54 protein-coding genes and 2 tRNA genes (1 of these 56 only partly in view) are annotated in these 56005 nt (G+C 62.3%); 20 read left to right on the forward strand and 36 right to left on the reverse strand.

Annotated elements, in window-relative coordinates:
- The first annotated feature begins 55 nt into the window (after window positions 1-55).
- Window positions 56-1267: a beta-ketoacyl-ACP synthase I gene (gene fabB, locus J2887_RS16470; protein ID WP_227172181.1), complete on the forward strand. Its 1212-nt coding sequence runs from the start codon at window positions 56-58 to the stop codon at window positions 1265-1267.
- A 214-nt stretch (window positions 1268-1481) separates the two neighbouring features.
- Window positions 1482-2234: a fumarate/nitrate reduction transcriptional regulator Fnr gene (gene fnr / locus J2887_RS16475; protein WP_227172182.1), complete on the forward strand. Its 753-nt coding sequence runs from the start codon at window positions 1482-1484 to the stop codon at window positions 2232-2234.
- 54 nt (window positions 2235-2288) lie between these two features.
- On the opposite strand, the gene J2887_RS16480 is transcribed toward fnr, so the two are convergent.
- Window positions 2289-3173, reverse strand: a complete 885-nt coding sequence (locus J2887_RS16480) for a sugar nucleotide-binding protein (protein ID WP_227172183.1) — start codon at window positions 3171-3173, stop codon at window positions 2289-2291.
- Between the two features lie 225 nt (window positions 3174-3398).
- On the opposite strand from J2887_RS16480, the gene J2887_RS16485 reads away from it, so the two are divergent.
- Entirely contained in the window at window positions 3399-3761 is a 363-nt protein-coding gene (locus tag J2887_RS16485) for a hypothetical protein (RefSeq protein ID WP_227172184.1), read from the forward strand.
- Here J2887_RS16485 and alr read toward each other — a convergent pair.
- From alr to rnr, 8 genes are all read right to left on the reverse strand, one after another.
- Window positions 3758-4864: an alanine racemase gene (alr, locus tag J2887_RS16490; protein ID WP_227172185.1), complete on the reverse strand. Its 1107-nt coding sequence runs from the start codon at window positions 4862-4864 to the stop codon at window positions 3758-3760. The genes J2887_RS16485 and alr overlap by 4 nt on opposite strands.
- 35 nt (window positions 4865-4899) lie before the next feature.
- Window positions 4900-6297 (reverse strand): replicative DNA helicase, encoded by a 1398-nt coding sequence (gene dnaB / locus J2887_RS16495; RefSeq protein WP_227172186.1) that lies wholly within the window; start codon window positions 6295-6297, stop codon window positions 4900-4902.
- A gap of 158 nt (window positions 6298-6455) precedes the next feature.
- Window positions 6456-6902, reverse strand: coding sequence for a 50S ribosomal protein L9 (gene rplI, locus J2887_RS16500; protein WP_227172187.1), 447 nt, complete (start codon window positions 6900-6902; stop codon window positions 6456-6458).
- 20 nt (window positions 6903-6922) lie between these two features.
- Window positions 6923-7786 carry a hypothetical protein gene (locus tag J2887_RS16505; RefSeq protein WP_227172188.1) on the reverse strand — a complete coding sequence of 288 codons (864 nt, stop codon included), beginning with the start codon at window positions 7784-7786 and terminating at the stop codon, window positions 6923-6925.
- 31 nt (window positions 7787-7817) lie between these two features.
- Entirely contained in the window at window positions 7818-8048 is a 231-nt protein-coding gene (gene rpsR, locus J2887_RS16510; protein ID WP_007154918.1) for a 30S ribosomal protein S18, read from the reverse strand.
- A 28-nt stretch (window positions 8049-8076) separates the two neighbouring features.
- Entirely contained in the window at window positions 8077-8490 is a 414-nt protein-coding gene (gene rpsF, locus J2887_RS16515; RefSeq protein WP_227172189.1) for a 30S ribosomal protein S6, read from the reverse strand.
- Between the two features lie 204 nt (window positions 8491-8694).
- Entirely contained in the window at window positions 8695-9432 is a 738-nt protein-coding gene (gene rlmB, locus J2887_RS16520) for a 23S rRNA (guanosine(2251)-2'-O)-methyltransferase RlmB (RefSeq protein ID WP_227172190.1), read from the reverse strand.
- A gap of 75 nt (window positions 9433-9507) precedes the next feature.
- Entirely contained in the window at window positions 9508-12003 is a 2496-nt protein-coding gene (rnr, locus tag J2887_RS16525) for a ribonuclease R (RefSeq protein ID WP_227172191.1), read from the reverse strand.
- Window positions 12004-12266: 263 nt separating this feature from the next.
- Between rnr and J2887_RS16530 the strand changes: the two genes are divergently transcribed.
- Window positions 12267-12353 (forward strand) — tRNA-Leu (locus tag J2887_RS16530).
- Between the two features lie 260 nt (window positions 12354-12613).
- A tRNA-Leu gene (locus tag J2887_RS16535) sits at window positions 12614-12700 on the forward strand.
- 135 nt (window positions 12701-12835) lie between these two features.
- Here the strand turns inward: J2887_RS16535 and J2887_RS16540 are convergent.
- From J2887_RS16540 to mpl, 4 genes are all read right to left on the reverse strand, one after another.
- Window positions 12836-14671, reverse strand: coding sequence for a hypothetical protein (locus tag J2887_RS16540; protein ID WP_227172192.1), 1836 nt, complete (start codon window positions 14669-14671; stop codon window positions 12836-12838).
- Between the two features lie 141 nt (window positions 14672-14812).
- Window positions 14813-15952 (reverse strand): acyl-CoA dehydrogenase family protein, encoded by a 1140-nt coding sequence (locus J2887_RS16545; RefSeq protein WP_227172193.1) that lies wholly within the window; start codon window positions 15950-15952, stop codon window positions 14813-14815.
- Window positions 15953-16069: 117 nt separating this feature from the next.
- Window positions 16070-16708, reverse strand: coding sequence for a flavin prenyltransferase UbiX (locus J2887_RS16550; protein WP_227172194.1), 639 nt, complete (start codon window positions 16706-16708; stop codon window positions 16070-16072).
- Window positions 16709-16744: 36 nt separating this feature from the next.
- Complete coding sequence (gene mpl, locus J2887_RS16555) at window positions 16745-18139, reverse strand: UDP-N-acetylmuramate:L-alanyl-gamma-D-glutamyl-meso-diaminopimelate ligase (RefSeq protein WP_227172195.1); 1395 nt, start codon at window positions 18137-18139, stop codon at window positions 16745-16747.
- A 209-nt stretch (window positions 18140-18348) separates the two neighbouring features.
- Between mpl and J2887_RS16560 the strand changes: the two genes are divergently transcribed.
- The gene (locus J2887_RS16560; protein ID WP_227172196.1) at window positions 18349-19611 is read left to right on the forward strand and encodes a 6-phosphofructokinase; all 1263 of its coding nucleotides are present in this window, start codon (window positions 18349-18351) and stop codon (window positions 19609-19611) included.
- Between the two features lie 156 nt (window positions 19612-19767).
- Here J2887_RS16560 and J2887_RS16565 read toward each other — a convergent pair whose 3' ends face one another.
- The 3 genes from J2887_RS16565 to J2887_RS16575 form a co-directional block, all read right to left on the reverse strand.
- The gene (locus J2887_RS16565; RefSeq protein WP_227172197.1) at window positions 19768-21180 is read right to left on the reverse strand and encodes an IS1182 family transposase; all 1413 of its coding nucleotides are present in this window, start codon (window positions 21178-21180) and stop codon (window positions 19768-19770) included.
- Window positions 21181-21312: 132 nt separating this feature from the next.
- Window positions 21313-21567, reverse strand: a complete 255-nt coding sequence (locus tag J2887_RS16570; protein WP_227172198.1) for a GrxA family glutaredoxin — start codon at window positions 21565-21567, stop codon at window positions 21313-21315.
- 158 nt (window positions 21568-21725) lie between these two features.
- The gene (locus tag J2887_RS16575) at window positions 21726-23852 is read right to left on the reverse strand and encodes a methyl-accepting chemotaxis protein (RefSeq protein WP_227172199.1); all 2127 of its coding nucleotides are present in this window, start codon (window positions 23850-23852) and stop codon (window positions 21726-21728) included.
- Window positions 23853-23946: 94 nt separating this feature from the next.
- Between J2887_RS16575 and J2887_RS16580 the strand changes: the two genes are divergently transcribed.
- Complete coding sequence (locus tag J2887_RS16580) at window positions 23947-24381, forward strand: YqaA family protein (RefSeq protein ID WP_227172200.1); 435 nt, start codon at window positions 23947-23949, stop codon at window positions 24379-24381.
- Between the two features lie 11 nt (window positions 24382-24392).
- Here the strand turns inward: J2887_RS16580 and J2887_RS16585 are convergent, their stop codons facing one another.
- Window positions 24393-25811, reverse strand: a complete 1419-nt coding sequence (locus J2887_RS16585) for an ABC1 kinase family protein (protein ID WP_227172201.1) — start codon at window positions 25809-25811, stop codon at window positions 24393-24395.
- A 294-nt stretch (window positions 25812-26105) separates the two neighbouring features.
- Between J2887_RS16585 and J2887_RS16590 the strand changes: the two genes are divergently transcribed.
- Window positions 26106-27200, forward strand: coding sequence for a GGDEF domain-containing protein (locus J2887_RS16590; protein ID WP_227172202.1), 1095 nt, complete (start codon window positions 26106-26108; stop codon window positions 27198-27200).
- A 9-nt stretch (window positions 27201-27209) separates the two neighbouring features.
- On the opposite strand, the gene lipB is transcribed toward J2887_RS16590, so the two are convergent.
- The 10 genes from lipB to J2887_RS16640 form a co-directional block, all read right to left on the reverse strand.
- On the reverse strand, window positions 27210-27854 hold the full coding sequence (gene lipB / locus J2887_RS16595) for a lipoyl(octanoyl) transferase LipB (RefSeq protein ID WP_227172203.1): 645 nt from the start codon (window positions 27852-27854) through the stop codon (window positions 27210-27212).
- A gap of 2 nt (window positions 27855-27856) precedes the next feature.
- Window positions 27857-28126: a YbeD family protein gene (locus J2887_RS16600; RefSeq protein WP_227172204.1), complete on the reverse strand. Its 270-nt coding sequence runs from the start codon at window positions 28124-28126 to the stop codon at window positions 27857-27859.
- 31 nt (window positions 28127-28157) lie between these two features.
- Window positions 28158-29324: a D-alanyl-D-alanine carboxypeptidase family protein gene (locus tag J2887_RS16605; protein WP_227172205.1), complete on the reverse strand. Its 1167-nt coding sequence runs from the start codon at window positions 29322-29324 to the stop codon at window positions 28158-28160.
- A gap of 84 nt (window positions 29325-29408) precedes the next feature.
- Window positions 29409-30266: a septal ring lytic transglycosylase RlpA family protein gene (locus tag J2887_RS16610; protein ID WP_227176157.1), complete on the reverse strand. Its 858-nt coding sequence runs from the start codon at window positions 30264-30266 to the stop codon at window positions 29409-29411.
- A gap of 230 nt (window positions 30267-30496) precedes the next feature.
- Entirely contained in the window at window positions 30497-31639 is a 1143-nt protein-coding gene (gene rodA, locus J2887_RS16615; protein ID WP_227172206.1) for a rod shape-determining protein RodA, read from the reverse strand.
- Window positions 31636-33531, reverse strand: a complete 1896-nt coding sequence (gene mrdA / locus J2887_RS16620; RefSeq protein ID WP_227172207.1) for a penicillin-binding protein 2 — start codon at window positions 33529-33531, stop codon at window positions 31636-31638. Before mrdA ends, rodA begins: the two co-directional genes overlap by 4 nt.
- A gap of 9 nt (window positions 33532-33540) precedes the next feature.
- Window positions 33541-34011 (reverse strand): 23S rRNA (pseudouridine(1915)-N(3))-methyltransferase RlmH, encoded by a 471-nt coding sequence (gene rlmH, locus J2887_RS16625; protein WP_227172208.1) that lies wholly within the window; start codon window positions 34009-34011, stop codon window positions 33541-33543.
- Complete coding sequence (rsfS, locus tag J2887_RS16630) at window positions 34011-34361, reverse strand: ribosome silencing factor (protein ID WP_227172209.1); 351 nt, start codon at window positions 34359-34361, stop codon at window positions 34011-34013. The genes rlmH and rsfS overlap by 1 nt, the downstream gene beginning before the upstream one ends.
- Before the next feature lie 70 nt (window positions 34362-34431).
- On the reverse strand, window positions 34432-35097 hold the full coding sequence (nadD, locus tag J2887_RS16635) for a nicotinate-nucleotide adenylyltransferase (RefSeq protein WP_227172210.1): 666 nt from the start codon (window positions 35095-35097) through the stop codon (window positions 34432-34434).
- A gap of 23 nt (window positions 35098-35120) precedes the next feature.
- Window positions 35121-36377, reverse strand: coding sequence for a glutamate-5-semialdehyde dehydrogenase (locus J2887_RS16640; RefSeq protein WP_227172211.1), 1257 nt, complete (start codon window positions 36375-36377; stop codon window positions 35121-35123).
- Window positions 36378-36567: 190 nt separating this feature from the next.
- On the opposite strand from J2887_RS16640, the gene J2887_RS16645 reads away from it, so the two are divergent.
- From J2887_RS16645 to J2887_RS16655, 3 genes are read left to right on the forward strand one after another with little or no spacing between them, the layout of a single operon-like run.
- Window positions 36568-37575, forward strand: a complete 1008-nt coding sequence (locus tag J2887_RS16645; RefSeq protein ID WP_227172212.1) for a GGDEF domain-containing protein — start codon at window positions 36568-36570, stop codon at window positions 37573-37575.
- Window positions 37572-38570, forward strand: coding sequence for a GGDEF domain-containing protein (locus J2887_RS16650; RefSeq protein ID WP_227172213.1), 999 nt, complete (start codon window positions 37572-37574; stop codon window positions 38568-38570). The genes J2887_RS16645 and J2887_RS16650 overlap by 4 nt, the downstream gene beginning before the upstream one ends.
- Window positions 38567-40015 (forward strand): bifunctional DedA family/phosphatase PAP2 family protein, encoded by a 1449-nt coding sequence (locus J2887_RS16655; RefSeq protein WP_227172214.1) that lies wholly within the window; start codon window positions 38567-38569, stop codon window positions 40013-40015. The genes J2887_RS16650 and J2887_RS16655 overlap by 4 nt, the downstream gene beginning before the upstream one ends.
- A gap of 34 nt (window positions 40016-40049) precedes the next feature.
- On the opposite strand, the gene J2887_RS16660 is transcribed toward J2887_RS16655, so the two are convergent.
- Both J2887_RS16660 and J2887_RS16665 read right to left on the reverse strand, forming a co-directional pair.
- Window positions 40050-40637: an LON peptidase substrate-binding domain-containing protein gene (locus tag J2887_RS16660; protein WP_227172215.1), complete on the reverse strand. Its 588-nt coding sequence runs from the start codon at window positions 40635-40637 to the stop codon at window positions 40050-40052.
- 18 nt (window positions 40638-40655) lie between these two features.
- Entirely contained in the window at window positions 40656-41912 is a 1257-nt protein-coding gene (locus J2887_RS16665) for an HDOD domain-containing protein (RefSeq protein WP_227172216.1), read from the reverse strand.
- A 374-nt stretch (window positions 41913-42286) separates the two neighbouring features.
- Between J2887_RS16665 and ilvD the strand changes: the two genes are divergently transcribed.
- Window positions 42287-44122 (forward strand): dihydroxy-acid dehydratase, encoded by a 1836-nt coding sequence (gene ilvD, locus J2887_RS16670; RefSeq protein WP_227172217.1) that lies wholly within the window; start codon window positions 42287-42289, stop codon window positions 44120-44122.
- A 94-nt stretch (window positions 44123-44216) separates the two neighbouring features.
- Here ilvD and J2887_RS16675 read toward each other — a convergent pair whose 3' ends face one another.
- Together J2887_RS16675 and J2887_RS16680 are read right to left on the reverse strand one after the other, a co-directional pair.
- Window positions 44217-44624, reverse strand: a complete 408-nt coding sequence (locus J2887_RS16675) for a peptidoglycan-binding domain-containing protein (protein WP_227172218.1) — start codon at window positions 44622-44624, stop codon at window positions 44217-44219.
- A gap of 121 nt (window positions 44625-44745) precedes the next feature.
- Complete coding sequence (locus J2887_RS16680) at window positions 44746-45846, reverse strand: AI-2E family transporter (RefSeq protein ID WP_227172219.1); 1101 nt, start codon at window positions 45844-45846, stop codon at window positions 44746-44748.
- A gap of 224 nt (window positions 45847-46070) precedes the next feature.
- Between J2887_RS16680 and J2887_RS16685 the strand changes: the two genes are divergently transcribed.
- The 3 genes from J2887_RS16685 to J2887_RS16695 all read left to right on the forward strand — a co-directional run bounded on the left by J2887_RS16685 (window position 46071) and on the right by J2887_RS16695 (window position 47805).
- Window positions 46071-46415 (forward strand): hypothetical protein, encoded by a 345-nt coding sequence (locus J2887_RS16685; RefSeq protein ID WP_227172220.1) that lies wholly within the window; start codon window positions 46071-46073, stop codon window positions 46413-46415.
- A gap of 120 nt (window positions 46416-46535) precedes the next feature.
- A complete protein-coding gene (locus tag J2887_RS16690; protein ID WP_227172221.1) occupies window positions 46536-46784 on the forward strand; it encodes a hypothetical protein in 249 nt (82 codons plus the stop codon).
- A gap of 121 nt (window positions 46785-46905) precedes the next feature.
- On the forward strand, window positions 46906-47805 hold the full coding sequence (locus tag J2887_RS16695) for a haloalkane dehalogenase (RefSeq protein ID WP_227172222.1): 900 nt from the start codon (window positions 46906-46908) through the stop codon (window positions 47803-47805).
- Window positions 47806-47838: 33 nt separating this feature from the next.
- On the opposite strand, the gene J2887_RS16700 is transcribed toward J2887_RS16695, so the two are convergent.
- Window positions 47839-48624, reverse strand: a complete 786-nt coding sequence (locus J2887_RS16700; protein ID WP_227172223.1) for an acyl-CoA thioesterase — start codon at window positions 48622-48624, stop codon at window positions 47839-47841.
- 327 nt (window positions 48625-48951) lie between these two features.
- Here J2887_RS16700 and J2887_RS16705 point away from each other — a divergent pair, with 327 nt between their 5' ends.
- Window positions 48952-50472, forward strand: a complete 1521-nt coding sequence (locus J2887_RS16705) for a DEAD/DEAH box helicase (protein WP_227172224.1) — start codon at window positions 48952-48954, stop codon at window positions 50470-50472.
- Here J2887_RS16705 and folA read toward each other — a convergent pair.
- The 4 genes from folA to J2887_RS16725 all read right to left on the reverse strand — a co-directional run bounded on the left by folA (window position 50451) and on the right by J2887_RS16725 (window position 53484).
- Window positions 50451-50966: a type 3 dihydrofolate reductase gene (folA, locus tag J2887_RS16710; protein ID WP_227172225.1), complete on the reverse strand. Its 516-nt coding sequence runs from the start codon at window positions 50964-50966 to the stop codon at window positions 50451-50453. The two genes, J2887_RS16705 and folA, sit on opposite strands and share 22 nt — an antisense overlap.
- Window positions 50967-50996: 30 nt before the next feature.
- Window positions 50997-51836 (reverse strand): thymidylate synthase, encoded by an 840-nt coding sequence (locus J2887_RS16715; protein ID WP_227172226.1) that lies wholly within the window; start codon window positions 51834-51836, stop codon window positions 50997-50999.
- Window positions 51836-52621: a prolipoprotein diacylglyceryl transferase gene (lgt, locus tag J2887_RS16720; RefSeq protein ID WP_227172227.1), complete on the reverse strand. Its 786-nt coding sequence runs from the start codon at window positions 52619-52621 to the stop codon at window positions 51836-51838. The genes J2887_RS16715 and lgt overlap by 1 nt, the downstream gene beginning before the upstream one ends.
- Before the next feature lie 65 nt (window positions 52622-52686).
- Window positions 52687-53484 carry a sulfite exporter TauE/SafE family protein gene (locus tag J2887_RS16725; RefSeq protein WP_227172228.1) on the reverse strand — a complete coding sequence of 266 codons (798 nt, stop codon included), beginning with the start codon at window positions 53482-53484 and terminating at the stop codon, window positions 52687-52689.
- 99 nt (window positions 53485-53583) lie between these two features.
- On the opposite strand from J2887_RS16725, the gene J2887_RS16730 reads away from it, so the two are divergent.
- The 4 genes from J2887_RS16730 to dxs form a co-directional block, all read left to right on the forward strand.
- Entirely contained in the window at window positions 53584-54372 is a 789-nt protein-coding gene (locus J2887_RS16730) for an NRDE family protein (protein ID WP_227172229.1), read from the forward strand.
- A 40-nt stretch (window positions 54373-54412) separates the two neighbouring features.
- Entirely contained in the window at window positions 54413-54667 is a 255-nt protein-coding gene (locus J2887_RS16735; RefSeq protein WP_227172230.1) for an exodeoxyribonuclease VII small subunit, read from the forward strand.
- Entirely contained in the window at window positions 54667-55566 is a 900-nt protein-coding gene (ispA, locus tag J2887_RS16740; protein ID WP_227172231.1) for a (2E,6E)-farnesyl diphosphate synthase, read from the forward strand. Before J2887_RS16735 ends, ispA begins: the two co-directional genes overlap by 1 nt.
- A gap of 109 nt (window positions 55567-55675) precedes the next feature.
- Window positions 55676-56005: the 5' end (the start) of a 1-deoxy-D-xylulose-5-phosphate synthase gene (gene dxs, locus J2887_RS16745; protein WP_227172232.1), read on the forward strand. It continues 1611 nt past the right edge of the window; 330 of the gene's 1941 nt are visible here — the first part of the coding sequence; its start codon is at window positions 55676-55678; its stop codon lies off the right edge, out of view.

Below are 56005 nucleotides of genomic sequence, written 5' to 3' on the forward strand. Positions count from 1 at the left end.
CGCAACGAATACAGCCCGGTGACCGGCAACCGCCGAACCGGACAGGAGGAAAGTTATGAGACGCGTTGTCGTCACCGGCATGGGCATCGTGTCCTGCCTGGGCAACTCGGTGGACGAAGTGGCTACCAGCCTGAAAACCGGCCGCTCCGGCATCCGCTTCAACGAGCGCTATCAGGAACTCGGCTTCCGCAGCCAGGTCTCCGGCTCGGTGGATGTGGACACCGGCACCATCGATCGCAAGATCCGCCGGTTCATGGGTCAGTCCGCCATGTACAGCTACCTGGCGATGGAACAGGCCATTGCCGCCGCCGGACTGACCGACGACCTGATCTCCAACGACCGCACCGGTCTGATTGCCGGCTCCGGCGGCGCCTCCTGCGCCAGCCAGGTGGAAGCTATCGACGCCATGCGGGAGAAAGGGGTCAAACGCATCGGGCCCTACATGGTGCCACGGATCATGACCAGCACCGTGTCTGCCTGCCTGGCCACCGCGTTCAAGATTCGTGGCGTCAACTATTCGATGTCGTCCGCCTGCGCCACCAGCGCCCATTGCATCGGCCACGCCATGGAGCAGATCCAGGCCGGCAAACAGGACATTGTCTTCGCCGGCGGCGGGGAAGAAGAGGACTGGAGCCTGACCATGCTGTTCGACGCCATGGGCGCGCTCTCCACCAAGTACAACGAAGCCCCGGCCACCGCATCCCGGCCCTTTGACAGCGGTCGTGACGGCTTCGTCATCGCCGGCGGTGGCGGCATGGTGGTGTTGGAAGAACTGGAACACGCCCGCGCCCGTGGCGCCCACATCATCGCCGAACTGACCGGCTATGGTGCCACCTCGGACGGTCACGACATGGTGGCCCCCTCCGGTGAAGGAGCGCAACGCTGCATGCGCCAGGCCATGGCCACCGTCGATGGCCCCATCGACTACATCAACGCCCATGGCACCAGCACTCCGGTTGGCGATGTGGCGGAAATGGGCGCGGTACAGGCCACCTTTACCGACCAGATCCCAGCCATCTCCTCAACCAAGTCGCTGTCCGGCCATTCCCTCGGCGCGGCGGGCGTGCACGAGGCGATCTATTCCCTGCTGATGCTGCAGCATGGCTTTATCGCCGGCACCGCCAACCTGGCAGACCCGGATGAGAAAATCCGTGACCTGCCCATTGTTGGCCCGCATTCCCGGGATGCCGACCTGCGTACGGTGATGTCCAACAGCTTCGGCTTTGGCGGCACCAACGCGTCCCTGATCTTCCAGCGCCTCGACTGAGGGGCGCTGGTAGTCGCCTGCCTGCCGAACGACAGGAAACCGGGAGCTTCTGCGCAAACTCGAATCGCTCCGGCGCAGTCCGGGGCGGGACGTGGTTCAGAAGCTGCCTAGGAAACTAACGAAACTGATCCCAGGTCAACGATAACCGTTGGAATCCCGGTCCTTTCGTATTAATGTACGCATTTGATATGCATCAAATTCGGCAGTAGACGCTATGGAACAGACCATCAAGATCGGCAAATCCCCGACACTGAAGGCATCGTGCCAACAGTGCAGCCTCAGCAACCTGTGTCTGCCGCTGGCCGTCAGCGATCAGGACCTGGCCAGGCTGGAGGATGTGGTTCAGCAGGGTCGCATCTATAACCGGGGGGATTATGTGTTCGAGCAGAATGCGCCCTTCCGCTCCTGTTTTGCGGTTCGCAGCGGTGCCATCAAGACGTCGATCGTGACCGAGAACGGTGATGAACAGGTCACCGGCTTTTTCCTGCCAGGCGAACTGGTTGGCCTCGACAGCATGAGTGGCACTCACTACGCCTGCTCCGCCAAGGCCCTGGAGCGCACCAGTGTGTGCGAACTGCCGATGGACCATATGGAAGAGCTGACCCACAAACTGCCGGGCCTACAGCATCACTTCTTCCAGTTGATGAGCCAGGAAATCCAGAGCAGCCACCAGTTGGCGATGATGCTGAGCAAGCGCACGGCGGAGGAACGTATTGCCAGTCTGCTGCTGTCACTGTCCAGCCGCTTCCAGCGTCGCAAACTGTCGGCCACCCACTTCAACCTGCCGATGGCCCGCAACGACATTGCCAACTTCCTGGGGCTTGCGGTCGAAACCGTCAGCCGGGTGTTCACCCGTTACCAGAACCAGGGCCTGCTCAAGGCCCGTGGCCGTGATGTTGAGCTACTGGACATGGATGCCCTGCACGCCATCGCCCAGGAGGCCTCAGACGCGCCACCGTGCCGCTGAGCATCACGGTCACGCCGGTGGCGTAGAGAAAACCGACGCCATCCGGCGCCAGCCTCAGTCCTCCCGGATCTGGCCGACCGTTTCCCGATCCGGCGCCCGGGCACTGATCAGCGCCAACTCCTCATCCAGCATCCGTCGCCAGGGCAACTGCTTGATGCCGAAGGTATTGCGGATCTTGGTGCAGCCCAGGGTGGCATTCTCCGGCTCCAGCGCAGCCCACTCCGGCACCTCGTCCACCACCCGGGTTCCCTCCGGTAATCCCGCCAGCTCGGCGATCGCCAGTCCCAGCTCATAGTGGGAGATTTCCTCCGCACCAGCATACTGGAAGGTCCCCCACACCTCCGCACCGCAGTCAATCTGCTGCAAAATCGCCACAATCACCCGCGCCAGATCCCGATAGGCCACCGGCTGACCGTGATAGCGGCTCGACAACGGCAACATCGAGCGATCCAGCGCACTGTCCTGAACCTTGCGGATAAACCGACCCAGACTCCAGCCCGTGCGCAGGATCAGGTGACGCGGCAGTAGCGTACGCAGGGCCTGCTCACACTCCCACTGCCAGTTGCCCAGCTGACTGAATGGCTGGCCGGGGTTCGACGCCAGATAGGCACTCTGCTTGCGGCCATCGAAGACATAGCAGGACGACAACTGAACCAATGCCATGCCATGCTCACGGGCGTGCTCCGCCAGCGCCATCGGCAGCGAAAACGCGGTTTCTCGGGCCGCTTCCGGATCTGGCTCGGCCACCTCGGGATCAGCCTGCCAAAGGGCGTTGACGATCAGGTCAGTGTCCGCCGGCACCCAATCGGCCAGGGCCGCGAGGTTGGCGTTGCCGGGTTCGCTGATCAGCAGCGGGCTGATGTGCAGGGTGGTCTGTTTGAGCTGCTCCAGCAACACCCGACCAAGGGGACCATAGTCATGGACAACAAGCACGTTCACAGGGAAACTCAGACTCCAAGCAAGTGATTTCAGCGCGGCCATGCCGGCGCCTGAGGCCATTTCGGCCAAGGGATATGGTGCTACTGTAAGGCCTTATCGGCCGTGGAGAAAGCCCGTATCACGATCGCAGTTCTGACAGCCGCCGCCCTGCGTCCCAGCCAATGCCGGCAACCACCCACCCACTACAATATCGGGCCCGAAGAGCATACAACAATGGGAAACGCCATGCTGAAAGCGCAAAGCCACATCGTCGCCCCAATTGACGACGAACTCCGCACCCGAGCCCTGTACACCGTCGGTGAGATCCGTAACCGCGGCAAGGCCGACAAGGAAGCCATTGACCAGCTCTACAACCTGATCGTCGACCTGACCGAATCCGGCCTGGACTTTTTCTTCCTCGAACCGCTGCGTCGCCTGAATGCCGGCAGCATGGTGATGGGCATGGCCCGGATGGGAATCGGCAGCATGCTCAAAGGCAGCAAGATGGTGGTTCACAAGGTGCTGAAGAAGCTCGACGAACGCAGCCTGGTGAGCATCCTCGACTTCATCGAGGAAATCATTCACGAGCCGGAAAATGCCGAAGCCTAGTGTCCGGTGTCCGACTCGGCACCGGAATAGATCCGCGGCACCCGGGCGGTGACGCCGGTCAATAGCTCGTAACCAATAGTGCCCGCATGTCGGGCCACTTCGTCCACCGGCACCTCCGCGCCCCACAACTCGACCCGATCCCCGGGGCTGGCGTTCGGGGCGCCGGTCAGATCCACCGCCAGCATGTCCATCGACACCCGCCCGATCAGCCTAACCCGCTGACCATTGATCGCCGCCGGCGTGCCGGTGCCAGCGTGGCGAGGGTAGCCATCGCCATAGCCGACGGCAACGATCCCCATTCGTGTGGGCTGTTCGGCCCGCCAGGTTTCGCCGTAACCCACAGCGTCCCCGGGGTTCAGCCAGCGCACAGCGGTCAGCTCCGACTCCAGCGTCATCACCGGTTTCAGCCCCAGCTCGGCCCCGCAGCGTTCCGCCATCGGCGAAGCGCCGTAAAGCATGATCCCCGGCCGGCTCCAGTCAAACAGCAACTGACCTTCGCGGAAATGGGCGGCGGAGTTGCCCACACTCAGCAGTGCCTCCGGCCAGGGCGCGACGGCATCCTGGAAATAACGGGTCTGGCTTTCGGTGGTTTCCCGGTCGGGGTCGTCGGAAGCAGCAAAATGGGTGACAAAACCAAGGAAGGCGCCATGCCCGGCATCCGTCAGCGCGCGTACCGAGGCCATCACCGCAGGCAGCTCAGCGGCCCGAAAGCCCAGCCGGTTCATGCCACTGTTGACCTTGATCCAGAACGCCGGCACCTCGTTACCGGCGGCCAGCCAGTCGAGCTGGCGCTCGCAGTGAATCACCGGTTCCAGACCCAGCCGAACGCAGATCGCCACATCCTCGGCGGCATGCACGCCCTGCAACAGCACCACAGTTTGACCCAGCCCGGCCTCGCGAATGGTCAACGCCTCCTCCAGGCAGGCAACGGCAAAACGCTCCACCTCCCCGGCCAGGGCCTTCGCCACGGCGGCAATACCGTGACCGTAACCATCCGCCTTCACTACCGCCATGGCGCGGGCATGACCCGCCAGGCGGGCGGCCTCACGATAGTTGTGCCGAAGGGCATCGAGATCGACCCGCGCAACGGTTGGTCTAGGCATGGCGCATTACCCTGCTGATCATCCAGACTGCGACCTCAGTATTCGTCCCCGTAATCGCCATGGGCGAGGTCTTCAAACTTGGTGTACTTACCCACGAACGCAAGCCGTATGGTGCCAATGGGACCGTTCCGTTGCTTACCGATAATGATCTCGGCCACCCCCTTGTCCGGGGTGTCCTCGTTATAGACCTCGTCGCGGTAGACGAACATGATCACGTCGGCGTCCTGCTCGATCGCTCCGGATTCCCGCAGGTCCGAGTTCACCGGTCGTTTGTTGGGGCGCTGCTCCAGGCTCCGGTTGAGCTGCGACAGCGCCACTACCGGACAGTTGAGCTCCTTGGCAATCCCCTTGAGGGAGCGGGAGATCTCGGAGATTTCCGCAGTACGCCCTTCGGTATTGCCCGGCACCCGCATCAACTGCAGATAGTCGACCATGATCAGGCTGAGCTTGCCGCCATTCTCCCGGGCCACCCGACGGGCACGGGAACGCAGTTCGGTGGGGCTCAGGCCAGCGGTATCATCGATGTACAGCGGCTTGTCCTTCAGCAGCGACACCGCCGACGTCAGCCGGGGCCAGTCATCCTCTTCCAGCTTACCGCTCCGGATCTTGGTCTGATCGATGCGTCCCAGTGACGACAGCATCCGCATTACGATGGAATCGGACGGCATCTCCATACTGAACACCAGGATCGGCTCACCGGTTTTCAGCAGCGCGTTCTCCACCAGGTTCATGGCGAACGTGGTCTTACCCATGGAGGGACGACCGGCCACAATGATCAGATCCGCCGGCTGCATCCCCGAAGTGCTGTTGTCGAGGTCCCGAAAGCCGGTGGTCAGGCCGGTGATGGCATCGCCGGATTCAAACATTTCTTCAATCCGTCCCAACGCCGTGGTCAGGATCGGGTTGATGCTTTTCGGTCCGGCATTCTGGGTGTTGCGGGATTCAGCAATCTTGAACACATTCCGCTCGGCCTCATCCAGCAATTCATCACTGGTGCGCCCAAGTGGATTAAACGCCGAATCGGCGATGTTGCCGGACACTTCTATCAGGCTGCGCAGTACCGAACGCTCCCGCACGATCTCGGCGTACGCCCGAATGTTGGCCGCGCCCGGCGTCTTCTCCGCCAGCTCGGCCAGATAACCCAGGCCGCCGGCGTCTTCGATGTCCCCGGCCCGCTCCAGGAACTCCGCCAGGGTGACCACGTCCAGTGGCTCACTGTCACCTGCCAGCCGCTCGGCTGCCGCGAAGATCAGGCGATGGTCCTGACGGTAGAAATCCGTCGAGGTGATGATCTCCGACACTTCATCAAAGCGGCGGTTGTCCAGCATCAGGCCACCAAGCACCGCCTGCTCGGCTTCCAGCGAGTGCGGAGGAACCTTGACGCGGGAGGTTTCCAGGTCAGTGGATGCCGCTTTCAGATTGGAATTGGCCATGGATTCTCTTCAGTAAAAAACGTTCGGGATCATTGCGACAGACGGGACACTAGCATACCAGAAAGCAACAGGCCCGGAATCCGCTTTCGCGGCCCGGGCCTGGGCGGTGACCCACAAGGGATCACCAAAGCAGTCTCCGGCACAGGGCCGGGGCCGAATCACTCGGCGACGACTGCAACCTTCACTTCGACGGTTACGTCGGTGTGCAGCTGAAGCTCGATGTCGTACTCGCCGACAACCCGCAGCGGGCCTTCCGGCAGACGAACTTCGCTCTTCTCAACGTCGGTACCGGCGGCAGTGATTGCATCTGCAATGTCACGCACACCGATAGAACCGAACAGCTTGCCTTCGTCACCAGCCTTAGAGGTGATGGTGAAGGAAGCGCCTTCCAGAGCTTCGGCGCGGGACTGGGCAGCGGCCAGCTTTTCAGCGGCAGCTTTTTCCAGCTCGGCACGACGCTCTTCGAACGCCTTCAGGTTGTCTTCCGTGGCAGCAACAGCCTTGCCGTAGGGAAGCAGGAAATTACGACCGTAACCGGCCTTTACCTTAACCTTGTCACCCAGTGAGCCAAGGTTTGCAACTTTCTCGAGCAGAATAACTTCCATCTCGTTAACCTCTTCGTGCTTTATTCAGCCGACCCGGAGGACTTGATTCGCCCCCGGATATCCAGCCAGCTATCCACAAACGCCACAACCAGTAACAGAAACATCAGACTCGGACCCAACAGCATCAGGGCCACGTAAAACATCACCAACCAGTGACTGCCCATGCCCCGCAGGGCGACAACACCGTGCACCAGGCCCAACGCGGCCAGGAACAGCGGCAATCCTGCGGCCCAGGCCAGCAACAGCGCATTCAGGCCAAGGTAGGGCCCTGCCACTATTGCCAGGACACATCCCAGAGCCACCGGCACTGACAGCCTCAGGGAATGAAACTCCCGCTGGAAACCACCAGGGTTGTCCAGCCCGGCCTGCCAGGACCTGGCCAGCATCGTCATCCCGATGCCCATGGCAAGGAACATGCCCGCCATGCTGGCCACCATGGTCTCGCGGATCACTGTCTCCAGCTGTCCGCCAGCCACCGGCGCCTCAACCTCGTAGCTCTGGTAAAACTCAACACCGGCCTGAACCAGCTGATCCAGGAGCCCGGAGTAGAGAATCGGCAGTAACGCCCCCATCACCAGGGTCAGGCCAGCTCCGCTGAGCAGCGCCTTCTGCCAGGACAGGGAGGCTCGCAGAACCGCGGCCATCACCATCACCAGAAGCAACACCGACACCGCGGTGGGGTCCTGCCCCACCCAGGCCCAACCGAGCCCGGGCAGCAATGCCCAGAGGCCGATGCTAAGCCCCTGGCTGATGCCGAGCCGGAGAATCACCAGTCCAACGACGGCGGCTCCGACCCAAAACAGCAGGGGGACTGTCATGGCAATCGCTGCCACAGCACCCGCCTGCAGGGGACCTCGCATTACAAACTGTGCTAGAGCACGCATGGTCCCGAGTCCTGTCTAGATTTCCTGCAACTTAGTTGTCGTGGCTGTCCGAGTACGGCAGCAGTGCCAGGTAGCGGGCACGCTTGATAGCGGTGGCCAGCTGACGCTGATAACGTGCTTTGGTGCCGGTGATGCGGCTGGGCACGATCTTGCCGGTTTCAGTGATGTAGCCTTTCAGGGTGTCCAGATCTTTGTAATCGATCTCCTTAACACCCTCTGCCGTGAAGCGACAGAACTTACGACGTCTGAAAAAACGAGCCATAACTAACTCCTCAACTCAAAAAGTGATTTTACTCTTTGTCGCCCTGGGCTTCGGCCGGACGGCGCTCGCCGGATTCGGCGGAACGGCGCGGACGCTCATCTCCACCGCGACGGTCCTCGCGGGACTCAGCCGCCTTCATCGGAGACAGGTCAGTCACAGCCTCGTCGCGACGGATGATCAGGTCGCGAATGATGGCGTCGTTGAAGCGGAAGTTGTGAGTCAGCTCGTCCAGTGCGGTCTGTGAACATTCAACGTTCATCAGCACGTAGTGAGCCTTGTGGATCTTGTTGATCGGGTATGCCAGGTGACGACGGCCCCAATCTTCCAGGCGATGTACCTGACCGCCATCTTCGGTGATGACGCCGGTATAACGCTCGATCATCGCGGGCACCTGCTCGCTCTGATCCGGATGTACCATGAATACGATTTCGTAGTGACGCATGAGTTCTCCCTACGGTTTGAACAGCTTCCGACAGCCCCGCGCTGTTGCGACAGGCCCGGCAAGAAGCAAGGAGGCGGCAGCGCTTGGCTGCCCGTGTTCATCGGCTTTGTGAAAAGCCTGACGCGCCCTGCCATGAACAAAATTCAGACAATAACACGCCACCCCCGAAAAAAGGGGTGTCGCATTTTAGGCGGGTAGACGGTGCTATGCAAGTCTTTGTCGCAGGGCCTCGTATAGACAGACGCCGGTTGCCACCGACACATTCAGGCTGTCGACATGACCCTGCATGGGAATATTGATCAACTGGTCGCAATGCTCACGGGTCAGCCGACGCATACCCTTGCCCTCAGCGCCCATCACCAGCGCCACCGGACCGGAGAAGTCAGCCTGGTAAAGCGAGGCCTTGGCTTCCCCTGCCGTGCCGATCAGCCACACCCCCTGCTGCTGCAGGTTGCGCAACGCCCGGGCGAGATTGGTGACCCGCACCAATGGCACCGTCTCGGCGGCGCCACAGGCCACTTTGCGTGCGGTAGGACTGAGCGAGGCGGACTTGTCCTTGGGCACAATCACTGCCTGGACCCCCGCCGCATCGGCGGTTCGCAGACAGGCCCCCAGGTTATGGGGATCGGTGACACCATCCAGCACCAGCAGGAACGGCGGCTTGCCGGACTGTTCCAGCATCGCCAGCAGGTCATCCTCGCTCCATTCACGACTCTTGCCAACCTGGGCAACCACCCCCTGATGCACACCGGCGACCCGCTCATCCAGCTCACGACGGTGAACCACCTGCCAGGGCACACCCAGCTCATCCAGCGCAGCGGTCACTTCCTTGACCCGACGGTCCTGACGACCGGTCTGAATCCACACCGCCTGTAGCCGCTCCGGCTCCCGCTTCAGTACCGCCTCAACGGCATGCCAACCAAAAATAAACTCTTCAGACACGTTCGTGCGTTCCTCAACTGCTCGTCGTGGCCGGCGCGCTGGGCAAACAGCCCTGCACCGACCCTGCACCATGCTTTACCAGGGCTTCTGACCACGTTTGCGGCCACCGGACTTGTCCGCCTCCTTGGCGGCCGCTTCCACCAGCTTTTCCTTCGCGCTTCTGGGTCGCCCTTTTTTAGCCTTGCCGGACTTGGCGCTCTTGTCAGGCTTGCCGGCGGCCTTGCGCCCCTTGCCGGAACCCTTGCGTCCGGACTTGCCGCCGCCCTTGTCCTTGCGCGCCCCGCCATCGCGGGAGTCCGCCATTTCCAGGGCCTCCCGGTCAGACTTGCGTCGCCGCGGTTTACTGAGCAGCTCCAGATCAATCTTGCGCTCATCCAGATCCACCCGCACCACCTGCACCCGTACTTCATCACCGAGCCGGAAGCTAACCGCAGTGCGTTCACCCACCAGCCGGTGTTTGGCGACGTCGTGGTGATAGTAGTCACCACCCAGTGTGGAGATGTGCACCAGTCCTTCGATGTAGATGTCCTTGAGCTCGACAAAGAACCCGAACGGCACCACAGCGGCAATGACGCCGTCGTACTCTTCACCCACCCGGTCCCGCAGGTACTCACACTTGAGCCAGGCCATGACATCGCGGGTGGCATCGTCGGCCCGCCGCTCAGTCATCGAGGTGATCTCGCCCAGCTGGGTCATCCGCGCCAGGTCGTAGGGGTAATCCGCCAGATTGGCATCCCGCTGCCCAGGCTGCTCCACCCGCTTGCGGGTCTCGGCACTGTGAATCACCGACTTGATGGCACGGTGGACAATCAGGTCCGGATAGCGGCGGATGGGCGATGTGAAGTGAGCGTAGCTGGCAAACCCGAGCCCGAAGTGACCGGACTCCTCGGGGCTGTATACCGCCTGACTCAACGACCGCAGCATCACTGTCTGGATCACCTGAGCATCGGGTCTGTCAGCAACCACTGACAACAGCGCCTGATAATCCGCCGAGGTGGGCTTGTCACCACCGCCGAGCTGCAACCCCAGCTCCCCCAGGAACAGCCGCAAAGCCCCCAGCCGTTCTTCCGACGGGCCATCGTGAACCCGATACAGTGCCGGCAGTTTGTGGTATTTGAGGAACCGCGCTGCCGCCACGTTGGCGCACAGCATGCACTCTTCCACAATCTTGTGGGCATCGTTGCGATGCACTGGCACGATTTCCTCAATTTTCCGCGCCGGATCGAAGATGATCCGGGTCTCGGTGGTTTCGAAGTCAATCGCACCGCGTTCCGTGCGCGCCTGACGCAACACTTTATAGAGGCCGTAAAGGTCGTGCAGGTGCGGCAGCACCTCGGCGTACTGCTCGCACAGACGGTAGCCCGGCTCGGAGTCCGGCCGCTCCAGCATGTCGCTGACCTTGGTGTAGGTCAGCCGGGCGTGACTGTGCATCACCGCCTGATAGAAGGTGTAGCCGCTGATGTTGCCCGCCGCGCTGATGGTCATGTCGGCCACCAGGCAGAGACGATCCACTTCCGGATTCAGCGAACACAGGCCATTGGAGAGCTTCTCCGGCAGCATCGGCACGACATGGTCCGGGAAGTACACCGAGTTACCACGGTTCAGCGCCTCTTCATCCAGCGGACTGCCAATGCGCACGTAATGGGAAACGTCAGCGATGGCGACAACCAGGCGATAACCACCCCGGGACCGGCGCTCACAATAGATGGCGTCGTCAAAATCGCGGGCATCCTCACCATCGATGGTCACCAGTGGCAGCTGCCGCAGATCCACCCGGTTGGTCTTGTCGGCCTCGCCCACTTCGGCCGGAATGGCCGCCGCCTGCTCTCCGGCCGCAGGCGGCCAACTGTGAGGCAGGTCGTAGGAGCGTATCGCCACCGCGATCTCCATACCCGGCGCCATGTGATCTCCCAGCACTTCAATGATCCGGCCGGTAGGCTTGGTGCGGGGCGTTGGCTGCCGAAGAATCTCCACCACCACATACTGGCCATGGTAGGCATCGGCGCAATGCTCTTCGGGAATCAGCACTTCATGATTGATGCGGGCGTTTTCGGGAACCACAAAGGCAACCCCGCTTTCCCGGAACAGACGGCCAACCACCTGCGCAGTTCGGGCTTCAAGCACCTCAACAATCACGCCCTCGCGGCGGCCACGGTCATCCACTCGATCCACCCGGGCAGCCACCCGGTCGCCATGAAACACCTTGCGCATCTGCCGGGCGGTGAGAAACAGGTCGGAGCCACCATCATCGGGCACCAGGAAGCCGAACCCGTCCCGATGCCCCATCACCCGGCCACTCACCAGGTCGGCCTCATCGATAGGCAGGTAGGCCCCGCGACGGTTGCAGATCAGCTGGCCGTCACGGCACATGGCGATCAACCGGCGGCGCAGGGCCTCAATGTTTTCCGGGGTGGTCAGGGCGAGCTCGTCGCACAGAGTCTCATGACTGGCTGGCGCTCCGCGCTGCCGCAGGTGATCCAGGATAAATTCCCGGCTCTGGATGGGATTGTCGTACTTCGTGGCCTCACGGTTGGCGTGAGGGTCCTTGTCTGTCTTCTTTCTGGAAGCCATTCGCTACCTTTTCCTGGGGTCACGCAGCCACTTGGAGGCTGGCGACCGATTCAATGTGACTGGAGTATAACTCTCACTATCAGTACCTGCGAACCAATCCAAAAATTTTTGAGGAAAACATTTGACAGCCCTGACACGAATCCGTAAAGTACGCGCCATCGGTTGAGACGAACACCCCAACCGACGGCAGAACTGCCAAGTTTTCAATAAGCTACATCTTGTAAAGCTTAGCGATTACAAAACGGCAAACCTGCAAATCACCTGCCGAGGTGGTGAAATTGGTAGACACGCTAGCTTCAGGTGCTAGTGGGGGCAACCCCGTGGAGGTTCAAGTCCTCTCCTCGGCACCATTCCTTCCCTCAAGGAATGGCGATTAAATCTCCCTCATAATTTAATGCAAAACAGACGAAAGTCGCCAGATGTGACTTCAATCGTCGCTGCCTCCCGTTGTATCTCAGAACTTGCACTTCAGAACTTACTGTCGACTGCTTCCTTCATCTGGCAGCGCCTGTCAGACGACCCGGGAACACGGTCTCCACTGCAAAAAAACGTCATTAACGCAAAAGCGGGCTTGAATATCAGGCGAGTTTCATTATCATAGCGGTCGCTTGCCGAGGTGGTGAAATTGGTAGACACGCTAGCTTCAGGTGCTAGTGGGGGCAACCCCGTGGAGGTTCAAGTCCTCTCCTCGGCACCATTCCCTTCCCCAGGGAGTGGTCAGCAGCAACGAAGACATCCCGTCTGAACCTCGTACTTTCCCAAGCCCCCAAACAACAAACCACCACCGATCCACGCCGGTGATGGCCCGCTTTATCCGTGTCCGATCAGTTAATCAGTTCACACCACCAGCCAGAATCTCAGACAGACGTTTGTACCCCCGATTGATCCGGGCGAACAGCGCGCCTGGCGATGAGTCCTCGTTGCGACCGCAGCTCTGTGGCCGGGTGTGCAGGGTCAGGAAGCCCTGTTCGATCAGATTGGGCTGCTCAGGTTCGATGATGCCGTCCTCCGACTGGTAGAAGAGCTCCCACCGGAAGCCTGCCTGGCCGTCCAGCTCCGGCACCGCCGCCAGGCGATCATCGAGGAAACTGTAGCTCAGCAGCCGCTGACGCTCCTTGCGGGTGTCGAACTCCAGCAGCAGGGTTTCGAACAGGTCCGGTTGCGGCTCAAATCCGCTGAACTGGTAGCTCTGCTGGGCTGACACGACTCGCGGCGGCAGTTGATCGGCATCATCCAACTGATCAAGGCAAGACACCAGCTCTCCGGTCAAATCCAGCGCGGCCAGTTCAACGCCGTCTTCCATTAGGCGATAGCCCAGGAAGGTCTCGCTGGCATTTTCGTAATCCGGCACCAGGGTGCGTTCGCCATCAGTGATGGACAGTACCCGGCCCGCATTCAGCGACCACTGATAGCTGCGGGCCGGCTCACCGTCGAGGGCATCAGTCGCCGCAAGTTCAGGGTGGCAATCCGTTGTCGTGTAGAAGCGGGCAGAGCGGGTTGCCCAGTCAATCTCCAGCACTTCATCGACGCCGTCTTCCTGCAAATACCCCATGCTGAGCTGAGAAGCGGAAATGCTCGGCAGCCACTGGGTGCCGGTAGCCGCCATTTCGCCGCCGGCGTTGGCCAACCGCGCCAACTCCTGCATGGAGGGTGCCATGCAGCCATTGGCTTCAATCCGCACCAGTTGTCCCGCCGGGTTGTAGCTGTAGGCAAGCTCCGCCGAGCGCTCCAGCCCGGAACGCGAAGCCGGCAGCGCACCGTCCTCGCTGTGGGCAAACACCACCTCGGTGGCCAGCACCACCGGGTTCAACAGGTCCAGTCCCTCCACCGGCAGCTCAATCGCGTCGATATCGACATTTTGGTAACGACCGGCCGGCGCCGCTTCATCGACCCGCTGCACCAGTGTCGCCGCGTTGCGGATAAACGCCACCGCCAACACCTTGATGGCGTTGATGTCCAGCAGCCGTTCGGTGCCATCACCGTTGGCCAGGGCTTCACTGGTGCCCTCCGGGAACTGCGCCGCCAGGAAGCGGGCAAACACCCGGGCGTAGGCGTAGGCGCGGTCATCGCCGGCCTTCAGGTAATCCTGCCGCGGGTTGGAGTGACGAAAGGCATCGGCCAGTGTCGCGTTGGCTTCAAACTGACCAGCGAGGCCTGCCAGTGCCCGGAACCGCTCCAGGGAGGTCAGCGGGCTGATCAGTCGCACACCCGGCGGTGCGGACATCATGAACGCCTTGTCCAGCACCACACCACCACGGCTCTGGTCGGTCGTACGGCCCGGCAGGATGGTGGCGTAAAGCGCGTAGTCCCTCGGGGCCAGGTCCGGCCCGACCGTCGCGTCCAGCTGCAGCTCGGAGGTGTCCAGCTCAAAGCGACCGTTATCACCGCTGAGGGCAGTAGGCTCGCCATTTTCCAGGGTCACCACCGTGCCGGATTCCAGCGTGATCTCCAGCGGCCCAGCGGTCACCTGACCATCGCCGTCAATATCCAGCCACACCCGGGCCTGGCTGAGATAGCCATTCATCACCGTGCCGGTGTAGGCGCCCGGCTCGATATAGTCGCCGGAATCAAAATCCCGGCCATCTTCGGGCGGCGGAGTGGATTCGTTCTTGCAGCCGGTAAGGCTGAACACGGCCAGGGACAGGGCCAGGGGGAGCAAACGCGTCATGACGGCAACCGATTATCCTTATTAGTGGTTGGGATTCACTCTAGGGAAGTTTACCGGCGGGAACCTTGATAGGCTTGGCAAATTGTAAAGAAGGGTAACCGGGCAGCAGCGCTTGGCCTGCCCGGCAATGTCGTCGGTAGCTCAGAACGAGCGGGCAACGATCTCTTTCATGATTTCATTGGTGCCGGCGTAGATCCGCTGCACCCGGGAATCGGCCCAGGCCCGGGCGATGGGGTATTCCCACATGTAGCCATAGCCGCCGTGGAGCTGGACACACTCGTCCATCACCTTGCACTGCAGATCGGTGGTCCACTGCTTCAGCATGGCGGCGGTGGGGATATCCAGCTTCTTCTCCAGGTGCAACTCCAGGCAACGGTCAACGAAGACCCGCGCGGCGGTGATCTCGGCTTTCATTTCCGCCATCTTAAAGCGGGTGTTCTGGAAGGCGATCACCGGCTTGCTGAACGCCTTGCGTTCCTTGACATAGTCCAGGGTCCAGCCCCAGGCCGCCTCGGCAGCCGCAACCGCCGTCAGCGCCACCTGCAGGCGCTCCGCCGGCAGTTCCTGCATCAACTGGAAGAAGCCCTGCCCTTCCCGGCCACCCAGCAGGTGGGTCTCCGGAATCCGGACGTCCTGGAAGAACAGCTCCGAGGTATCCTGGGCTTTCATCCCCACCTTGTTGAGGTTCTGCCCCTTCTCAAATCCTTCCCAGGCACATTCCACCAGGAACAGGCTGGTGCCCTTGGCGCCTTCCTTGGGATCGGTCTTGGCCACTACCACCACCAGATCCGCCAGCTGGCCATTGGTGATGAAGGTCTTGGAGCCGTTCATGACGTAGTGGTCGCCCTGCTTGACGGCATTGGTCTTAACCCCCTGCAGGTCGGAGCCGGCGCCGGGCTCGGTCATCGCAATAGCCCCTACCATCTCACCGCTGACCAGCTTGGGCAGGTAATGCTGTTTCTGTTCTTCCGAACCGTAGTGGAGGATGTAAGGCGCAACGATGTCGGAATGCAGCCCCCAGCCAATGCCGGAAAGTCCGGCTCGGGCCAGCTCTTCCATGATGACGGCACTGTAGCGGAAATCGGCGCCCACACCGCCATACCCTTCCGGCATGGTCGGGCAGAGAAAGCCCAGCTCACCGGCCTTGGTCCAGAGTTCCCGGCTGACCTGACCGTCCTTCTCCCACTGTTCGTGGTAAGGCACCGCCTCCTGCTCCAGGAACTTGCGAACGGAGTCCCGGAAGCCTTCGAGATCGGCATCAAAGAGCGTGCGTGGAATCATGGTGAACCTCTGTGAATGACTGTCGTTGTGGTTGTTCACAGAGTCTGTGGGGGGAGCCTAATCGGCTCAATGGGCAAAAGCATCAAAAGCAGTGGCCAAATCCGCCTTGCCGGGACCTTAGCGGGCCAATTTCTGCGCCACCCGACTTTCGCCCCATTTTGGCATCAAGGTCTGATCGATACCGAGATGATCCAGCAGCCGGGCAACGATGAAGTCCACCAGATCCGCCACCGACTGGGGCTGATGATAGAACCCCGGACTGGCGGGAATGATGGTCGCGCCCATCCGGGTCAGCTTCAGCATGTTCTCCAGGTGCAACTCAGAGTATGGCGCTTCCCGCGGCACCAGGATCAGTGGCCGGCGCTCCTTGAGGGCAACGTCCCCCGCCCGCTCAATCAGGTTATTGCTGGCACCGGTGGCCAACGCCGACAGGGTGCCGGTGCTGCACGGACACACCACCAGCGGGGCTGGCTCACCAGATCCGGACGCCGGCGGCGCAAACCAGTCCTCACGGCCAAACACCAGCAACTGTTGCGGCTGAGCCTGGAAATGTTCCGTCAGGGCCGCCGCCATGGCCTTGGGGGCACCGGGCAGCTTGAAGTCGGTCTCCGTTGCAATCACTACCTGGGCCGCCCGACTGACCATCAGGTGAACCCGACAGCCCGCCGCCAGCAGGCATTCCAGCAGACGCAAACCGTACTGCGCGCCCGAGGCGCCGGTGAACGCCAGATTGACGGTGGTGGTCGGGTTCGACATGGAGTCTCCTGTGTGTCGCTGTCAGTCCGTGGCGGCTCAGGCGCCGGTACGGTCCTTGAGTACGGCCACCAGCTTCTGATGGATGCCGCCAAAACCACCATTGCTCATGATCACAATATGGCAAGGCTGGGTCAGTTCCTCCAGGGTCTGTTCAATCAACCGCTCGACCGAGCCCAGCACCCGGTGGGTGTCGTGGTCATCGGTGGCCTGCTGGTGTTCGCCGACCAGGGTATCCAGCCACGCCAGGTGCTGGAGGTTGGCCCACAACACCTTATCGGCGGCACCGGCACTGGCCAGCAGGGACTGCTGGTGCACGCCCTGCTGCATGGTATTGGAACGGGGCTCGATCAACGCAACGATGGGCTCATCCCCTACCCGGTTACGCAACCCCTCCAGAGTGGTGGCAATGGCGGTGGGATGATGGGCGAAATCGTCGTACACCCGCACGCCATCAATATCGGCCAGCAGTTCCATTCGCCGCTTCACCCCGGAGAAGCGGTTGAGCGCGGCAATGGCATGGTCCGGGGTCACGCCGACGTGGCGGGCCGCGGCAATGGCCGCCAGGGCATTGCGGACGTTGTGGTGGCCGGTCTGCTGCCAGTTCACGGTGGCCACCGGCTGTTCGTGATGGAGCACCACGAAGCGGCTGCCATCGTCCGCCAGCAGTTCCGCCCGCCAGTCGGTCGCCTCGCTTTCACTGCCATGCGCCGTGGTCTGCAGCCCACTCCAGCAGCCCAGCGCCAGCGCCCGATCCAGGTGTTCATCCCGACTCGGACGCACAATCAGCCCCTGGGATGGCACCGTGCGGACCAAGTGGTGAAACTGGCGCTCAATGGCCTCGACGCTGTCGAAGATATCGGCGTGGTCAAACTCCAGGTTGTTGAGAATCAGCGTACGGGGCCGGTAGTGGACAAACTTGGAACGCTTGTCGAAGAAGGCACTGTCGTATTCGTCGGCCTCAATCACGAAGAAATCACTGCTGCCGAGCCGGGCGGACACCGGAAAATCCTTCGGCACACCACCCACCAGGTAGCCGGCATCGAAACCGGCCTGCTCCAGAATCCACAGCAGCATGGCGGTGGTCGTGGTCTTGCCATGGGTGCCGGCCACTGCCAGAACCCAGCGCTTGCTGAGGACCTCCCGCGACAGCCATTCCGGGCCGGACATGTAGTCGATGTTGCGGTTGAGGACCGCCTCCACCTCCACGTTGCCCCGGGACATGGCGTTACCGATCAGCACCAGATCCGGCTTTGGCTCCAGGTTGGCGGCGTCGTAGCCGTTCATCAGGGCGATGCCCTGGGCTTCAAGCTGGGTGCTCATGGGCGGATAGACCCCCTGGTCCGAACCGGTCACCGTGTGCCCCAGTTCGCGGGCGATGACTGCCAGGCTGCCCATGAAGGTGCCACAAATACCCAGGATATGAATGTGCATAACCATCCGCCCTTTACCAAGAAATCTGCCAGAAAGCCCACAACGATGCGCTCTCGATGGCATCGGCGATGGGGCCACAAGCCTCCCGTATCACCGTCACTCCGTCAAGAGTCAATTCCGGTTTCCACCACCATCGCCGCCATGAAAAACCCCCGCGTTTGACGTATCATTCGCGACATTCGCTCAACCAGCAGGAGGCGGCACTCAAGATGGCCATCAAGAACGCGTTTTATGCTCAGTCCGGCGGTGTCACCGCCGTAATCAATGCCAGTGCCTGCGGGGTCATCCAGACCGCCCGGAAGCACCCGGAACAGATTGGCAAGGTCTACGCCGGCCGCAACGGCATCATTGGCGCCCTGCGGGAAGAACTGATCGACACCAGCCTGGAGTCCGACGCGGCCATCGAAGCCCTGCTGCACACGCCGGGCGGCGCCTTCGGTTCCTGCCGTTACAAGCTCAAGAACCTGACCGAGAATCGCCGCGAATATGAGCGTCTGATCGAGGTGTTCCAGGCCCACGACATCGGCTACTTCTTCTACAACGGTGGTGGCGACTCCCAGGACACCGCCTTCAAAGTCTCCCAGCTGGCGGAGAAAATGGGCTACCCGATCACCTGCATCGGCGTGCCCAAGACCGTTGATAACGACCTGCCGTTCACCGACTGCTGCCCGGGCTTCGGCTCTGTGGCCAAGTACATTGCCACCTCCACCCTGGAAGCCAGCCTCGACATCCGCTCCATGAGCGAGTCGTCCACCAAGGTGTTCATCCTCGAAGTGATGGGACGACACGCCGGCTGGATCGCCGCCTCAGGTGGCCTGGCCGGGGAAGGCGAAGGCGAGCCGCCCCACATCATCCTGTTCCCGGAAGTGCCGTTTGATCGCGAAGCCTTCCTCAAGCGTGTGGACTTCTGTGTGGAGAACTATGGCTACTGCGTGGTGGTCGCCTCTGAAGGTGCCCAGTACGAAGACGGCCGTTTCGTTGCCGAAGCCGGCTCCAAAGACGCCTTCGGCCACACCCAGCTCGGCGGCGTGGCCCCGGCACTGGCCAATATGGTGAAACAGGCTCTGGGCCACAAGTACCACTGGGCCGTGGCCGACTACCTGCAGCGGGCGGCCCGCCACATCGCTTCCGCCACGGATGTGGAGCAGGCCTACAAGGTTGGTCAGGCCGCTGTTGAGATGGCCCTGGCCGGCAAGCAGGCACTGATGCCCACCATTGTCCGCGAGCAGGCGTCCCCATACCGCTGGCACATTGGCGAGGCACCGCTGAGCGAAGTCGCCAACCAGGAAAAGAAAATGCCGATTCACTACATCACCGATGATGGATTCGGCATCACCGACGACTGCCGTGCTTATCTGCAGCCGCTGATCGAAGGCGAGAGCTTCCCGCCGTTCGAGAAAGGCCTGCCCAAGGTGGCCAAGCTGCAGAATCAGCTGGTGGAGAAGAAGCTGAAGGCCGAGTTCGATATCTGAGCAGTCACCAGCACTCCATGAAAAAAGGGACGATAACTCGTCCCAGACTGCTGACAAACCCCGGTTTTCCGGGGTTTGTTGCATTTGGTCGTTCTGTTTTCAACCGACGGTCGCTTGAGTCAGCCTTCCTCGTCGATACTTCCTATCAACCAGTTTTTAAGCCCATGCCAGGATAGACGCCTGTAAGACCAGTGCTGCAAGCGATTTCAGCCCCAAAATACGCGCCAGGAGCTGCGCGATCTTCTTCATATTCTGGGCAGTCGCAGCCAACAGACATTGCTCGCGGACCTTTGACAGCCCTCGCAATCGAGCATAGCGATGGCCATGCAACTGCTTGGCATCCGCGAACGAGCGCTCCACCGTCTCTTGCCGTCGTTTGTATAGCGCCTTGCCCCAAGGCGTTAACCGGTTTTGGTCGACTCGTTCTTTGCTGTCCTGCCAAACATGGCGGGTGAGCACCTTGACGTGGTTAGCGCTGCGCGTGCACTGACCAAGTAGCGGGCAGTCTTTGCAGTGAACCGGGTTGGACTTGTACTCCCGGTAGCCCTGCCGGTTGGTGGTGGCGTAGATCAGCAACTGTCCCTCGGGGCAGCGATAGGTATTGGTTTCCGGGTCATAGGTGAAGGCGCGCTTGGGGAGATAGCCCTTGGGCTTGTTGGGGCGTCGGTAGCCCATCACGCCATAGATGCCCCGGTCTTCCAGGCCCTTGCAGAGACCCGCCGTGTAGTACCCCGCATCCAACCCCACACCCCAGACGTCAAAACCGAAGCGTTCTCGCTGGCGGTCCAACCGATCGAGGTAAGGCCGGCTGTCATGGAGATTGGCCGGGGTCGCGTAACTGTCTGTGATGATGGCATGACGCCCATCCACCGTCCGGTGGTCCAGATAGAAGAAGCCCTTGGGTTTCCCTTCCCGCACCATGTAACCGCTGTCCGAGTCGGTACGACTCACCTTGGTGTCCTTCATTTTGGGCGGCTGCTCGGACAGCTTCGTTTTCAGCGGCTGCTTGCCATGAGCCTTGCGGTCGCTCTCGATCGCCTGCTCCAAACTCTCCAGGTAATCCACCACCTTCACTTCCGCCTGTGCCAGGTCGTACTTGTTCTTGTTGGCGTTGGCCTTGAGGTGGGTGCTGTCGGTGTAGAGCACTTCGCCACCAACCAGGCCGTACCTCATGGCCTGAAGCACGATCTCATCGAAGATCTCCTGATAGATGTGGCTGTCATGAAAGCGACGACGGCGGTTCTGGCTCAGCGTGGAGGCATCTGGCACCTTGTCGGTCAGGTTGAAACGCAGGAACCAGCGGTAGGCCACATTGACCTGAATCTCCCGCACCAGCTGCCGCTCACTGCGGATACCGAACAGGTAGCCCAGAAACAGCATCTTGAACAACACCACCGGATCAAGGGCCGGGCGGCCGTTGTTTGCGCAATACAGGTGCCGTACACGCTCACGAATGAACTCGAAATCAATGGCGTGATCGATTGAGCGAAGCAGATGGGTTTCAGGAACCAGGGACTCGAGACAGACCATCTCGAGTTCGTGTTGTTGTGGGGAGGGCTCTTTGAGCATGGGGCAGCCTCTGGAAAGTCGCTGACCCAATTACAACAAACCCCCGCTACCATGGCGAGGGTTTGTCAGCAGTCTGGGACGATAACTCGTCCCTTTTTTTGTAAGCGCCAATCGGCGGGTTCGGCTGCGCCCTCAGCTGCCCGCCAACGCTTCCTGCTGACGGACGAAGGCGAAGAACTCATCGCAACCGCCCACATACTCATCGCCCACCAGTATCTGTGGCACCGTCACCACCGGACGCCCCAGGGTCTCCGACAGGTCTCCCTTGCTGATGCCTTCGGCAATCATATCGACAAAGCGATAGTCGTAGCCTTTGACCTCACACAATTGCCTGGCGCGGACACAAAAACCGCAGGACATGCGGCCATAGATGGTTACAGGTTCCATAGATACTCCTCACGGGACCGTCGCCGCAGGCGGCGAGCGTCATCAGATTCGGGACGGTCGCCATAGTGCCACTGCCAGGTCAGAAAACAAACTGAAGCCTTTTGATGGCCACCATAGCCTGCAGCAATCGCCGCATTGCGGCGACTGCCATGCGGGCATCAGGTCTTGAGCCGGCTCAGCTCGTTGTCCAGAGTTTCCACCTGCTGATCCAGCAACTGGCCGCTGTTACGCACCCGTTGCGCCAGGTCCCGCAGGTCGTTGGCGGCATCGCCAATGGCGGTGAGGTTGCGGTTGATCTCCTCGCTGACTGAACTCTGCTCCTCGGCGGCGGTGGCCACCTGAGTCACGTGCTCAACGATAACGCCGATACGCTCAACCACCGTAGCCAGGGAGTGATCGGCCTCGCGGGTGCCGTCCACCGCCATGGTCGCCCGGTCCACCCCGGTCCGGATTACCGCCACCGTCTGGGTGACTTCCTGCTGCAGGCCATCGATCATCTGGCTGATCTCGTCGGTGGATTCCCGGGTCCGCGATGCCAGGGTTCGCACCTCATCCGCCACCACCGCAAAGCCCCGCCCCTGCTCCCCGGCCCTGGCGGCTTCGATCGCCGCGTTGAGGGCCAGCAGGTTGGTCTGCTCGGCGATTCCACGAATCACCTCCAGGATGCGGTTGATGTCATCGCTGCGGCTGGCCACATGGCTGATGGCCTGACTGGCCTGTTCCATATCCCCGGCGAGGGCGCCTACCCCATCCACCGCCGTTCCCAGGGTAGACTTGGTGAACTGGATACCATCCTGGGCCTGGCGGGCGTTCTCCGCCGCTTCACCGGCGAAGCCGGCCACCTCACCGGCGGCCGCCGACATTTCGTTCATCGCCGTCACCACGCTGGCGATCTCCTGGTTCTGGCGCTCGGTGTTCTCATCGGTCTCCACCGCAATGGCACCAACGTCCGATGCCTGACCGTGGACCTGCCGGTTGACCGCCTTGAGATCGTTGACCATGGTGCGCAAGCGCGCCAGGAAGCGATTGAAACCATCCGCCAGATCGATCAGTTCGGCGTGGGTGTCGATGGTCAGCTCCCGGGTCAGGTCACCCTCGGCGCCGGCCAGCTTCTGCATACGGTCGCGGATTTCATCCAATGGTCGGGTCACCGAACGTACCAACACAATCAGGGCGATGATCGCCAGCACCGACACAACCACGCCGGCCAGCAGCTGACGGCCAGCGGTGGCGGACACCGCATCGGACATCAGCGTATTGATCTCGTTCAGCTCCGCCAGCGCCGCGTCCCTAGGCAGTTCGATCACCATCGACCAGACCGCGTCGGTCTCCGCAAAGCGGATCGGATACGACACCGCCAGCATGTCACCATCGTCGTAGCTGCCGCCGTTGCGGTGCAGTTCCTTGAGCACCTGCGCCTGCTCTGGCGCGGCCTCCGCCAGCGGACGGCCGAGATTGTCTTCGTAGTGGCTGGCGGCGGCAATCAGCCCCATCTCACTGAGCAGGGTGACCCGGGACTGACCATCGTAGAGCGAGCGGCTGACGGCCAGGATCGCCTCTTGCAGGGTCGACAGATTGATGTCCACCCCCACCACACCGACGAACTGATCGGCATTGAGAATGGGCACCACCAGGCTGGTCATCAGCTCGCTGTAGCCATCCTCGATCTCGTAGTTGTAGGGCTCCATGATGCAGGACGCCTTGGACTCCATGGAGCACAGGTACCACTCCGCTTCACGGATGCCGAACTCATTGCGGCCGTCCAGGTATTTTTCATCCGCATCGGCGGTGCGGGCAAATTCGATACGGTCATCGGGGGTGCGGTAGTAGTAGATCTCAAGGGTGCCGGAGTCGGAACTGTGATCCTCGACACCACCGGTGAAGTAGCGGTCCTGGCCGTCATAGCCGTCGGGTTCGAACTGGGCGTAGATCGCACTCAGGCCCGGTTCCGACGCCAGCACGCCGCCAACAATCTCCTGCAGCGCCGGACGGCTGATACGGCTGTACTGGTCCGCCGCGACGTTGCTCTCCACCACATCCCGGACCACATCCGGCGTCTTGAACGCAGAGTCCAGCAGCCCGCTGACCTTCTCCCCATGCTCACCGGCGGTGGCCTGCAGACGATCCATCACGATCTCCTGCACCATGTCGGTTGTCGCACCAGAGAGTTCCGATTCCATCCGGTTCATCGACCACTGCGCTGTCACGATCAGACTGCCCCCCATCACCAACAGCAGGGCGATCACCAGGGCATACAGCTTGAGTTTAAGGGACAGCTTCTTCATGGATCGTTTAACCTGTCGTAGATCACTGATTCCCCATCAGGTTAGCGGTGGGTAGGCATTAATTCCACATGCGAATCATAAGGGAGTGTTGCGTTTGGCGTACCTGAGTCTGTTTGTCACCGCCTTTGTCGCCGCCACCATCCTGCCGGCGTATTCCGAAATTCTGTTGGGAGGGCTGGTACTGGAAGGGTATTCGGTATTCTGGCTGTGGTTCTGGGCCACCGCAGGCAACACCCTGGGCTCGGTGGTCAACGGGATGATCGGGCGCCAAGTGGATCGCTTCAAGCACAAGCGCTGGTTTCCGTTTTCTCAGAGGCAGCTGCACCGGGCCCGGCAGCGGTTCAATCGCTACGGCCAGTGGTCACTGCTGTTTGGCTGGCTGCCGATCGGTGGTGACGCGCTGACGCTGATCGGCGGCATCATGCGGGTGCCCTGGCTCCATTTTGTCACCCTGGTGGCGATTGGTAAGGGCGCCCGCTACGCCGTAGTGCTGTGGCTGGTGGTCCAGGCCAACGGCGGCCCGGGATAGAGAGCCTCAGGTTAACCGGTTTTGTCGTCGCCGTCCTCCGGGTAGAGGTAGCGGCGCAACAAGGGTTCGCCATTGAACTCTGCGCACAGCACGGCAATGAAGGTGTAGACCCCGATCAGTTTGCGGTTGAGGAACACGAATTCCTTGGGCGGGATGCGGAAGTAGCGACTGATGGCAGAGCGCGCGGCGTAACGGGCCACCCGCGACGGCAGATCGCTCTGTTTCCAGCGGTACTGGCCATCGCCGTTAACGGCTTCCGGCGGCCACTGGCCACGATCAGCCTGCAGCGGCTCCAGCACCGACATGCATACCTCACCGAAGGTCCGCAGCACGTCCTCCGGCCAGTCCCGGCTCATGAACCGAAGCTGCACCCCACCCTCGACCACCTGCTCGCGATCGCCTTCATAGGAGGCCTGGATCATATGGATCACCGGCTTGAGGAAACTGTCCGGGTAGCTCTGGACGGCGCCAAAATCCAGCAGCACGATCTGGTCGTGATCACGGTCTGCCCCGGGTTCGCCGGCAATGCGGATGCGGTAATTGCCGAAGTTGGGGTCGGTCTGGATTTCCCCCCACAGGAACAGTTCGCGGAAGAACAGCTCCAGCGCAGCCTGGCCCAGGGCATTGCGCCGCGCCAGTGGCAACTCCCGCACCGCCACGGAACTGACTGAATGGCCCTGCTCATAGGTGGACGCAATCACATGGGCGGTGGAGTATTCCGGCAGCACCCGCGGCACCACAAAGCGGTCGTCGTCCGCCAGCAAGGCCCGGAATTTTTCTGTGGTCCGCGCCTCCAGGCGGTAATCCACTTCCCGGTGCATCATCTCTCGGACTTCTTCCAGCCAGTCGTTGAACTCCGGACCGATGGATACCAGGCGGGCGATGCGCAACAGCTGGGCGACGGAATTGAGATCACTGTCCACGGCATCGGCAACACCGGGATACTGCACCTTGAGCACCAGTTCCAGGCCATCGCTTCTGCGTCGGGCACGGTGGACCTGCCCCAGGGAGGCGGCACCGATGGGTTCCGGGTCCACTTCCAGCTCCGCCAGCCGGTCGCTGCCGAGCTCGCGAGCAAGCACCTTGCGGATCGACGCCCATTCCAGGGAGGTGGTCTGGTCTTCCAGGGTGTGCAGGGCTTCGGTGACTTCCTCAGGCAGGAAATGCTCACCATACAGCGCCATCACCTGGCCAATTTTCACCACACTGCCCTTGAGTTTCCCCAATTCTTCCACCAGAAACTCGGCCTGGCTCGACAGCATCGCCCGATGACGCTGTTCGCGGGTCTCACGACTGCTCAGCCAGTTGGTGGCCATGTGGGACGCCATGCGGGTACCGGCAAACAATCCGGCCCGGGTCAATGACAGCCGGCGCTCAAAACTGCCGGTCTTGATTCGGGATACGCTGCTGCCTCGTCGCTTGGAAGTCATCAATGCCTTTCCGCTGGGAGAATGAAGCACGGTCGGAGCCCGTGTGTCGCCATTATACGTTCTGACCCTCGAGTTCAGGTTACAGCCGCGCCCGCTGTACGTCGACGCCGCAGCCAATGCATCCCCATCACAGGGGGTATTAATTGATCAATTCCAAGACAGCCCTGCCCGGCCACGGACCGTTACGATTCTATACACTTCGTGATCCGGTTTGGCGCTAAGCTTGATTCATACAATAACAAAGTGAGCCTGCCCGCTTCACAACAGGCCGAACTGACAACAGCGATGCCCGTCATGCCTCACTCGTCACCCCAGCGCACTGACAGCGAACTCGGTGAGTTCCGCGTCAAGGGCGAGATCCCGGTTCCCATCCTGATTGTGTGGATGACGGCCGCGGCCGTGCCCGCCCTCAGTTTCTTTGCCTTTCGCGCCCACCTGCGCAGCGATCCCCAAACCACCTACGTACTGCTGACCTTTGCCGTGTTGCTGTCAGCCAATGCCCTGATTCATTTCGTGGCGAACAGTGACACCCTGCTGCGACGGGGGTTCATTCTGGTGATCACCGCGTTGTTCTGCTATCTGGCGGTATTCGCCATTGAGAACGGCGCCGGGGTCATGTGGCTGTTTGCCTATCCCCCGATCATTTTCTACATCAGCGACTCCCGGGTCGGCATCATTGCCTGCGGGGGCGGCTGGCTTGGCCTTGCCCTGCTCTACTCCCCCATCGGAGCAGCCATCATTGACACCCCCTACAGCGGCAGTTTTCGCCTCAGTATGATGATCGTTCTGGGCTTCGAGATGGTGAGCTGCTACCTGCTCGACCAGAGCCGGCGCCGCAGCAAGCTTGGCCTGATCCAGTTGGCGTCCCGTTTCGAGTATGCCGCCAAGCACGATGCGCTGACCGGCCTGGCCAATCGCCGCGAAGGTCACAACCGCATCGACAGCGAATACCAGCGCTATCTGCGCAACGGCCGTGGTTTCTCAGTCATGCTGATGGATATCGATCTGTTCAAGAGCGTCAATGACAACTACGGCCACCAGGCCGGTGACAGGATGATCAAACTCGTGGCCGAGTCGCTGCAGACAGAGTGTCGCCGGGTGGACATGATCGCCCGCTGGGGCGGAGAGGAGTTTCTGGTGCTGTTGCCGGAAACCGACACCGCCGAGGCCGTGCAGATCGCCAATCGGGTACGACAGTCCATCGCCACCCAGGCCATCGAGTTTGACGGTCAGGCCATCACCGCCACCATCAGTGTCGGCGTGGCCTCCATCCACGGCAATGAGACCATCGACCGGGTGTTGCAACGGGCGGACGAGGCGCTCTACCAGGCCAAAACCCAGGGTCGTAACCAGGTCTGCGATTCCGATGGCCGACACACGGCGGCGTGAGACCGCCGGTTACGCCGCCCAGCCGTCCTCGTGGCGGACATCCCCGGCGCCGAGTCGTCGCGCCAGTTCTGCCGACAGCGAGGTGGCCAGTGCCGCCACCGTTTGGCCGGCCGCGAAATCGCGAACCTGGCACATCGCCAGGCCCGCATAACCGCAGGGATTGATGCGCCTGAACGGCGCCATGTCCATATCAATGTTCAGCGCCAGACCATGGAAAGAGCAGCCCCGACGGACCCGCAGACCCAGTGAGGCAATCTTGGCCTCACCAACGTAGACCCCGGGCGCGTCCGCTCGTGGCGCCGACTCAATCCCCAACGGCGCCAGCACCGCCACAATGGCCTGTTCGATATGGTCCACCAGGTCACGAATCCCGAGCTTGCGGCGCTTGAGGTCGATCATCAGGTACACCACCAGCTGGCCGGGCCCGTGGTAGGTAACCTGCCCCCCGCGATCCACCTGGATCACCGGAATATCGCCAGGCGCCAACAGGTGCTCGGCCTTGCCGGCCTGCCCCTGGGTGAACACCGGAGGATGCTCCAGACACCAGAGCTCGTCCAGCGTGTCAGCATCCCGCTGTGCAGTGAACTGCTGCATCGCCTGCAGCGTTTCGGCATAAGGTTGCAGGCCCAGATTCCGAACCACCAGCGCCGTCACGATTACAGCACCATGTGAACGCGGCCGCTGGCTTTCAGCTCTTCGAACAGGGCTTTGAGCTGCGGCTCGCCAGTGGCCACAATGGTCAGCCGGACCGAAGTAAAGCGGCCATTGCGGCTGGGGTTGAGACGAATGTTCTCTTCCCGAAGGCCAGGGGCATGACGTTCCACCACGGTCACCACGAAATCGCGGAAATCCGGCGCGGCGTCCCCGATCACCTTGATCTCATAATCACAGGGAAACTCGATTTTGGGAGCTTTGGGCTCGGTCATCTGATACCTCCACGGCTGGCTGGTGCCGGTCTCATGCAAACAGTTGTACGAAAAACAGCTTGATGGCATCCCAGAGCCGCTTGAACAGGCCGCCTTCCTCAACGGTCTGCAAAGCCAGCACCGGCTGATCCACCACCGTCTTGCCATCCAGGCTGACCCGGACCTGTCCCAGCTCATCGCCTACAGAGACCGGCGCCTTGATCACGGTGTCCACATCCACCACCGACTCCAGGGAATCCATCGAACCGCGGGGAATGGTGACAAAGACGTCGTCCTTCACACCCAGTGACAGGCTGTCCGCCTGACCGCCCCAGATACGGCTGTTCAGCAGTTCCTGGCCAGCGCTGAACAGTTTGCGGGACTCATAGTAGCGGAAGCCGAAATTGAGCATCTTCTGCACTTCCTGAGCCCGGGCGTTGTTGCTGGGCGTACCCATCACCACCGCAATCAGACGGGTGTCGTTACGCACAGCGGAAGCCACCAGGCAGAACCCCGCCTCTTCGGTGTGACCGGTCTTCAGGCCATCCACGCTGGGGTCGCGCCACAGCAGCGAGTTACGGTTGGGCTGACGGATGTTGTTGTAGGTGAAATGCTTCTGGGCGTAAATCGGGTAGTTGTCCGGGTAGTCATTGATGATGGCACGGGCCAGCACCGCCAGATCGTGGGCGGTGGAAAAATGATCCGGGGACGGCAGACCGGTGGCGTTGGCAAAGTGGGTATCCCGCATGCCCAGCAACTGCGCCTGCTGGTTCATGATGTCGGTGAAAGCCTGCTCGCTGCCGGCAATAAACTCCGCCAGCGCCACCGAGGCATCGTTGCCGGACTGGATGATCACCCCCTTGAGCAGATCTTCCACCTTGACTTGGGTGCCTTCCCGCACGAACGTCCGGGAACCTTCGGTTTTCCAGGCATTGACGCTTACAGGCACCATGTCGTCGAGACTGATACGGCCCTCATCCAGCTCGCGCTCAACGATGTAGGCGGTCATCATCTTGGTCAGACTGGCCGGCGGCAGACGCTCGCCGCTGTTGCCTTCCATGATGATATCGCCGCTGCGGGGGTCCATCAGGATGTAGGAGCTGGCGCCGATCTGTGGCGGCGAAGGAATCAGGGGAGCCTGTGCCATCGCCGGCAAGACCGGCATCAGGACCATCAACAGGACAAAGGAAAGTGCGCGAGTAACAGAAATGTGTGCCATGGGTCCGTTCATCGTTGGTTATACAAGTTCGGTTCAGTAAGACCAGGGGCGGTTCCCCCTGGCCCAGGGTTGAGCCGGTCTGGGTTAGCGGGTGTCCGTAAGCAGAATGGAATCCACAAACCCCCGGTCCGCCAACTGCTGCCGGGTCCGTGATGCGACATCGGAATCCTGGAAGGGACCCACCTGCACCCGATGGAAGCGGCCGGCATCGGTTTCCACCGACCGCACCCGTACCTGCGGTCCCACCAGAGCGACCGCACGATCCGCCAGCCGTTGGGCGGGGTCCCGGTTGCTGAAGGAACCCAACTGCACAAACAGGGCGTTCCCCGGCGGCAACGCTGGCGTGACAGCCGGCGTGGTCCCGGCAGATCCGGGGTTTGACGGCATGCTGACGGTGCCTTCGCCGGCAATGGAGACAGCGCCATCCGGCGTTACCGTGATGGCGGCCACCTCAACCCGGGCCGTGCCCCGGTTGTGATAGTCCAGTTTCTTGGCCGCGGCGTAGGACAGGTCAATCAGGCGGTCGTCATGGAACGGACCGCGATCGTTCACCCGCACAATCACCGAGCGTCCGTTATCCAGGTTGGTGACCCGGGCGTAGCTGGGAATGGGCAGGCTCTTGTGGGCGGCCGACATGGCGTACATGTTGAACACTTCGCCGTTGGAGGTCTTGTGGCCATGGAACTTCTCGCCATACCAGCTGGCCACGCCCTGCTGAAGATAGCCGTCGGCACTGGCCATGACCGTGTACTGCTTGCCCCAGACCGTGTAGGGGGACCGGTTGCCGGCGGAGCGACGGGGTTCATAACGCGGGACCGCGTCCGCCAGCCCGGAGACATCAAATTCCCCGGACGGCGCCCGGTCCTGGGACAGGGTATAGCGTGAATCCTGGCTCGGCGTGGACGTACAGCCGGCCAACCATATCATCAGCGTTATCACCATCAGCCAGCCGAAGGGACGGCCGCGCACTTCTTGAGCTTTCACGGGCTACCGTTTTCCTGTTCCAGTTCCGACCCCTTAAACCACCCCGTTACCGGGGCAATACCCACTACGCCAATGCTACCAGTTCCTGTCCGGTCACACAGTGTCACCCCCGTGTCCGCGGACTGGCCGGGCGTCGATACCATACCACGCGGCCCCGAGGCCCAACATTACCCGGCATCCACCTGGCCCTAGGCGGTGATCATGCGCCGGTGGGTGTGAATCGACATCAGCACCCCGAACGCCGCCATCAACGTCACGCTGGAGGTTCCGCCATAACTGATCAGCGGCAGCGGCACCCCCACCACCGGCAGCAGACCACTGACCATGCCGATGTTGACAAAAATATAGATAAAGAAGGTCATCGTCAGCGCCCCGGCCAGCAGCCGGCCGAACGAATCCTGAGCGTTCACCGCGATGTACAGGCACCGCAACATGATCAGCAGGTACACCGACAACAACACCAGCATGCCGATGAAGCCGAACTCCTCCGCCAGCACCGCAACGATGAAGTCAGTATGGCTTTCCGGCAGGAATTCAAGGTGGGACTGGGTGCCCTGCAGCCAGCCCTTGCCACTCCAGCCGCCGGAGCCGATGGCGGTCTTCGACTGGATAATGTTCCAGCCGGCGCCCAGCGGGTCACTCTGCGGGTCCAGCAGGGTCAGAACCCGCTGCTTCTGGTAATCCCGCATCACGAAGAACCACATCAGCGGCGCCGCCACCGACACCATGCCCAGGAAGGCGGTGATCAGTTTCCAGCTGATGCCGGCAAAGAACACCACAAACAGCCCGGCGGCACCGACCAGCAACGCGGTCCCCAGATCCGGCTGCTGCACGATCAGCCCCATCGGCAACAGCACAATGGCCAGGGCAATCGCCACCTGGGACAACCTCGGCGGTAAAAAGTGCCGCGACAGGTACCAGGCGGCCATCATCGGCACCACCAGCTTCATCAGCTCCGAGGGCTGGAACCGGGGCAGACCGGGCAGTGCCAGCCAGCGCTGGGCACCTTTTGCGCCCACCCCCACGGCCAGAACTGCCACCAGGGCGCCAAGCCCAACCAGGTACAGCCATGGCGCCCAGCGCCGGTACACTGACGGATCAAGCTGGGCGAACACCAGCATCACCACCAACGCCACCCCCATCCGCACCGCCTGGGCTTCCACCACGGCAAAGTTACGGTCGGCGCCGCTGTAAAGCACGACCATGCCGCCAGCAACCAGTACCAGCAGAAGCAACAACAGAATCGGGTCCAGGTGCAGGATCGACCACAGCCCACGACGACTGCCAAGGCCGCCGTTGGCCCGCTGGCTGAACAGTTGACTACCGGTCACCGGTCGCCCTCCGTTGGCAGTGCGCTGATGGAAACCACTTCGTCCTCCTCCGGGAAGCCGTCGATCCAGGCATCAAACAGTTCGCGGGCCACCGGCGCCGCGGTACTGCTGCCACCACCGCCATTCTCGACGATGACCGACACCACGATTTCAGGATCATCCACCGGCGCAAAGCCGACAAACAGGGCATGATCCCGCAGCCGCTCGCGGATTTCGTCGGCGTCGTACTCTTCGTCCTGGGCCAGACTGAACACCTGGGCGGTGCCGGTCTTGCCCGCCATGCGGTAGGAAGCACCAGCACCGGAACGCCGGGCCGTGCCACGACGACCGTGCATGACTTCCTCCATCGAATCCACCACAAACTCCCAGTCGTCCTGATTCTTCAGCACCATGTCTTCCCGGGTGGCCTCCGGCAACACCGCGGCGAGGGGGTCGTCACCAACCACATCCCGCAGCAGCCTGGGCTGCACCCACTGTCCCCGGTTGGCCATCACCGCGGTGGCAGTTGCCAGTTGCAGCGGAGTCGCCAGCATAAAGCCCTGCCCAATGCCCAGATTGACCGAATCCCCCGGGTACCAGGGTTCGTTGCGGGTAGCCCGCTTCCAGTCCCGGGACGGCAGCAGCCCGGGCAGCGCACCACGGACGTCCAGCGAGGTGTCCTCGCCGAAGCCGAACTGGTCTAGGTACTCGTACATGGTATCGATGCCCATCCGCACGGCGGCATCGTAGTAATAGATATCACAGGATTCCGCCATCGACCGGGTCAGGTCGACCCAGCCGTGACCGCCACGCTTCCAGTCGCGATAGCGACGACCACCGGATTTGAGCTGAAAGTAGCCCGGGTCCCACACTTCCCGTTCCCGGGTGGTCACGCCGCTGTCGAGAGCCGCCACTGCCATCATCGGCTTGATGGTGGACCCGGGCGGATACTGCCCCCGCAACGCCCGGTTGAACAATGGCTTGTCGTGGGAGGTGCTCAGTTCGCGGTAGGCCGCCACGCTGATGCCGGTGACGAAGAGGTTGGCATCGAACCCCGGCACACTGGCCAGGGCCAGCAGGCCGCCGGACTCCGGATCAATCGCAACAATCGCTCCGCGACGACCGTCCAGCAGTTGGTAGGCCAGTTTTTGCAGACGCAGGTCCAGGTGCAGCTTGAGGTCTTCCCCAGGCACCGGATTCTCCCGAGACAACACCCTCAGGGTACGGCCACGGGCGTTGGTTTCCACGTGTTGGTAACCCACCTTACCGTGGAGCTTGTCTTCGTAGAAAGATTCGATGCCGGACTTGCCGATGTAGTTGGTCCCGGCGTAGTTCACCGGATCAATCCGTTGCAGCTCTTCCCGATTGATGCGGCCAACATAGCCCAGCGCGTGGGATGTAATCTCGCCGTGGGGATAGTAGCGCACCAGCTCCGCAGCCACTTCCACTCCGGGCAGCTCGTGACGGTGCACCGCCAGTGCGGCAATTTCCTGTTCGTTGAGATCATAGCGCAGGGGCAGCGCCTGATAGGGCCGGCGGGGTTCGTGCATTCGCCGCTTGAAGCGCTCCACATCCTCCTCGGAGACACTGAGCAGACGTGACAGTGTGGCGAGGGTGGCCTCCAGGTCCGGCACCCGCTCGGGCACGATGGTGACACTGAAGACCGGACGATTCTCCGCCAGCAGGGTATCGTTACGATCGTAGATCAGACCACGGGTGGGAGGAACCGATTGCACCTGAACCCGGTTCTTGTCCGACAGGGTGGTGTAGGTGTCATGCTCCACTACCTGCAGCTGGTACATCCGCGCCACCAGCCCGCCCAGCATCAGCAGCACGATCGCCAGTGCCACCAGCGACCGACGCTGGAACAGGCGGCGCTCGGCGGCGGTGTCTTTGAACTCGCCCCAGGGCATGGCGGTTTCCTAAGCGCGGTGGTACGGGTGGTTGCGGGTAATGCTCCAGGCGCGATACAGCTGCTCAGCCAGCAGGATACGCACCAGCGGATGAGGCAGGGTCAGCGGCGACAGCGACCACAGCTGGTCAGCCCGTTCACGACAGGCCTGAGGCAGGCCATCCGGCCCGCCCACCAGGAAGCTGACATCACGACCATCGAGCTGCCAGGCTTCCAGTTGCTGGGCGAGTTTCTCCGTCGACCAGGGCCGACCGCCCACTTCCAGCGCCACCACCCGGTCGCGCTCGCCGGCAGCCGCCAGCAGGCTGTCGCCCTCTTTCTGCATCAGCCGGGGAATGTCCGGGTTCTTGCCCCGGTGCGCCATGGCAATCTCGGTCAGTTCCAGGGGCAGCTCCGGTGGCATCCGCCGGGCGTATTCCTGATAGCCCTGGGTGACCCAGTCCGGCATCTTCTGGCCGACGCACAAAAGGCGCAGCCGCATTATTCGCTGCCAGCCGCACCCAGGTCGGGAGCATCGCGCCAGAAGCGCTCCAGATCGTAGAATTCCCGGGTCGCTGGCATCATCACGTGCAACACCACGTCGCCGAGGTCCACCAGGATCCAGTCACTGGCCTTGTCCCCTTCCACATTGGCGGCGCGAACGCCCTGCTCCTTGGCCTCTTCGACCACGGATTCCGCTAGTGATCGGACGTGCCGGTTGGAGGTGCCGGAAGCCAACACCATGTAATCGGTCACGCTGGTTCGGTCGCGGACATCGATCACGCTGATGTCCTGCGCCTTGATGTTTTCCAGCGCGGTTACCACCAAATCTCTAAGCTGCTCTGCCTGCATAATCACCCTGTTAGTGGGCCGGCGGCGGGCGCCGTCGACCTCAATGTCGTCTCAAGGCGGGATTGTAGCACTAAGAAACGTGGCCAGACGACTGGCGATCGCCGCAATAACGATACAACCCGCGCTGGCGAATCGCCTGCCACACCGCATCCGGGATCAGGTAACGGGGCGAACGGCCATCGGCGATACGCTCCCGCACACCGGTGGCGGAGATCTCCAACAGCGGCAACTCCAGAAAATGACAGTGTCCGGCCGGGGCCTGGTGCAGCGCTGACAGGTCGGCACAATGGCGCTCGGCGAGCAATCGTGCCGGCGCACTGTCCGGGTCAAGCTCAACGCCGGGACGGGCTATTACCAGCAGGTGGGCCAGTTGGGGAATCTGCTGCCAGTCCTGCCAGCGGTCAAAACCGGCGAAGGCGTCGGTACCCACCACCATCACAAGGGGCTCTTCCGGCCCCAGCTCGGCCCGCAACTGCCGCAGAGTGATGGCGGTGTAGGAGGCACCGTCACGAGTCAGTTCCTGATCATCGATCCGCAACCCAGGCTCTCCGTCCACCGCCAGCTGCAGCAGCGCCAGGCGGTCGGCGCTGGTGGCGCCAGGGCTGGCCCGATGCGGCGGAATGTGGCAGGGCACCAGGCTGAGCGCCGGCACCTGCAACCGCTCCCGCAACTCCACCGCCAGCCGCAGGTGACCGTTGTGTACCGGATCGAAGGTGCCGCCGTAGATTACGTGCATAACCGCCTCAGCTGACCGCCGGATCAGGTACGGATGTGACCGTCACCAAACACCACATATTTCTGTGATGTCAGACCTTCCAGACCAACCGGACCACGGGCGTGGATCTTGTCGGTGGAGATGCCGATCTCCGCTCCCAGCCCGTACTCGAAACCATCCGCAAAGCGTGTCGAGGCATTGACCATCACCGAGCTGGAATCCACCTCAGTCAGGAACCGGCGCGCCCGGGTAAAGTTCTCGGTCACAATGCAGTCGGTGTGCTGGGAGCTGTAGCGGTTGATGTGGGCAATCGCAGCATCCAGGCCCGCCACCACTTTGACCGCCAGGATCGGGGCCAGGTACTCCTCACTCCAGTCCGCCTCCGTGGCCGCCACAACCTGTGGCAGGATTGCCTGGGTCGCGGGGCAACCACGCAGCTCTACGTCCTTGGCACTGAAAGCTTCCGCCAACAGCGGCAACAGGTCGGCTGCAATTTCCTCATCGACCAGCAGGGTTTCCATGGTGTTGCAGGTACCGTACCGCTGGGTCTTGGCGTTGACGGCCACGGCCAGAGCCTTCTCCGGATCGGCATGACTATCGATGTAGACGTGGCAGATACCGTCCAGATGCTTGATCACCGGCACCCTGGCGTCAGCGCTGATGCGCTCGATCAGGCCCTTGCCGCCGCGCGGCACGATCACATCGACGTACTGCGGTATGGTGATCAACTCACCCACCGCAGCCCGATCGGTGGTTTTGACCACCTGCACCGAGGTCTCCGGCAGGCCGGCCTCCGCCAGCCCCCGCGCCAGGCACGCGGCAACGGCCTGATTGGAGTGAATGGATTCGGAACCGCCCCGCAGAATGGCCGCGTTGCCGGACTTGAGACACAGGCTGGCGGCTTCCACCGTCACATTGGGGCGGGATTCGTAAATAATGCCGATAACTCCCAGTGGCACCCGCATCCGCCCGACCTGGATACCGGACGGACGATAGGTCATGTCGGTGATCTCACCAATCGGGTCTGGCAATGAGGCGACCTGGCGCAGGCCCTCGATCATGGTGTCGATGCGAGCCGGGGTCAGCTCCAGGCGATCCAGCATGGCCGGGTCCAGGCCGTTTTCACGCCCCTTGTCCAGATCCTTGATGTTGGCCATGGTGAGTTCATCGCGGGCGGCGTCCAGAGCCTCAGCCGTCGCCAGCAAGGCCTGGTTGCGCATCGCGGTGGTCGAGCGCGCCACCAGGGTCGCTGCGGCCCTTGCCTGCTCGCCCAGTTCCGCCATGTATGCTGCAATTTCCATCTCATTACCCCAGCTAGAAACATAGAACGCCCTACTTTACCTGTACCGGGTAAAGTACGCACCCCGTGGACGCGGTCTCCGGACATCTCGCCGTTCGCGACACACCGCCAATCCCCGGCGATTCGGATTTATTCAGGGGCTCGCAAACGTTTATGATAACGCCACAGACGCCGACGAAAGGATCGACATCATGGGCCAGATGGCCGACTTATTTCTGCTGAGGCGATTTGCCCGCATAGGCTGCGGCGCCCTGATGATACTGGCGCTGTATGCCCTGGCGACCAGCCTCTGGGTGGCCGGCGTGGCGGCACTGCTGGCAGCGGCACTGATCTGGACCACTCCGGCCTTTGGCCCGGACCGGCCACGCCAGCCCTGGCAGTCGCTGACCCGGGGGTTACTGATCGCCCTCACCCTGCTGCTCTGCGGCAGCCTGTGGCAAACACCCTGGACCATTGGCCATTGGCTGTATGCCCTGCCACTGATCGCATTCGGTCTGCTGCCGCTGAGCTGGGCCTCGCTGCTGAGCCTGTTCTGCGTGGGTGCGGTGATGGTCGCCAACCAGGTCGCCGTGGGCGATCCGGTTCGACACCAGTTCATCAGTTCGCTGCTGCTGACCCTGGCCCTGTCCGGCCTGCTGGTATACCTGCGTGAGTACAAGGCCCGACAACTGGCACCACTGCGCCGCACCGACGAACTCACCCAGGCCGCCAGCCGGGAATACCTGTCCGCCGACCTGCACAAGGAAATCCAGCGCAGCGAGCGTGAAGGCACCGACATGTCGGTGGTGCTGATTGGCCTGGATAGCCACCTCAGCGACAGCGATGCCGACGAAGACATCCGCTCGGTGCTGCCGCGAATCGGACGCTTTCTGCATTCGCAACTGCGGGACTTTGACAGCTACTACCGCGTTGCCGACCTGCAGTTCCTGGTGATCCTGCCAGGCATCGCCACCGCCGATGCCGCCCAGCGTGCTGAACAGATCCGCAAGGGACTGGGCACCCTGCTGGGCTCCCATGGCCTCAAGCTCACCGCCAGTGCCGGGATTGCCGGGCTCAACATTGGCGATGACGCTGACAGCCTGCAACTGTCGGTGGGCAATGCCCTGCGCCGGGCGCAGCAGCAGGGCGGCAACCGCGTCCAGTCCTACAGCACCTGGTCTGAGTCCCAGGCAACACCGGCCAAGGGAGTCACACCGTGACCGAAACCCGCCTTCGCACCTACACCCACCTGGCGGGCTACGGCCTGACCACCCTGTTCATTGCTGTGCTGGCGATGCAGAACCTGCGCTACGGCTTCTACCCGCTGTTCTATCTTGCCAGCGGCCTGGCCCTGCTCACCCTGGCGGGCATAGCCTACACCGTCCTGGCCCGGCGCCAGCAGCTAAGGGCCCCCGGCCACGGTTTCATTCTGGCGGCCCTCAACGGAATTGTCGTGGCCGCCCTGTTCACCCTGGACCACGCCGATATCAGCCACTGGTGTCTGCCTCTGCTGGTGCTCAACCTGTTGATCCTGCCGTTGCGCCACGGCCTGATCCTGTCGCTGCTGACGGCGACCCTGCTGACCCTGTTCCTGCTGATCCACCAAAGCCTGTCGGACGCTGTGCTGGTTGGCTTCGCCGCCATCATCCTAATCAGCGCCGGCGCACTGTACATCTGGCATTACGACCATATGGCCCAGTCAGCCGAGGACCTGGCCATTACCGACCCGGTCACCGGTGCCCACAACGCCCGCTTTCTGGACGAGACTCTGCAGAAGGAAATCAGCCGCAGCAACTTCACCGGCCACCCGCTGTCGGTGATTGCCCTGGGCATGGATTACCTGGACCAGAACCGGGACCTCCACGGCGAAGCCGGTCTGGCAGTGTTCTATCGTGAGGTGACCCAGCACCTGTTTGGTGTCATCCGGGCGGGCGACACCCTGTACACCCTGGGCCAGGGCGAGTTTTTCCTGATCCTGCCGTTTACCCCCGAGGAAGGCGTTCGCGTGATCGCCGAGCGGGTCCGACGCTCCATCGCCGAACGGGAGTGGCCGGTGGTGGGCAGCACCACCTTCTCCCTCGGCTGCACCACCCGGATTGACACCGACAACCTCGCCGACGCCCTTCGCAAACGGGCCTGCCATGCGCTTTCAGAGGCTCGCCGACGGGGTCATGATTCGATCTGGTACAGTGTCGGAGAGCCGCCCAGCGCATGACCGGCGACAGCCTTCAACCCCTGCTCGACTGGCTGGCGGCCCACCCTGGCTGGCTGGCGCTGGCCCTGGCACTGGTGGCTTTCCTGGAGTCCCTGGCGATTGCAGGGATCGTGGTACCTGGGGTCGCCATCCTGTTCGCCATTGCCGCCCTCGCGGGGCAGACCGGCATGCCCTTGTGGCAGGCGCTGGCCTGGGCGGGGCTCGGCGCTGTCGCTGGTGATGGCATCAGTTTCTGGCTGGGACGGCGCTTCCAGGGCGGGCTGGACCGGGTCTGGCCGTTTCGCCGCTACCCCGCCCTGCTCGACCGGGGGGAACGGTTCTTCCATCTCCACGGCGGCAAGAGCGTGGTCATCGGCCGCTTCGTCGGCCCCATCCGTCCGGTCATTCCGCTGGTAGCCGGGGCATTGATGATGCCGTCCCGCCGATTCCTTGCCTTCAACATCCTGTCAGCAATCGGTTGGGCGCCGGCCTACATTCTCCCGGGTTACCTGGTGGGCAGCGCTCTCGGCCAGCACCTCGACCTGCCGCCGCATTTCTACCCGGTACTCGGCGGCAGCCTGCTGGTACTGATGGCGATCTACCTGATGCTGTTCCGGTTCCAGCTGGGGCTCAACAGCGACAGCCGGCTGTACCAGCAACTGGCGACCCTGATGGCCCGCTACAACAGCACCCACCGGTTCTGGCGCGGGCTCAGCAGTGAGCGGCCGGCCTCCGGCGGGGAGTTTCCGCTGCCATCGGTGATGCTCGCCCTAGGCTGCGGTGCGCTGTTTCTGATCTGGTCGCTGCTGGTATCGGCAACCAGTCAACTGGATGCGCTCAATCACTGGACCGCCGGCTTCTTCAGCATCCTGCGCCACCCCTGGCTGGACCCGGCCATGGTGCTGCTGACCCGGATCGGCGACCCGCCGGTGCTGCTGGCACTGGCACTGATGGCGGCCCTGGCCCTTGGCTTTCGCGGTTACTACGCCGCCGCCGCCCATGCCTTCCTGGCCTGTGTCGCCACCACCATCCTGGTTGCCGCCATGAAAGCGGGTTTTGCCATCCCCCGGCCCGAGCTGGTCGCCCAGCCGCCCGGCTCGGGCGCCTTCCCCAGCGGCCATACCACCGGCATCACCGTTACCCTGGGGCTGCTGGCCAGCTTTGTCGCCAGAGAGTTCGGGGCCCGCCGACGCTGGCGGATCTATCTGGTGTTCAGTGTGCCGATGGTGCTGATCGCCCTGTCACGGCTTTACCTCGGGGTGCACTGGTTTACCGATGTGGTGGGTGGGCTGCTGCTGGGGCTGTCAATCTGCGGTTTCGTGCGTGCCAGTTACAGCCGCTATGATCAGGTGCCGCTGGGAATGGATGTGGTACTGGGCCTGGCGCTGCTGATCTTGACGGGGTGGGTAACCGGCTATCTGGCGATTACCTGGGATACTGCCATGGCGGCCTACCAGCTGCGGTAGCACGGCGCGCGGCGGTGAGTTAAACAGCGGCGTTTCAGTCCAGCTCGTCGACCAGTTCGGCCAGTTGCGCCAGCCGCTCGACCGGATCGTGCAGCTCCAGCAACCGCTGTTTTTCGTCCTTATGAATTGGCAGCAGCTCGGTCAACCGCCACCCCACCATGCGGGCATCGGCATAGTCCACAGCCATCTCCAGTTCCCGGACCACCGGATGCCGGCACAGCGCCTTCAGTACCAGCGGCAGCTCGCCAAATTCATCTGGAACCGCCACCTCGGGCTCGTCATCCAGCGGTGTCAGGTTGCCAAGGTGAAGACCGTCAGGCGCCTGCCAGCTGTGCTCAACCACCACCTTGCGGTCGCCTTCCACCGTGATGCCCAGCAGGCCATTTTCCAGCTGACGGAAATCCACAATGCGGACATAGGTACCAATGTCATAGAACGACGCCTGGAGCGAAGCTTCCCCGCCTTCCCGCAGCAGCACCACCACGAAGCCCCGCTCTTCCTTCAGGCAGCGGGTCAGCATATCGATGTATCGCGGTTCAAACAGCTGCAGCGGTATCCGCCCCTGGGGCAGGATAACGGAGTTGAGGGGAAACAGCGGTACGTGCTGGGTTGACAGGGTCACGGCGATTGCAGCTCCAGGCTAGTGAATCGACAACAGTTGCTGGACCTCGTCGATCCGGGCCCGGGCCTCCGTCAGCAGCTTGAGGCTGCGGGACACATTCAGTTCCAGCTCACCCAGGCGGCGGTAGGCCGGCACCTGTTCAAACCGGGGCAGGTTAGCGCTCTGGTTGGCGCCAATCAAGGCGTGCAGGCGGGCAACGATGACCACGTCCACCAATTGCGGTGCGGCCTCTCGGCACTCGTACTCCCAGTCGTCGGCGTAGCGGGCGGCTTCCACGAAGCTGGCCGGGAAGTTCCAGTTCTCCAGCACCGCAGCACCAACGTCACCGCGCAATTCACCGATCGCCCGCTTGAGATTGACCTCATCGGCAAACAGGTTGACGTGGCGTTCGGCATGAACCACCACCGGCACCACACCAATGTCGTGCAGTAGCCCCGCCAGCAAGGCCTCTTCCGGGTTGATCCGGGTGACACTGTCCGCCAGTACCCAGGACAGCGCCGCCACTTCCCGGGACCGTTTCCACAAATCTTCCATGGTTTTTTGCAGTAACGGCTGGCGACTCTGGAACACTTCCCGTAACGCGAACACGGTCACCAGTTGCCGGGTGGTGTTGGTGCCCAGCCGCACCACCGCCTCACGAACGTTGCGAACGTCATTGAAACCCCGGTAGAGCGGACTGTTGCAGGCCCGCACCAGCTTCGCCGCCATCGACGGGTCGGCGGTGATGGCGCTGGCAATCTGGTCGGCGGTGGAGTCTTCCCGATCCGCCATGCGACGCACTTTCCAGGCCACATCGGGTACACTCGGCAGAGTCAACTGGTTGGAACGCAGATCGGCGTAGAACTCCATCATCAGTTGATGTTCTTCGTCCGGTTCTCCGCCCTCGTCAGTGCTGCTGTCCATATCCACCTGATTCACCGGCGCGGTTCGCAGCATCTGGTTCAGCACATCCTGCTCCACCACCAGGAATTCGCAGGGCTGGGTGGCAAGCACGTCGTACATTCGAGGCTGCAGGCGGGCAACGGCATTAACCGCCTGGTCACTGCCCGCCTGGATACGGGAGCGGCGACCGTCTATCGACTCCAGCTCCACCGACCCCGCCAGCAGGAAGAAGTCCAGTCCGTCCCGGGCGCCCCGCTCCATGACCTTCTGACCAGGAGCCAGCTTGCGATGTTCGGCACGGCTGGCCAGCAGGACCAACTGATCGTCGGTCAACCGGTTCAACGGCTGAAACTGCTTGAGACGACGAGCTGGCGCGGTTTCCTGGCCAGACATAAGCACTCTCCTTCAACATGAGTTCTGAGGGACGGATGGTGGTGATCCGACAGAGCCAGACCGCAGAACGGCCATGATGTTCCCTATCCAGAGGGAAACGCGGCAACACAATGTTAACCATTGTAATATCACCAGTACAAAACAACCACGGCATTGACTTTTCTGTTGACCTGCAGCCGCCGAAGATTTCGGTCAGAGATGGTCCGGAGTTAATCAGAGGCGCCTTAAGCCTTTATTGCCCTAGCAACACTAATAGGGGAATCTGGTATGCTCTGAGGTTACCCCGGGCCGTCTTTTACTCGACGCGCAGAACCGACGAAGTGACGCTGACACCGGGGGCTGCGTAACTCACCGATGACGAGAGATCCATCCCGATGCCACAGTACCGCTCAAAGACTTCCACCGCCGGCCGCAATATGGCTGGCGCCCGCGCGCTCTGGCGTGCCACCGGCATGAAGAACGAAGATTTTGGCAAACCGATCATCGCAATCGCCAACTCCTTCACCCAGTTTGTGCCCGGCCACGTCCACCTGAAAGATCTCGGCCAACTAGTCGCCCGGGAGATTGAAGAAGCCGGCGGTGTGGCGAAAGAATTCAACACCATTGCAGTGGATGACGGCATCGCCATGGGTCACGACGGCATGCTGTACTCGCTGCCTTCGCGGGAGATCATTGCCGACTCGGTGGAATACATGGTCAATGCCCACTGCGCGGACGCCCTGGTGTGCATTTCCAACTGCGACAAGATCACCCCGGGAATGCTGTTGGCCGCCATGCGCCTGAACATTCCCACCGTTTTTGTTTCCGGCGGACCAATGGAAGCGGGCAAGACCAAGCTTTCCGAGCACAAGCTCGATCTGGTGGACGCCATGGTGATTGCCGCAGATCCCAACGCCAGCGACGAGCAGGTGGAAGAATATGAGCGTAGCGCCTGCCCCACCTGCGGCTCCTGCTCCGGCATGTTCACTGCCAACTCCATGAACTGCCTGACCGAGGCCATCGGCCTGTCGCTGCCGGGCAACGGCTCATTGCTGGCAACCCACGCCGACCGCGAGCAGCTGTTCCTGCAGGCCGGTCGCCAGATCGTCGCCAACGCCAAGCGCTACTACGAAGAGGACGACGCCAGCGTACTGCCGCTGAGCATCGCCTCCATGGCGGCGTTCGAGAACGCCATGGTGCTGGACATTGCCATGGGCGGCTCTACCAACACCATCCTGCACCTGCTGGCGGCAGCCCAGGAAGCCGGCGTCGGCTTCGACCTGAGCCACATTGACCAGCTGTCCCGCAAGGTGCCTCAGCTGTGCAAGGTCGCCCCCAACTCACCCAAGTACCATATGGAAGACGTCCACCGGGCCGGCGGCATCATGGGCATCCTGGGTGAACTGGACCGGGCCGGATTGCTCAACACCAGCCTGCCAACCGTGCACAGTAAAACCCTGGGCGATGCCTTGGACGCCTGGGACATCATGCGCCAGCCCTCCGAGGCGGTGGTGGAAATGTACAAAGCCGGGCCAGCTGGCATCCCCACCCAGCAGGCCTTCAGCCAGAGCACCCGCTGGCCGTCGCTGGACGGCGACCGCGCCAACGGCTGCATCCGGTCGCTGGAGAATGCCTACTCCACCGAGGGCGGTCTCGCGGTGCTGTACGGCAACATTGCCGAAGACGGCTGCGTGGTGAAAACCGCAGGTGTGGATGAGAGCATCTACGTCTTCGAGGGACAGGCACGGGTCTATGAAAGCCAGGACGCCGCGGTTCACGGCATTCTTGAGGATGAGGTCCAGGCCGGCGAGGTGGTGATTATTCGCTACGAAGGCCCCAAAGGCGGGCCGGGCATGCAGGAAATGCTCTACCCCACCAGCTACCTCAAATCCAAGGGGCTGGGCAAAAACTGCGCGCTGCTGACCGACGGCCGTTTCTCCGGCGGCACCTCCGGGCTGTCCATCGGGCATGCCTCACCGGAAGCCGCGGCAGGCGGTGCGATCGGGCTGATCGAGAACGGTGACACCATCGTGATCGACATCCCCAACCGCAGCATCAATGTGCAGCTCGACAAGGACGAGCTGGATCGTCGCCGTGCTGAGCGCGACCAGCAAGGCTGGAAGCCGGCCCAGCCCCGCGCCCGCAAGGTATCGGCGGCGCTCAAGGCTTACGCCCTGCTGGCCACCAGTGCCGACAAAGGCGCAGTGCGGGATCTCAGCAAGCTCGACTGATCCCCCAGCACGCCATCAGGCAGGTCGGCGCCAGAACGTGGCGTCGACCTGCTGTCACCGGGGACTGCAGGCCGAGACACAGAGTCACCGAGACTCAGAAGAACGACCAGCCGCCGTCCTCGTCTTCCTCGATCACATCGTCTTCCACCACCGCGTCTTCCGGCTCGAGCTCAGCCGCAGCGCTCGCAGTAACTGGCTCGTCTTCGGCACGGGGTGCAGCGGCCAGTTTCACTTCCACCATGCCCAGAGCCTTCTTGGTGGGCTCATCCAGCTCGCCGCTGACCTGAAGCCCGGCCTGATCACGCTGAAAAGCCCGCAGTGCGGCGCGGGTACTGTTGTCCATGGAGGCGCTGACATTTCGGATGTCGTAACCGGCGCCGTAGAGGGCATTCTTGAGGGCGACCACATCGTTGGCGGCCGTCGCGGGCAGCGACACCATGGCGGTGCCGGCGGCGAGCACGGATGTGGCGATAAGGGAACGGAGGTCTTTCAACGAGTGCATGCCTGTCTCCTGGATATCATCCTTATTATTGTTGGGGCCGCGAGCACGGCATAAGAACACGACGCCCGCAATCACCATATCACAGAGTCAGAGCGACCGCCTGTCGACAGATCTGTGTCCGTCAGGTCGCCGACGAGTCGTCGTCAGGCAAGTCCCTCGGCCCCAGCCCCAGGGTGGTGTCATGCTCACCGAACTCGCGAATGAAGATACCCCAGAACGCCATGAACAGCGCCGCCACCAGCGGCCCCATGACAAAGCCATTGATGCCGAACATCACAATCCCGCCAAGGGTCGACAGCAACACGATGTAGTCCGGCAGCTTGGTGTCACGCCCAACAAAGATCGGCCGCAGGATGTTGTCCGCCAGGCCAATCACCACCACCCCAAACGCCGTCAGCACCGTGGCCTGCACCCAGTCGCCAACCGCAAACAGATACACCGCGGCCGGCACCCAGACAATGGCCGCCCCAACTGCTGGCAGCAGTGAGACGATGGCCATCACCACCCCCCACAGCAGCGCGCCCTTGATGCCGAGCACCCAGAAAATAAAGCCCCCCAGGGCACCCTGAATGATGGCGATCAACAGGTTGCCCTTGACCGTGGCCCGGGTCACTTCGGCGAACTTGGCGAACAGCAGCCGCTCGCGGGCATCCCCCAGCGGCAGCGCCTTGATCAACAGCTCCACCAGCTTGTGACCATCCCGCAGCAGGAAGAACGCGAGGTACACCATCAGTGCCAGACTGAGGAAGAACTGGAAGGTGTTCTGCCCTACCCCCAGGGCCTGCTTGGCGAGGAACTGACTGCCGCCAACGAATGCATTGACGGCCCGCTCCCGCAGACCACTGAGATCGATATCAAACTGGTTCAACAGAGACTGAATGGCCGGAAATGACTGGGTCACCTTGTCGATGTACTCCCCCGGTCGCAGCTCGCCGTCCTGGATCTGCTGGTACAGCGATACCCCTTCCGCCACCAGCGAGGTGATCAGCACAATCACCGGAATCACCACAATCACCATACACAGGGTGAGGGTTAGCAACGCCACAGTGTTGGGCCGGTCTCCAATCCGTCGCAGCAACCACTGCTGTACCGGGTGGAAGATCAGTGCAATCGCCACCGCCCAGAAGATCGGGCCAAAGAAGGGCTTCATCAGCAACACGAAGGCAAGCGACACCCCAACCAGCAAGGCCAGAAAAGTCCGTGTTTCCAGTTTTTCGTACATTCGCAGTTCCTCAAGGTTATCCGTGGCGGAGCCGGCGGACAGAGTAACGGATCAAACACCAAAGGCACCAGCGCCAGGACGGCGACTTGGCAACAACACCGCCATTGGGGTTATAGTGAAAGGTTGTTGCCCGGGAACATCAGGTCGTGAACGTTTCGGATAATGACCTGTCCGATTTGCTGCGCGCCGGTTCCCGATGACCGAGTCAGAAAGGGGTTCCTTCGTTGGAAGCCACGGATTTCAACATCGACACAGCGCTTGAGGCGGCCCTGGCCCTGAACCAGGTGCTGGCCGCCCGCCGCCATCGCCGCAAGGTCCTGGGGCAGGATGTTCTGGTACCGGGCCAGCTGGGCGACGCCCTGCACCTGCCCCGCATTGTCCGGCGCCTGCAGAGCAAGCAGAGCCGGCAGCGGGAGTTGGGCCTGGAGGACTTTCAGGCGCTGTGGCCAACGCTGTCCGCCGGCACCCGCGACAAGGTGCTGGATGGCCTGGGGTGGTATGACCCCAAGGAACTGGACTGGGACGACAAGCGCTCCAACCGGCGCCCCGTGCCAGGCCAGGATGACTGAGATGTAATCCGAAACCATCACCCCCGTGGTATAAGGGAGAGCGGTACTTATTAGAATCAGTAATAGAAGGAAAATTGTCACATTGCGCGAGTAATGTGGACAATCCAGAGGAGGAAAACAATGGATAGACAAGAGTATTTCGAGGCCATTCTGGTCGAGGGGAACGCTGTTCCCACCCTGCAGTGCGGCCATTGCCATTCAACACTGTCCCGCGCACGGATCTTTGCCAACGACGGCGATGACCGTTACCAGATTCCCTGCAACACCATCGCCCTGTGTTCGGCCGACGATTGCGGTGCCGTCAATTGCTGCGATTCAGCCCTGTCCAAGCTGGAAAATCCAGACGTTTTGCTGCAAATCGCATCTTGAATCAAACGGCCAACGCACTGTTACGCAAACCAAACACTAAGCGTTCTCAGCTGCTATATCCTGATTGATATCTGGCCGGAGTGTCCGGTCACGCAACCACTCAGTCAGGACAGTCGATGGCATGCGTATTCTGAGAACCGACGAGGCCCGCTTTACCGGCCTTCCGGACTACCCGTTCACACCCAACTACCTCGAAGTTGAACCGGGTCTGAGGATGCACTACGTGGATCAGGGCCCCCGTGACGCGGCGCCGGTTGTCATGCTGCACGGTGAGCCTTCTTGGTCCTACATCTACCGCCACATGATCCCCCCTGTGGCGGCCGCGGGCCACCGGGTACTGGCCCCAGACCTGATCGGATTCGGCAAGTCCGACAAACCCTCCAACCTGTCTGACTACAGCTACGAGCGACACATGCAATGGCTGAACCAATGGCTGGATGCATTGAACCTCGACAACATGACACTGGTATGTCAGAACTGGGGGTCACTCTTGGGTCTGCGCTTGGTGGCTGAGCAGCCCCACCGCTTTGAACGCATCATTATTGGCAACGGCATGCTACCCACCGGCGAGCAGCGGCCAGCGGCGTCGTATTCACTGTGGAAAGCGTTTGCCACCTACAGCCCCTGGTTCCCGATCAGTCGCATGGTGCAGCTCGGCACTGGCCGTACCCTCAGCGCCCAGGAGCTGGCCGCCTACGAGGCGCCGTTCCCCAGCAGCGAGTTCAAGGCCGGCGCGCGGGCGTTCGCCAAACTGATTCCATCGTCCCCCAACGACCCGGCGGTGGCCGCCAATCAGGCCGCCTGGAAACAGCTGGAACGCTGGCACAAGCCGTTCATCACCTGCTTCAGCAACGGCGACCCGATCAGCCGGGGCAACGATCGCTACATGCAGCGCCGTATCCCCGGTGCCCATGGCCAGCCCCACATCACCCTGCGCGGCGGCCACTTTCTGCAGGAGGATGCCCCGGAGGCGTTCGCCCGCATCATCAACGATGCCTGTCGACCGGAACTGGCCGCCTGATACCGGCGGCCACTCTCTTCGGGCCGACCGGCCTTAGCCAAACACCGTAACCGTCTGGCGACTCAACGCCACCAACTCGCCCGACGCACTCCAGATCTGCGCCTGGGTGTGACCGTACCCGGCCGCCGCCTGATCGATGCTGGCGCGGTACAGCAGCCAGTCGTCCGGTGCCAGCGTCGGCCGCGGGTAAACGAACTCCAGAGTCCAGCTCAGGGAGCTGGCTGGTGCCGGCTGCTTCAGATGTGGCAACAGCGCCGGCGGCCAGGCATCCACCAGCGCCACCAGGTGAGCATCGGTCAGCGCCTCGGGCTGCTCCCGGAAACGCATCCAGCCGCCCATCTCCCGGCTGTCGCTACCGGAGAAAGGCAAGCCGCCAAAGCTCCAGCGCATGTCCAAATGCTGAATGAAATCCGGAGTAATGCCCGGCAGGTGCGGCAGTGCCTTCAGGCCGTCAGGGGACGCCACCTCGGGTGCGCGATCGCCCGCAACGGCAACAGCGGACGCCCGTGAGCCACCGAAGCTGCCCAACATGGCCAACCGCACCTCACCCTGTTGCAACATCCGCCCCTGCACCTGACTCACTGCCTTGCCTTCTCGCAGGACCTCAACTTCGATCTGTACCGGCTCATCCGCCGCCACCGGACCCACAAAGGAGATCTGCAGGGCTCGCATGGCGCGGTCCCCGGTAACCGCCTGCTGCATCTGTCGGGCCACCACCGCAGCCACCAGACCTCCGAAGGTTGCCCGCCCCTGGGCCCAGCTGGCAGGAAACACCAGCTCCCCGGAACCCGCCGCCGTAAGCAGTTCATCAAATTGCATTACACACTCCTCTTCAACCTGAACTAAGTTAGGGTCAACCTGTACTACGCTAGGATCAATATGAACTACATTAGGATCAGCAAGTACTACGTTGGGGTCGGGATTCACGACCTCCGCCTCTAACACTGATTTGGCCCCAACACCAAGGGCCTACGGCCACTGAAGGGCCGGCCAGAATGACCGACCGCACCGCCCAGGGCAAGCCGGCCCCGGCATCTACCTATGGTTACCAAGGGGTCATTCATATATAAAAGCGGCCAAAACCGCTATAATGAAATCGATGCGTGCGCCCACCCTGCGGCGCCCCCTCCACTTCCGAGTAATTTGATGTCTACAGAATCCTTTGCCGAGCTTGGCCTTGATGCGGCCGTTCTCGAGGCCGTCACGGCCATTGGCTACGAAACCCCGTCGCCCATCCAGGCCCAGTCCATTCCGATCCTGCTGGGCGGCAAACACCTGCTGGGCATCGCCCAGACCGGTACCGGCAAGACCGCAGCCTTCGCACTGCCGCTGCTGAGCCGTATCGACGCCTCCAGCAATCACCCCCAAATCCTGGTGCTGACGCCAACCCGGGAGCTGGCCATTCAGGTTGCCGAAGCGTTCAACAGCTACGCCAGCCGGTTCCGCGATTTCCATGTTCTGCCGATCTACGGCGGGCAGGATTTCTATCCCCAGCTCAAGGCCCTCAAGCGTGGCGCCCAGGTAATTGTTGGCACCCCGGGTCGGACCCTGGACCACCTGCGTCGCGGCACCCTCAAGCTTGATCGCATCAAGGCACTGGTGCTGGATGAAGCCGACGAGATGCTGCGAATGGGCTTCATCGACGATGTTGAAGCCATCCTGGCCGCCACCCCGGCGGACTGCCAGCGGGCGCTGTTCTCCGCCACCATGCCGCCGCAGATTCGCAAGGTTGCACAGACCTACCTCAGCGACGCCCAGGAAGTTAAGATCGAGAGCCAGACCCGCACCGTCGAGCGGATCTCCCAGTTCATGCTGCCGGTCTACGCCGAACGCAAGCTTGATGCCCTCACCCGCATCCTGGAAGTGGAACCGTTCGACGCCGCCATCATCTTCGTGCGCACCAAGGCCGAAACCGCGCTGCTGGCCGACAAGCTGTCCGCCCGCGGCCATGCGGTTGCGCCCCTGAACGGCGATCTCAACCAGCGCCAGCGCGAGCAGACGGTCGAAGACCTGAAACGGGGCAAGAAAGACATCGTCATTGCCACCGACGTCGCCGCCCGCGGCCTGGATGTCCCCCGCATCACCCACGTCATCAACTACGACGTGCCTTACGACAGCGAAGCGTACATCCATCGGGTAGGCCGTACCGGTCGCGCCGGTCGCAGCGGCAAGGCCATCCTGCTGGTCACCCCACGGGAACGCAGCTGGTTGCGCACCCTGGAGCGCGCCACCAACTCACCGATGGAGGCCTACCAGCTGCCGTCACCGGCGGATCTGCTGAAGCTGCGGGAACAGCAGTTTGAAAGCCAGCTGCTGGGTTTTGTGGAAGACCCCAAACTGGCCAAGGCCATGGCGCTGCTGGATGACATCGCCGAGCGGAATGACATGGACATTGCCATGCTCGCCGCGGCACTGGCCTGCGGCATGGAGGCGGGTCAGCCCGGCTTGCTGCCACTGGAGCAACCGGCGGATCTGCCGATTCCCTCTGCGGCACCGCGCCGCAAACAGGGTGGAGGCGGTCGCCCCCACGACAAGCGCCGTGGTCCGCGTCCGGGTCAGAAGCCTGGCTTCAAGAAAGGGCCGAAGGGTCGTGGTCGCCCCGACGGCTACAAAGGCAAGAGTGGCGGTGGTAGCAACGGCGGTCGTCAGTCCGACCGCAGGCGCTGATACACCACGAAGCTGTAGTCGTAAGGGTTGTTATCGGACGCGGAGAAATCCTCCCGTCCGATTTCCTCCCACTGATCCCAGTCCACTTCCGGGAACCAGGCATCACCTTCCACGTCCGCGTGCACCTGGGTGATGTACATCCGATCCACTTGCGGCAACGCCTCGGCGTAGATCTGGCCGCCGCCAATCACCATCACCTCGTCACCCCCCTCCAGCTCCGCCTGGGCTTCGGCCTTGACCAGCGCCTCGGCCAGTGAGCGCACGGTGGGAATGCCTTCCGGCGCGGACCACTGCGGATTCCGGGAAATCACCACATTCAGCCGTCCCGGCAAGGGCCGCCCAATGGATTCCCAGGTCTTGCGTCCCATGATGATCGGCTTGCCCATGGTGGCCTGCTTGAAGTAACGCAGATCACCCGGCAGGTACCAGGGCAAGGCGTTGTTGCGGCCGATCACCCGGTTGCGGGCCATGGCGACGATCAGGGCAGTTCTCATATCAATCTCTCGGTTCTTTCAGTTACACCACTAAATGGCAATCGGAGCACGGATCAGCGGCCAGGGTTCGTAACCCTCGAACTCGAAGTCATCCAGCTGATAGTCAAAAATGCTGTCCGGCCGCCGGCGGATCACCAGCTTCGGCAAAGCCCGGGGTTCCCGTCCCAGCTGTTCGAACACGATGTCGTCGGTGAGATGGTTCTGGTACAGGTGACAGTCACCGAAGGTGTGAACAAACTCCCCCACCTCCAGATCACACTGCTGCGCAATCATGTGAGTCAGCAGGCTGTAGGAGGCGATGTTGAAGGGCACGCCCAGAAACAGGTCGGCGCTGCGCTGGTATAGCTGGCACGACAGACGACCGTCCGCCACATAAAACTGGAACAGGCAATGGCATGGCGCCAGCGCCATCCGCCCCTGCTCAACGTTGGTCTGAGGGGCGATGGTTTCATCCGGCAGCTCCGCCGGGTTCCAGGCCGACACAATCAGCCGACGGGAATTGGGCTTGCTGCGAATCTGCTCGATAACATCACTGATCTGGTCCACCACCTCGCCATTGGGGCACTGCCAGCTACGCCACTGCTTGCCGTAAATCGGTCCCAGGTCGCCATTCTCCAGCGCCCACTCGTTCCAGATCGAGACCTTCCGCTCTTTCAGCCAGGTGTTGTCCGTCGAGCCGTTAAGGAACCACAGCAACTCGTAGATGATGCTGCGCAGATGGACCTTCTTGGTGGTGACCAGCGGAAAGCCCTCGGCAAGATCAAAGCGGATCTGGCGGCCGAACACCGAGCGGGTGCCAACGCCGGTGCGGTCGCCCCGGTCGGTTCCATTGTCGACCACGTCCTGCATCAGTTCGAGATAGGCTTTCATCAGGTGTTTCTCCGATAGGCAAATACAATCAGGCCCAGGCCGGCCAGAATCATCGGCAGCGACAGCAACTGCCCCATGGTCAACCAGTCAAACGCAAGATAACCGAGCTGGGCATCCGGCTGGCGCACAAACTCCACCAGAATCCGGAAACAGCCGTACAGCACCAGGAACAGGCCAGACACCGCCATCGTCGGCCGTTTACGGGAAGAGAACCACCACAGCGCGATGAACAACGCCACTCCTTCCAGCGCAAACTGGTAAAGCTGGGAAGGATGCCGCGCCAGCAGGTCTGGCGCCTGGGGAAAGACCATGCCCCAGGGCACATCCGTGGGGCGGCCCCACAACTCACCATTGATGAAGTTGCCGATGCGGCCGGCCCCCAGACCCACCGGCACCAGCGGCGCCACGAAGTCCGCCAGCTCAAAGAAGGTGCGTCCAATCTTGCGGGCATACCACCACATGGCCACCATGACCCCCAACAGGCCACCGTGGAATGCCATGCCGCCTTCCCAGACTCGGAACAGCCACAGCGGATCGGCCAGGAACTGGTCAAAGTTGTAGAACACCACATAGCCGAACCGGCCGCCGAGAATCACCCCCAGGGCGATGTAGAACAGCAGATCCCCCATCTGCTCCTCATTGAGGGGAGACCAGGGCTTACGGGTACGCAGCCGCCCCAGCCACCAGCCCACCAGGAAGCCCACCAGATAGGTCAAACCATACCAGTGCACTTTCAGGGGCCCCACAGAGATGGCGACCGGATCAAACTGGGGATGACGAAGCATCGATTACCTCAATTGTCAGCAGATAAATGGGTCAGGCCAGACGACAGCCGGCCGGTGATCAGGTCTCAGTGAAACAGGAAGCGCACGCCCACCACGATCAGCAGCAGCGCGAAGATCCGCTTCAGCAGGCGGGCATCCAGCCGGTGGGCCAGATTGGCGCCAACCCGGGCGAACAACACGCTGGTCAACACAATGCCAAGCAGTGCCGGCAGATAGACATAGCCCACGCTGTACTCAGGCAACTGGGGCTGGGACCAGCCGGTCGCCAGATTGGTGAGCGCACCGGCAACCGCAATCGGCAGACCGCAGGCCGCCGAGGTGGCCACCGCCTGCTGCATACGCACATTGCACCAGCTCAGAAATGGTACCGTCAGGGTTCCGCCGCCAATACCGAAGATCGCCGAGGCCCAGCCAATGCCGGCGCCGGCAGCCCCCAGCCCCGTACCACCCGGCACATCACGACTGGGACTGGGGTTTACCTCCAGCAACATTTTCAGCGCCACCAGGATGACAAAGATCCCGATGATCAGTTCCAAGGCCGCACCGGACAATAGTGAAGCGGTCCAGGCACCGAGCACCGCCCCCAGTACGATGCCCACCGTCATCGGTCGGAACAGATCCCAGCGAACCGCTCCCTTGGCGTGGTGGGTACGCACCGAACTGATGGACGTGAACACAATGGTCGCCAGCGACGTTCCCACCGCCAGGTGCGCGGCCACATCCGGGGTCACACCCTGAAGCCCGAAACTGAAGATCAGCACCGGCACGATCACCAGACCGCCACCAATCCCGAACAGCCCCGCCAGGGTGCCGGCCAGGGCGCCCAGGCCGAGATAGAGAGCAAACAGAACCAGCAGCGACATTGGTCGATCATCCCGCCTGAAAAAACAAGGCTGGTATGATACACAAGCGCTGTCGAGAACACATTCCGCATCCCGCCGGCCGTTACAAAAGGACGCCCTATGTGCCTGATCGCTTTTGCCCTGGGACAACACCCCGACTACCCGCTGGTGGTGGCAGCCAACCGGGACGAGTTCCATCAGCGCCCCACCGCCGCCATGGACTGGTGGCCCGAGCCAGGCGTCCTCGCCGGTCGCGACCTGCAGGCCGGCGGCACTTGGCTGGCAGTGACGGCCGATGGCCGCGTGGCGGCGGTCACCAATGTTCGGGAGGGCACGCCGGAGCCAGCCCGGCTGAGCCGTGGCGAGCTGCCATTGCAGGCGCTCGCCAGCACCGAGGCGATCCGCACCCACCTGGCACAGCACGGCACCGACTACGGCGGCTTCAACCTAGTGGTGCTGGGCACCGGGGGGCGGCTGGACCAGGGCTGGTACTACAGCAACCGCGATGCTCACCCCGGCCGCCAATTACACCGGGCCAGCTACGGTCTCAGCAACCACCTGCTCCAGAGCCCCTGGCCCAAGCTGCTGCGATTACGCCAGGCGGTGATGACCACCCTGATGCTGGCACCGGCGGATGACACCTCCGGCCTGCACCAGCGGCTGATCCGACCATTGCAGGACCAGACCCCGGCACCGGATCACGCCCTGCCGGACACCGGCGTTGGCCTGGCTACCGAGCGCTTTCTGTCGTCCCCTTTCATCGTGGGGGAGCACTACGGCACCCGCGCCACCACCATTGTTACTGTCCGCCGTGACGGCGAAGTGACGGTGACCGAACAGAGCTGGCGCCCCGATGGCCACCCCGACCAGCGGCGACAGTTCTGCTGGCAGCGGGAACCTCTGATATAATCCCGCGAAAAACCGCCTGAGCAATGGGAGAGCCGGCACCATGGCCGATCAGCCAAGCACCACCTCGATTGCCGATTTCGAGAAATCCCTCAACGAACTGGAACGCCTGGTCCGAGACCTGGAACAGGGGGAACTGTCGCTGGAACAATCCCTCGGCGCCTTCGAACAGGGCGTCAAGCTCACCCGGGACTGCCAACAGGCCCTGAAAGCCGCAGAACAGCGTATTGAGCAACTGGTCCAGCTGGAAGACGGCAGCCTCCAGTCGACACCGTTCAAGCCCGACGAGAACGCCTAATGGAACAGAACACGGACCATACCCTGGTGTTCCTGGGTTCCTGCCAGGATAGCGTTGACGCCGAGCTGACCCGCCTGCTGGATCAGGCCAGCGCCGCGCCGGCCCGCTTGCGCGAAGCCATGGCCTATAGCCTGCTGGGAGGAGGCAAACGCATCCGTCCGGCGCTATGCCTGGGCGCCGCCCAGGTGGTGGGGAACAGCGTTGAGGAAGCGCTGGTACCGGCCTGCGCCATTGAAGCAATCCACGCCTACTCGCTGGTACACGATGACCTGCCGGCGATGGACGACGACGATCTGCGGCGCGGGCGCCCCACCGTCCACATTGCCTTCGACGAAGCCACCGCCATCCTCGCTGGCGATGCCCTGCAGACCGCCGCGTTCGAATGGCTGGCCAATGCCCCGCAGCTCGATGCCGACACCCGCCTGAAGATGGTGGCGGAACTGGCCCGGGCCAGCGGCCAGAGCGGCATGGTGGGAGGGCAGGCGATCGATCTGGCGTCCGTCGGCAAGGCACTGTCGCTGGACGACCTTGAAACCATGCACCGCCACAAGACCGGCGCCCTGATCGAAGCCAGCGTTCGCATTGGCGCCCTCACCGCCGGCTACCACGCCCGCGAGCGACTGCCGGCGCTGAGCCGCTATGCCCGCGCCCTGGGGCTGGCCTTTCAAGTCCAGGACGATCTGCTGGACATCGAGGGCGACACCGCGGTGATCGGCAAACCCCAGGGATCAGACGCTGCCCGGGACAAGCCCACTTACCCCGCCCTGCTGGGTGTGGACGGCGCCCGCTCCCACCTCCGGGACCTGTTGACCCAGGCCCAGGACGCTCTGGCAGACTGCGGTACAGAAGCCGACCCGCTGAGGGCCATGGCCGACTTCGTGGTGAGCCGCAGCCACTGATCGATACCATCGATCCAGGGCGCGGCCATCCCGTATAATACGGCGGTATCAATCGCCCCCACATAGCACTACCATCGGTAGCAGAACCACGCGGAAAAGACCCAAGCGGATGCAGGATACATACACATTCAAGGAAATCCCCCCGCAGCGCCCCAACACGCCGCTGCTGGACCGGATTGACACCCCAGACCAACTGCGCGAGCTGTCCGCTGCCCAGTTGCCCGAGCTGGCGCGGGAACTGCGCGCCTTCCTGCTGTGGTCGGTCGGCCAGACCGGCGGCCATTTCGGAGCAGGCCTGGGGGTGCTGGAGCTGACGGTAGCCCTGCACTATGTGTTCAACACCCCGGACGACCGCCTGGTGTGGGACGTGGGCCACCAGGCCTACCCTCACAAGATCCTCACCGGCCGCCGCGAACAATTGGGCACGATTCGTCAGAAG

The organism is Marinobacter sp. CA1 (assembly GCF_020546665.1).
Classification (GTDB): Bacteria; Pseudomonadota; Gammaproteobacteria; order Pseudomonadales; family Oleiphilaceae; genus Marinobacter; species Marinobacter xestospongiae.

What these genes read in the sequence shown, in the direction of transcription:
- alr (WP_227172185.1), bottom strand. Translation starts at nt 4,864, where the DNA reads ATGCCTAGACCAACCGTTGCGCGGGTCGATCTCGATGCCCTTCGGCAC.
- J2887_RS16730 (WP_227172229.1), top strand. Translation starts at nt 53,584, where the DNA reads ATGTGCCTGATCGCTTTTGCCCTGGGACAACACCCCGACTACCCGCTG.
- rpsF (WP_227172189.1), bottom strand. Translation starts at nt 8,490, where the DNA reads ATGCGTCACTACGAAATCGTATTCATGGTACATCCGGATCAGAGCGAG.
- fabB (WP_227172181.1), top strand. Translation starts at nt 56, where the DNA reads ATGAGACGCGTTGTCGTCACCGGCATGGGCATCGTGTCCTGCCTGGGC.
- J2887_RS16705 (WP_227172224.1), top strand. Translation starts at nt 48,952, where the DNA reads ATGTCTACAGAATCCTTTGCCGAGCTTGGCCTTGATGCGGCCGTTCTC.
- J2887_RS16560 (WP_227172196.1), top strand. Translation starts at nt 18,349, where the DNA reads ATGGCCATCAAGAACGCGTTTTATGCTCAGTCCGGCGGTGTCACCGCC.
- J2887_RS16505 (WP_227172188.1), bottom strand. Translation starts at nt 7,786, where the DNA reads ATGCGTGCTCTAGCACAGTTTGTAATGCGAGGTCCCCTGCAGGCGGGT.
- rsfS (WP_227172209.1), bottom strand. Translation starts at nt 34,361, where the DNA reads ATGCAGGCAGAGCAGCTTAGAGATTTGGTGGTAACCGCGCTGGAAAAC.
- J2887_RS16565 (WP_227172197.1), bottom strand. Translation starts at nt 21,180, where the DNA reads ATGCTCAAAGAGCCCTCCCCACAACAACACGAACTCGAGATGGTCTGT.
- J2887_RS16665 (WP_227172216.1), bottom strand. Translation starts at nt 41,912, where the DNA reads ATGTCTGGCCAGGAAACCGCGCCAGCTCGTCGTCTCAAGCAGTTTCAG.
- ilvD (WP_227172217.1), top strand. Translation starts at nt 42,287, where the DNA reads ATGCCACAGTACCGCTCAAAGACTTCCACCGCCGGCCGCAATATGGCT.
- J2887_RS16545 (WP_227172193.1), bottom strand. Translation starts at nt 15,952, where the DNA reads ATGATTCCACGCACGCTCTTTGATGCCGATCTCGAAGGCTTCCGGGAC.
- J2887_RS16690 (WP_227172221.1), top strand. Translation starts at nt 46,536, where the DNA reads ATGGATAGACAAGAGTATTTCGAGGCCATTCTGGTCGAGGGGAACGCT.
- J2887_RS16485 (WP_227172184.1), top strand. Translation starts at nt 3,399, where the DNA reads ATGCTGAAAGCGCAAAGCCACATCGTCGCCCCAATTGACGACGAACTC.
- rplI (WP_227172187.1), bottom strand. Translation starts at nt 6,902, where the DNA reads ATGGAAGTTATTCTGCTCGAGAAAGTTGCAAACCTTGGCTCACTGGGT.
- rlmH (WP_227172208.1), bottom strand. Translation starts at nt 34,011, where the DNA reads ATGCGGCTGCGCCTTTTGTGCGTCGGCCAGAAGATGCCGGACTGGGTC.
- dnaB (WP_227172186.1), bottom strand. Translation starts at nt 6,297, where the DNA reads ATGGCCAATTCCAATCTGAAAGCGGCATCCACTGACCTGGAAACCTCC.
- mpl (WP_227172195.1), bottom strand. Translation starts at nt 18,139, where the DNA reads ATGCACATTCATATCCTGGGTATTTGTGGCACCTTCATGGGCAGCCTG.
- J2887_RS16640 (WP_227172211.1), bottom strand. Translation starts at nt 36,377, where the DNA reads ATGGAAATTGCAGCATACATGGCGGAACTGGGCGAGCAGGCAAGGGCC.
- J2887_RS16735 (WP_227172230.1), top strand. Translation starts at nt 54,413, where the DNA reads ATGGCCGATCAGCCAAGCACCACCTCGATTGCCGATTTCGAGAAATCC.
- folA (WP_227172225.1), bottom strand. Translation starts at nt 50,966, where the DNA reads ATGAGAACTGCCCTGATCGTCGCCATGGCCCGCAACCGGGTGATCGGC.
- J2887_RS16590 (WP_227172202.1), top strand. Translation starts at nt 26,106, where the DNA reads ATGCCTCACTCGTCACCCCAGCGCACTGACAGCGAACTCGGTGAGTTC.
- ispA (WP_227172231.1), top strand. Translation starts at nt 54,667, where the DNA reads ATGGAACAGAACACGGACCATACCCTGGTGTTCCTGGGTTCCTGCCAG.
- J2887_RS16695 (WP_227172222.1), top strand. Translation starts at nt 46,906, where the DNA reads ATGCGTATTCTGAGAACCGACGAGGCCCGCTTTACCGGCCTTCCGGAC.
- J2887_RS16725 (WP_227172228.1), bottom strand. Translation starts at nt 53,484, where the DNA reads ATGTCGCTGCTGGTTCTGTTTGCTCTCTATCTCGGCCTGGGCGCCCTG.
- fnr (WP_227172182.1), top strand. Translation starts at nt 1,482, where the DNA reads ATGGAACAGACCATCAAGATCGGCAAATCCCCGACACTGAAGGCATCG.
- J2887_RS16570 (WP_227172198.1), bottom strand. Translation starts at nt 21,567, where the DNA reads ATGGAACCTGTAACCATCTATGGCCGCATGTCCTGCGGTTTTTGTGTC.
- J2887_RS16540 (WP_227172192.1), bottom strand. Translation starts at nt 14,671, where the DNA reads ATGACGCGTTTGCTCCCCCTGGCCCTGTCCCTGGCCGTGTTCAGCCTT.
- J2887_RS16655 (WP_227172214.1), top strand. Translation starts at nt 38,567, where the DNA reads ATGACCGGCGACAGCCTTCAACCCCTGCTCGACTGGCTGGCGGCCCAC.
- lgt (WP_227172227.1), bottom strand. Translation starts at nt 52,621, where the DNA reads ATGCTTCGTCATCCCCAGTTTGATCCGGTCGCCATCTCTGTGGGGCCC.
- J2887_RS16585 (WP_227172201.1), bottom strand. Translation starts at nt 25,811, where the DNA reads ATGACTTCCAAGCGACGAGGCAGCAGCGTATCCCGAATCAAGACCGGC.
- J2887_RS16715 (WP_227172226.1), bottom strand. Translation starts at nt 51,836, where the DNA reads ATGAAAGCCTATCTCGAACTGATGCAGGACGTGGTCGACAATGGAACC.
- J2887_RS16600 (WP_227172204.1), bottom strand. Translation starts at nt 28,126, where the DNA reads ATGACCGAGCCCAAAGCTCCCAAAATCGAGTTTCCCTGTGATTATGAG.
- nadD (WP_227172210.1), bottom strand. Translation starts at nt 35,097, where the DNA reads ATGCACGTAATCTACGGCGGCACCTTCGATCCGGTACACAACGGTCAC.
- J2887_RS16675 (WP_227172218.1), bottom strand. Translation starts at nt 44,624, where the DNA reads ATGCACTCGTTGAAAGACCTCCGTTCCCTTATCGCCACATCCGTGCTC.
- J2887_RS16610 (WP_227176157.1), bottom strand. Translation starts at nt 30,266, where the DNA reads ATGGTGATAACGCTGATGATATGGTTGGCCGGCTGTACGTCCACGCCG.
- rpsR (WP_007154918.1), bottom strand. Translation starts at nt 8,048, where the DNA reads ATGGCTCGTTTTTTCAGACGTCGTAAGTTCTGTCGCTTCACGGCAGAG.
- rnr (WP_227172191.1), bottom strand. Translation starts at nt 12,003, where the DNA reads ATGGCTTCCAGAAAGAAGACAGACAAGGACCCTCACGCCAACCGTGAG.
- J2887_RS16700 (WP_227172223.1), bottom strand. Translation starts at nt 48,624, where the DNA reads ATGCAATTTGATGAACTGCTTACGGCGGCGGGTTCCGGGGAGCTGGTG.
- J2887_RS16645 (WP_227172212.1), top strand. Translation starts at nt 36,568, where the DNA reads ATGGGCCAGATGGCCGACTTATTTCTGCTGAGGCGATTTGCCCGCATA.
- J2887_RS16680 (WP_227172219.1), bottom strand. Translation starts at nt 45,846, where the DNA reads ATGTACGAAAAACTGGAAACACGGACTTTTCTGGCCTTGCTGGTTGGG.
- J2887_RS16550 (WP_227172194.1), bottom strand. Translation starts at nt 16,708, where the DNA reads ATGTCGAACCCGACCACCACCGTCAATCTGGCGTTCACCGGCGCCTCG.
- mrdA (WP_227172207.1), bottom strand. Translation starts at nt 33,531, where the DNA reads ATGCCCTGGGGCGAGTTCAAAGACACCGCCGCCGAGCGCCGCCTGTTC.
- J2887_RS16605 (WP_227172205.1), bottom strand. Translation starts at nt 29,324, where the DNA reads ATGGCACACATTTCTGTTACTCGCGCACTTTCCTTTGTCCTGTTGATG.
- J2887_RS16575 (WP_227172199.1), bottom strand. Translation starts at nt 23,852, where the DNA reads ATGAAGAAGCTGTCCCTTAAACTCAAGCTGTATGCCCTGGTGATCGCC.